The 56,988-nt window shown below is 55.4% G+C and carries 52 protein-coding genes (1 of these 52 only partly in view); 16 read left to right on the top strand and 36 right to left on the bottom strand.

Annotated elements, in window-relative coordinates; all coding sequences use genetic code 11:
• The 6 genes from hscB to trmJ all read right to left on the bottom strand — a co-directional run.
• On the bottom strand, window positions 1-282 hold the 5' portion of the coding sequence (gene hscB / locus ABLV12_RS19000) for a co-chaperone HscB (protein WP_160886140.1). 234 nt of this gene lie to the left of the window's left edge; only the first 282 of its 516 coding nucleotides appear in the window; its start codon is at window positions 280-282; the stop codon falls past the left edge of the window.
• Window positions 283-357: 75 nt separating this feature from the next.
• Window positions 358-681 carry an iron-sulfur cluster assembly protein IscA gene (gene iscA / locus ABLV12_RS18995; protein ID WP_004104506.1) on the bottom strand — a complete coding sequence of 108 codons (324 nt, stop codon included), beginning with the start codon at window positions 679-681 and terminating at the stop codon, window positions 358-360.
• A gap of 19 nt (window positions 682-700) precedes the next feature.
• The gene (gene iscU, locus ABLV12_RS18990) at window positions 701-1,087 is read right to left on the bottom strand and encodes a Fe-S cluster assembly scaffold IscU (protein ID WP_002913991.1); all 387 of its coding nucleotides are present in this window, start codon (window positions 1,085-1,087) and stop codon (window positions 701-703) included.
• 26 nt (window positions 1,088-1,113) lie between these two features.
• Entirely contained in the window at window positions 1,114-2,328 is a 1,215-nt protein-coding gene (gene iscS, locus ABLV12_RS18985; RefSeq protein ID WP_004134936.1) for a cysteine desulfurase, read from the bottom strand.
• Between the two features lie 175 nt (window positions 2,329-2,503).
• On the bottom strand, window positions 2,504-2,995 hold the full coding sequence (gene iscR / locus ABLV12_RS18980) for a Fe-S cluster assembly transcriptional regulator IscR (protein ID WP_004104510.1): 492 nt from the start codon (window positions 2,993-2,995) through the stop codon (window positions 2,504-2,506).
• Window positions 2,996-3,246: 251 nt separating this feature from the next.
• A complete protein-coding gene (gene trmJ / locus ABLV12_RS18975; RefSeq protein WP_348867230.1) occupies window positions 3,247-3,984 on the bottom strand; it encodes a tRNA (cytosine(32)/uridine(32)-2'-O)-methyltransferase TrmJ in 738 nt (245 codons plus the stop codon).
• A 120-nt stretch (window positions 3,985-4,104) separates the two neighbouring features.
• On the opposite strand from trmJ, the gene suhB reads away from it, so the two are divergent.
• Window positions 4,105-4,908, top strand: coding sequence for an inositol-1-monophosphatase (gene suhB, locus ABLV12_RS18970; protein WP_004104514.1), 804 nt, complete (start codon window positions 4,105-4,107; stop codon window positions 4,906-4,908).
• A gap of 54 nt (window positions 4,909-4,962) precedes the next feature.
• Here the strand turns inward: suhB and ABLV12_RS18965 are convergent, their stop codons facing one another.
• Both ABLV12_RS18965 and ABLV12_RS18960 read right to left on the bottom strand, forming a co-directional pair.
• On the bottom strand, window positions 4,963-5,943 hold the full coding sequence (locus tag ABLV12_RS18965) for a nickel/cobalt transporter (protein ID WP_064398121.1): 981 nt from the start codon (window positions 5,941-5,943) through the stop codon (window positions 4,963-4,965).
• Complete coding sequence (locus tag ABLV12_RS18960) at window positions 5,934-6,572, bottom strand: DUF1007 family protein (RefSeq protein WP_032728644.1); 639 nt, start codon at window positions 6,570-6,572, stop codon at window positions 5,934-5,936. Before ABLV12_RS18960 ends, ABLV12_RS18965 begins: the two co-directional genes overlap by 10 nt.
• Before the next feature lie 124 nt (window positions 6,573-6,696).
• On the opposite strand from ABLV12_RS18960, the gene csiE reads away from it, so the two are divergent.
• The gene (csiE, locus tag ABLV12_RS18955; protein WP_325905942.1) at window positions 6,697-7,974 is read left to right on the top strand and encodes a stationary phase inducible protein CsiE; all 1,278 of its coding nucleotides are present in this window, start codon (window positions 6,697-6,699) and stop codon (window positions 7,972-7,974) included.
• Here the strand turns inward: csiE and ABLV12_RS18950 are convergent.
• The 4 genes from ABLV12_RS18950 to ABLV12_RS18935 all read right to left on the bottom strand — a co-directional run bounded on the left by ABLV12_RS18950 (window position 7,971) and on the right by ABLV12_RS18935 (window position 14,800).
• A complete protein-coding gene (locus ABLV12_RS18950; RefSeq protein WP_004104522.1) occupies window positions 7,971-9,104 on the bottom strand; it encodes a 3-phenylpropionate MFS transporter in 1,134 nt (377 codons plus the stop codon). The two genes, csiE and ABLV12_RS18950, sit on opposite strands and share 4 nt — an antisense overlap.
• A gap of 77 nt (window positions 9,105-9,181) precedes the next feature.
• The gene (locus tag ABLV12_RS18945; protein ID WP_108704687.1) at window positions 9,182-10,018 is read right to left on the bottom strand and encodes an aldose 1-epimerase; all 837 of its coding nucleotides are present in this window, start codon (window positions 10,016-10,018) and stop codon (window positions 9,182-9,184) included.
• The gene (locus ABLV12_RS18940; RefSeq protein WP_016809513.1) at window positions 10,018-11,454 is read right to left on the bottom strand and encodes a sugar porter family MFS transporter; all 1,437 of its coding nucleotides are present in this window, start codon (window positions 11,452-11,454) and stop codon (window positions 10,018-10,020) included. The genes ABLV12_RS18945 and ABLV12_RS18940 overlap by 1 nt, the downstream gene beginning before the upstream one ends.
• Window positions 11,455-11,524: 70 nt before the next feature.
• Window positions 11,525-14,800 (bottom strand): DUF5107 domain-containing protein, encoded by a 3,276-nt coding sequence (locus tag ABLV12_RS18935; RefSeq protein ID WP_348867229.1) that lies wholly within the window; start codon window positions 14,798-14,800, stop codon window positions 11,525-11,527.
• A gap of 112 nt (window positions 14,801-14,912) precedes the next feature.
• Here ABLV12_RS18935 and ABLV12_RS18930 point away from each other — a divergent pair, with 112 nt between their 5' ends.
• A complete protein-coding gene (locus tag ABLV12_RS18930) occupies window positions 14,913-16,109 on the top strand; it encodes an ROK family transcriptional regulator (protein WP_160886146.1) in 1,197 nt (398 codons plus the stop codon).
• A gap of 74 nt (window positions 16,110-16,183) precedes the next feature.
• Complete coding sequence (locus ABLV12_RS18925; RefSeq protein WP_264822641.1) at window positions 16,184-16,606, top strand: DoxX family protein; 423 nt, start codon at window positions 16,184-16,186, stop codon at window positions 16,604-16,606.
• A gap of 55 nt (window positions 16,607-16,661) precedes the next feature.
• Here ABLV12_RS18925 and glyA read toward each other — a convergent pair whose 3' ends face one another.
• The gene (gene glyA / locus ABLV12_RS18920) at window positions 16,662-17,915 is read right to left on the bottom strand and encodes a serine hydroxymethyltransferase (RefSeq protein WP_004104543.1); all 1,254 of its coding nucleotides are present in this window, start codon (window positions 17,913-17,915) and stop codon (window positions 16,662-16,664) included.
• 325 nt (window positions 17,916-18,240) lie between these two features.
• Here glyA and hmpA point away from each other — a divergent pair, with 325 nt between their 5' ends.
• Entirely contained in the window at window positions 18,241-19,431 is a 1,191-nt protein-coding gene (gene hmpA, locus ABLV12_RS18915; protein WP_049591681.1) for an NO-inducible flavohemoprotein, read from the top strand.
• Window positions 19,432-19,489: 58 nt separating this feature from the next.
• Here the strand turns inward: hmpA and glnB are convergent, their stop codons facing one another.
• The 5 genes from glnB to purL form a co-directional block, all read right to left on the bottom strand.
• Window positions 19,490-19,828: a nitrogen regulatory protein P-II gene (gene glnB, locus ABLV12_RS18910; RefSeq protein WP_002914032.1), complete on the bottom strand. Its 339-nt coding sequence runs from the start codon at window positions 19,826-19,828 to the stop codon at window positions 19,490-19,492.
• 65 nt (window positions 19,829-19,893) lie between these two features.
• A complete protein-coding gene (gene glrR / locus ABLV12_RS18905; RefSeq protein WP_017145534.1) occupies window positions 19,894-21,231 on the bottom strand; it encodes a two-component system response regulator GlrR in 1,338 nt (445 codons plus the stop codon).
• Window positions 21,218-21,922 carry a two-component system QseEF-associated lipoprotein QseG gene (qseG, locus tag ABLV12_RS18900; RefSeq protein ID WP_004114463.1) on the bottom strand — a complete coding sequence of 235 codons (705 nt, stop codon included), beginning with the start codon at window positions 21,920-21,922 and terminating at the stop codon, window positions 21,218-21,220. The genes glrR and qseG overlap by 14 nt, the downstream gene beginning before the upstream one ends.
• A gap of 13 nt (window positions 21,923-21,935) precedes the next feature.
• Window positions 21,936-23,372, bottom strand: a complete 1,437-nt coding sequence (locus ABLV12_RS18895; RefSeq protein ID WP_348867238.1) for a HAMP domain-containing sensor histidine kinase — start codon at window positions 23,370-23,372, stop codon at window positions 21,936-21,938.
• Between the two features lie 671 nt (window positions 23,373-24,043).
• On the bottom strand, window positions 24,044-27,931 hold the full coding sequence (purL, locus tag ABLV12_RS18890; protein ID WP_032705237.1) for a phosphoribosylformylglycinamidine synthase: 3,888 nt from the start codon (window positions 27,929-27,931) through the stop codon (window positions 24,044-24,046).
• A gap of 174 nt (window positions 27,932-28,105) precedes the next feature.
• Here purL and mltF point away from each other — a divergent pair, with 174 nt between their 5' ends.
• Window positions 28,106-29,722, top strand: a complete 1,617-nt coding sequence (mltF, locus tag ABLV12_RS18885) for a membrane-bound lytic murein transglycosylase MltF (protein ID WP_160886150.1) — start codon at window positions 28,106-28,108, stop codon at window positions 29,720-29,722.
• Here the strand turns inward: mltF and tadA are convergent.
• Together tadA and yfhb are read right to left on the bottom strand one after the other, a co-directional pair.
• A complete protein-coding gene (tadA, locus tag ABLV12_RS18880; protein ID WP_064398105.1) occupies window positions 29,719-30,225 on the bottom strand; it encodes a tRNA adenosine(34) deaminase TadA in 507 nt (168 codons plus the stop codon). The two genes, mltF and tadA, sit on opposite strands and share 4 nt — an antisense overlap.
• A 58-nt stretch (window positions 30,226-30,283) precedes the next feature.
• Complete coding sequence (gene yfhb / locus ABLV12_RS18875) at window positions 30,284-30,919, bottom strand: phosphatidylglycerophosphatase C (RefSeq protein WP_004114470.1); 636 nt, start codon at window positions 30,917-30,919, stop codon at window positions 30,284-30,286.
• Between the two features lie 209 nt (window positions 30,920-31,128).
• Here yfhb and ABLV12_RS18870 point away from each other — a divergent pair, with 209 nt between their 5' ends.
• Together ABLV12_RS18870 and ABLV12_RS18865 are read left to right on the top strand one after the other, a co-directional pair.
• The gene (locus ABLV12_RS18870; protein WP_004104559.1) at window positions 31,129-31,977 is read left to right on the top strand and encodes a MurR/RpiR family transcriptional regulator; all 849 of its coding nucleotides are present in this window, start codon (window positions 31,129-31,131) and stop codon (window positions 31,975-31,977) included.
• Between the two features lie 164 nt (window positions 31,978-32,141).
• Complete coding sequence (locus ABLV12_RS18865; protein WP_064398103.1) at window positions 32,142-32,402, top strand: YfhL family 4Fe-4S dicluster ferredoxin; 261 nt, start codon at window positions 32,142-32,144, stop codon at window positions 32,400-32,402.
• 45 nt (window positions 32,403-32,447) lie between these two features.
• Here the strand turns inward: ABLV12_RS18865 and acpS are convergent, their stop codons facing one another.
• The 11 genes from acpS to rpoE form a co-directional block, all read right to left on the bottom strand.
• On the bottom strand, window positions 32,448-32,828 hold the full coding sequence (acpS, locus tag ABLV12_RS18860) for a holo-ACP synthase (protein ID WP_004104568.1): 381 nt from the start codon (window positions 32,826-32,828) through the stop codon (window positions 32,448-32,450).
• Window positions 32,828-33,559 carry a pyridoxine 5'-phosphate synthase gene (gene pdxJ, locus ABLV12_RS18855; RefSeq protein WP_004114481.1) on the bottom strand — a complete coding sequence of 244 codons (732 nt, stop codon included), beginning with the start codon at window positions 33,557-33,559 and terminating at the stop codon, window positions 32,828-32,830. Before pdxJ ends, acpS begins: the two co-directional genes overlap by 1 nt.
• 11 nt (window positions 33,560-33,570) lie before the next feature.
• Window positions 33,571-34,299 (bottom strand): DNA repair protein RecO, encoded by a 729-nt coding sequence (gene recO / locus ABLV12_RS18850; protein WP_024274566.1) that lies wholly within the window; start codon window positions 34,297-34,299, stop codon window positions 33,571-33,573.
• A 198-nt stretch (window positions 34,300-34,497) separates the two neighbouring features.
• Window positions 34,498-35,403, bottom strand: a complete 906-nt coding sequence (gene era, locus ABLV12_RS18845) for a GTPase Era (RefSeq protein ID WP_004104571.1) — start codon at window positions 35,401-35,403, stop codon at window positions 34,498-34,500.
• Window positions 35,400-36,080, bottom strand: coding sequence for a ribonuclease III (rnc, locus tag ABLV12_RS18840; protein WP_004104573.1), 681 nt, complete (start codon window positions 36,078-36,080; stop codon window positions 35,400-35,402). Before rnc ends, era begins: the two co-directional genes overlap by 4 nt.
• A 224-nt stretch (window positions 36,081-36,304) precedes the next feature.
• On the bottom strand, window positions 36,305-37,279 hold the full coding sequence (gene lepB, locus ABLV12_RS18835) for a signal peptidase I (RefSeq protein ID WP_064344220.1): 975 nt from the start codon (window positions 37,277-37,279) through the stop codon (window positions 36,305-36,307).
• A gap of 15 nt (window positions 37,280-37,294) precedes the next feature.
• Window positions 37,295-39,094, bottom strand: a complete 1,800-nt coding sequence (lepA, locus tag ABLV12_RS18830; RefSeq protein WP_004104577.1) for a translation elongation factor 4 — start codon at window positions 39,092-39,094, stop codon at window positions 37,295-37,297.
• A 185-nt stretch (window positions 39,095-39,279) separates the two neighbouring features.
• A complete protein-coding gene (gene rseC, locus ABLV12_RS18825; protein WP_064398101.1) occupies window positions 39,280-39,759 on the bottom strand; it encodes a SoxR-reducing system protein RseC in 480 nt (159 codons plus the stop codon).
• Complete coding sequence (gene rseB, locus ABLV12_RS18820; protein ID WP_004104581.1) at window positions 39,756-40,712, bottom strand: sigma-E factor regulatory protein RseB; 957 nt, start codon at window positions 40,710-40,712, stop codon at window positions 39,756-39,758. The genes rseC and rseB overlap by 4 nt, the downstream gene beginning before the upstream one ends.
• Window positions 40,712-41,362 carry an anti-sigma-E factor RseA gene (rseA, locus tag ABLV12_RS18815; protein ID WP_004104582.1) on the bottom strand — a complete coding sequence of 217 codons (651 nt, stop codon included), beginning with the start codon at window positions 41,360-41,362 and terminating at the stop codon, window positions 40,712-40,714. The genes rseB and rseA overlap by 1 nt, the downstream gene beginning before the upstream one ends.
• Window positions 41,363-41,394: 32 nt before the next feature.
• Window positions 41,395-41,970: an RNA polymerase sigma factor RpoE gene (rpoE, locus tag ABLV12_RS18810; RefSeq protein WP_004104583.1), complete on the bottom strand. Its 576-nt coding sequence runs from the start codon at window positions 41,968-41,970 to the stop codon at window positions 41,395-41,397.
• 423 nt (window positions 41,971-42,393) lie between these two features.
• Between rpoE and nadB the strand changes: the two genes are divergently transcribed.
• Window positions 42,394-44,013 (top strand): L-aspartate oxidase, encoded by a 1,620-nt coding sequence (nadB, locus tag ABLV12_RS18805; RefSeq protein ID WP_004104584.1) that lies wholly within the window; start codon window positions 42,394-42,396, stop codon window positions 44,011-44,013.
• Here nadB and ABLV12_RS18800 read toward each other — a convergent pair.
• Window positions 43,998-44,738 (bottom strand): tRNA1(Val) (adenine(37)-N6)-methyltransferase, encoded by a 741-nt coding sequence (locus ABLV12_RS18800; protein ID WP_004104592.1) that lies wholly within the window; start codon window positions 44,736-44,738, stop codon window positions 43,998-44,000. The two genes, nadB and ABLV12_RS18800, sit on opposite strands and share 16 nt — an antisense overlap.
• A 131-nt stretch (window positions 44,739-44,869) precedes the next feature.
• On the opposite strand from ABLV12_RS18800, the gene srmB reads away from it, so the two are divergent.
• Window positions 44,870-46,201: an ATP-dependent RNA helicase SrmB gene (gene srmB / locus ABLV12_RS18795; protein WP_004114487.1), complete on the top strand. Its 1,332-nt coding sequence runs from the start codon at window positions 44,870-44,872 to the stop codon at window positions 46,199-46,201.
• Between the two features lie 44 nt (window positions 46,202-46,245).
• Here srmB and grcA read toward each other — a convergent pair whose 3' ends face one another.
• Window positions 46,246-46,629: an autonomous glycyl radical cofactor GrcA gene (gene grcA / locus ABLV12_RS18790; RefSeq protein WP_004104596.1), complete on the bottom strand. Its 384-nt coding sequence runs from the start codon at window positions 46,627-46,629 to the stop codon at window positions 46,246-46,248.
• Between the two features lie 311 nt (window positions 46,630-46,940).
• On the opposite strand from grcA, the gene ung reads away from it, so the two are divergent.
• On the top strand, window positions 46,941-47,630 hold the full coding sequence (ung, locus tag ABLV12_RS18785; protein ID WP_004104597.1) for a uracil-DNA glycosylase: 690 nt from the start codon (window positions 46,941-46,943) through the stop codon (window positions 47,628-47,630).
• Between the two features lie 106 nt (window positions 47,631-47,736).
• On the opposite strand, the gene ABLV12_RS18780 is transcribed toward ung, so the two are convergent.
• The gene (locus ABLV12_RS18780; RefSeq protein WP_004104598.1) at window positions 47,737-48,810 is read right to left on the bottom strand and encodes a tRNA/rRNA methyltransferase; all 1,074 of its coding nucleotides are present in this window, start codon (window positions 48,808-48,810) and stop codon (window positions 47,737-47,739) included.
• A gap of 203 nt (window positions 48,811-49,013) precedes the next feature.
• Here ABLV12_RS18780 and trxC point away from each other — a divergent pair, with 203 nt between their 5' ends.
• The 5 genes from trxC (at window position 49,014) to ABLV12_RS18755 (ending at window position 54,737) form a co-directional block, all read left to right on the top strand.
• Window positions 49,014-49,439 (top strand): thioredoxin TrxC, encoded by a 426-nt coding sequence (gene trxC, locus ABLV12_RS18775; RefSeq protein WP_004104599.1) that lies wholly within the window; start codon window positions 49,014-49,016, stop codon window positions 49,437-49,439.
• Window positions 49,440-49,508: 69 nt separating this feature from the next.
• On the top strand, window positions 49,509-50,207 hold the full coding sequence (locus tag ABLV12_RS18770; protein WP_004114489.1) for a tRNA-uridine aminocarboxypropyltransferase: 699 nt from the start codon (window positions 49,509-49,511) through the stop codon (window positions 50,205-50,207).
• A gap of 35 nt (window positions 50,208-50,242) precedes the next feature.
• A complete protein-coding gene (pat, locus tag ABLV12_RS18765) occupies window positions 50,243-52,921 on the top strand; it encodes a protein lysine acetyltransferase (protein WP_064398092.1) in 2,679 nt (892 codons plus the stop codon).
• 93 nt (window positions 52,922-53,014) lie between these two features.
• Window positions 53,015-54,370 (top strand): CDP-diacylglycerol--serine O-phosphatidyltransferase, encoded by a 1,356-nt coding sequence (gene pssA / locus ABLV12_RS18760; protein ID WP_064398091.1) that lies wholly within the window; start codon window positions 53,015-53,017, stop codon window positions 54,368-54,370.
• A 40-nt stretch (window positions 54,371-54,410) separates the two neighbouring features.
• On the top strand, window positions 54,411-54,737 hold the full coding sequence (locus ABLV12_RS18755) for a YfiM family lipoprotein (protein ID WP_004104604.1): 327 nt from the start codon (window positions 54,411-54,413) through the stop codon (window positions 54,735-54,737).
• 2 nt (window positions 54,738-54,739) lie between these two features.
• Here the strand turns inward: ABLV12_RS18755 and ABLV12_RS18750 are convergent, their stop codons facing one another.
• Both ABLV12_RS18750 and ABLV12_RS18745 read right to left on the bottom strand, forming a co-directional pair.
• Complete coding sequence (locus tag ABLV12_RS18750; protein WP_004104606.1) at window positions 54,740-56,038, bottom strand: MFS transporter; 1,299 nt, start codon at window positions 56,036-56,038, stop codon at window positions 54,740-54,742.
• 273 nt (window positions 56,039-56,311) lie between these two features.
• Entirely contained in the window at window positions 56,312-56,767 is a 456-nt protein-coding gene (locus ABLV12_RS18745) for a DUF4385 domain-containing protein (protein WP_004114495.1), read from the bottom strand.
• Window positions 56,768-56,988: the final 221 nt, after the last annotated feature.

Below are 56,988 nucleotides of genomic sequence, written 5' to 3'. Positions count from 1 at the left end.
TTCCATCAGGAACGCGGTATCGCGCACGGTATGCTGCTCGCTGGCGAGATCGAATCCGTGAAGCGAAAGGAGATATTCGGCGCGGGTCAGCGGGTGGCGAAGGATTTGCCACGCCTGATTGATGGTGGCGGACTGCTGCACCGCGGCAAGCTGTTCGGCCGCGCTGCCGCTGGCGAACTTGTCCGGGTGATACTGGCGCTGTAGCTCCTGGTACCGGGCAGCCAGAGGTTCTAACGAAAGGGTATAGCTGGCCGGTAACCCGAAGAGGGTAAAATAGTCCATAACAACCTCAGGGTTAACGAGATAAAGCAAACCCCACTTACGGACGTCCGCAGTGGGGTTGAGATGACATTGCAATTACACGTTAAAGCTTTCGCCGCAGCCGCACTCGTCTTTCACGTTCGGGTTGGTGAACTTAAACCCTTCGTTAAGACCTTCTTTGACGAAGTCCAGCTGCGTGCCGTCGAGGAACTGCAAGCTTTTGCCGTCGATCACGACCTTCACGCCTTTGTCTTCAAACACGGTGTCTTCTGCCGCCGGCTCGTCAACAAACTCCAGTACATAAGCCATACCCGAGCAGCCGGAAGTTCTGACTCCCAGGCGCAGACCAAACCCTTTACCGCGGTTGGCCAGAAAGGTGTTGACTCGCGCTGCTGCACTGTCGCTTAAAGTAATCGACATAACAAACCTCAACTCTTAATTATTTTGCTTCACGTTTGCTTTTGTAATCCGCAATCGCGGCTTTAATCGCGTCTTCCGCCAGAATAGAGCAGTGAATTTTCACCGGCGGCAGTTCGAGCTCGTCGGCGATATCGGTGTTTTTAATCGCCTGAGCTTCGTCCAGCGACTTCCCTTTCACCCATTCGGTCACCAGGGAGCTGGAGGCAATAGCGGAACCGCAGCCGTAGGTCTTGAAACGCGCGTCTTCAATGATACCTTCATTGTTGACTTTAATCTGCAACTTCATCACGTCGCCGCACGCCGGTGCGCCAACCATACCGCTGCCCACGTTTTCGTCGCTATTGTCGAAAGAGCCGACGTTGCGCGGATTCTCGTAATGATCGATAACTTTTTCGCTGTAAGCCATGATGAATTCTCCTTATTGGTGCCGAATTAGTGATGTGACCATTCAATGCTGTTCAAATCCACGCCCTGCTTGAACATTTCCCACAGTGGAGAGAGTTCGCGCAGACGGCCGATGGAGTTACGGACCAGATTGATGGTGTAGTCAATCTCTTCTTCGGTAGTAAAACGACCTAAAGAGAAACGAATAGAGCTATGCGCCAGCTCGTCGGTCATCCCCAGCGCGCGCAGCACGTAGGACGGCTCGAGGCTTGCGGAAGTACAGGCTGAACCGGAGGAGACCGCCAGGTCTTTCAGCGCCATAATCAGCGACTCGCCTTCAACGTAGTTAAAGCTGACGTTGAGAATGTTCGGCGCGCCCTGCTCGAGATCGCCGTTCAGGTAGACCTCTTCCATATCTTTTACGCCGTCCCACAGACGGTTACGCAGGCCGCGCAGGCGGGCCATTTCGCTTTCCATCTCTTCTTTCGCGATACGGTAAGCTTCACCCATACCGACGATCTGGTGGACTGGCAGCGTCCCGGAACGCATACCGCGCTCGTGACCACCGCCGTGCATCTGCGCTTCGATACGGATACGCGGCTTACGACGCACGTACAGCGCGCCGATGCCTTTCGGGCCGTAGATTTTGTGGCCGGAGAAGGACATCAGGTCCACTTTCAGCTGGCTCAGGTCGATAGGCAGCTTGCCCACGCTCTGGGTCGCGTCAACGTGGTAAATGATACCGCGGGCGCGGCACATCTCGCCGATGGTAGCGATATCCTGCACCACGCCGATTTCGTTATTCACGTGCATAATGGAAACCAGGATGGTGTCATCACGCATCGCGGCTTCCAGCTCTTTTAAATCGATAATGCCGTTACGCTGCGGGGCGAGGTAGGTCACTTCAAACCCTTCGCGCTCCAGCTGACGGCAGGTATCCAGCACGGCTTTGTGTTCGGTTTTGCTGGTGATGATGTGCTTGCCTTTTTTCTGATAAAAGTTGGCTGCACCTTTAATCGCCAGGTTATCGGATTCCGTCGCGCCGGAGGTAAAAACGATTTCGCGCGGGTCAGCGCCGACCAGTTCGGCAATCTGATTACGGGCGATATCTACCGCCTCTTCAGCCTGCCAGCCAAAACGGTGTGAACGAGAGGCCGGGTTACCAAAGGTCCCGTCCAGGGTCAGGAACTGCATCATTTTCTCGGCAACACGCGGGTCCACCGGCGTGGTTGCGGAATAATCGAGATAGATCGGTAATTTCATTGCTCTATAAACTCCGTACATCGCTTCAATGCAAGGAATCAGGCAACCGGCTGGATGTACGACCGAGTACACAGGATGTCGGAGCATCCCGGCCTGATTCGAAAATCTTTTTATCTTTTTTACTCAGTTCGTTTCAGCTTGCAGCACATCGCTGCAAGATGAAACTGAACGAGAACTACGCGCGCAGTTTGACGTCGATAGCGTCCTGAGCACGGGTATTACGCTGGGATTCATGGTTGTGCTGACGACCGGAGACATCGAGGATTTCCTGGTTATTCACCAGTTCGCCCAGCGTGATGTTATTCAGAAAACCGGTCAGTCGCTCGCTCAGATCGCGCCACAGCGCGTGAGTAAGGCACTTATCGCCGCCCTGGCAGCCGCCTTTACCCTGACAACGGGTGGCGTCAACGGATTCGTCTACTGCGCTGATAACTTCGCCAACTGCGATGCTACCCGCTTCTTTACCTAACAGATAACCGCCGCCTGGACCACGTACGCTGGAAACCAGACCATTTTTGCGCAGGCGAGAGAACAGCTGTTCCAGATAGGAAAGCGAAATTCCCTGACGCTCTGAAATATCAGCCAACGGAACCGGACCCGATTCAGAGTTGAGCGCAACGTCAAGCATCGCGGTCACGGCATAACGCCCTTTAGATGTCAGTCTCATGTCTTACTTAACCTCAAACTCGCCCCTGCCCGGGCTTTTTATTAATATGGGTATTGCATAGCAAGGGCAAGTCTGACATTCCCGAGTAAATTGGTCAACTATTTACTTGACTGTTTTAGTCAGGTATTTGGCTTTCCGTGCCGTTTCACTTCAGCGCGGCCTGACGCCCTCACTCCGCCCCTCTTCCACAGGGAGAGGGGAACCCGCAACGACCGTGCCAGCATCGCGCCGCCGGGCAACGGCGGGCACTATTATTCTTTATTTTTCTGCTGCTGCTCAATTGACGCCAGTATGCCGCGCAGGATGTTCAGCTCCTGGCTTTCCGGACGGGCGCGAGTAAACAAACGGCGCAGTTTGTTCATCACCTGACCCGGGTGGCTGGCGCGAATAAATCCGGTTGCCAGCAGCGTCTGCTCCAGATGACCGTAGAAACGCTCTAAATCATCCACCAGCGGATACGGGGTTTCCTCATGCTCAACGACAGGTTCATTTTGTTCCTGCGCCGCCAGCCAGGCCATCCGGACTTCATAGGAGATAACCTGTACCGCCATCGCCAGGTTCAGCGAACTGTATTCCGGATTCGCGGCAATCGCCACGTGGTAGTGACACTTCTGCAGCTCTTCGTTAGTCAGGCCTACGCGTTCGCGGCCAAATACCAGCGCGATCGGCGCATGCTTCGCTTCAGCAACGCTTTTCAGACCGCATTCACGCGGATCGAGCATCGGCCACGGCAGCGTGCGGGAGCGCGCGCTGGTTCCCACGACCAGGCTGCACCCCGCCAGGGCCTCATCGAGGGTATCAACGATGTTGGCATTGCCAATCACGTCGCTGGCTCCGGCCGCCAGAGCGATGGCCTGAGAATCAGGTTTAACCAGAGGATTGACCAGCCAGAGGTTGGTTAACCCCATGGTTTTCATTGCGCGGGCGACGGAGCCCATATTGCCGGTGTGTGAGGTTTCTACCAGTACGATTCGAATATTTTGCAGCATTATGGTTCTTCGGCTAAAGATTATTCGTGCATGCTATCATAAAACGGAGACATAAGCAGATTTCACTGTTACTATATGCGCCGTTTTTTCCCGTTCTTTAACATCCAGTGAGAGATACCGATGCATCCGATGCTGAACATCGCCGTGCGCGCAGCGCGCAAGGCGGGTAATTTAATTGCCAAGCACTACGAAACCCCTGACTCCGTAGAAACCAGCCAGAAAGGCAGCAATGATTTTGTGACCAACGTCGATAAAGCCGCAGAGGCGATGATTATCGAAACCATTCGCAAATCTTACCCACAGCACACCATCATCACCGAAGAAAGCGGTGAGCACGCTGGTGAAGATCAGGATGTTCAATGGGTTATCGATCCACTGGATGGCACCACCAACTTTGTAAAACGTCTACCCCACTTCGCCGTATCCATTGCCGTACGCATTAAAGGCCGTACTGAAGTAGCCGTGGTTTACGATCCAATGCGTAACGAACTGTTTACCGCAACCCGCGGTCAGGGCGCGCAGCTGAACGGCTACCGCCTGCGCGGCAGCAGCGCTCGCGATCTCGATGGCACGATCATCGCCACCGGCTTCCCATTCAAAGCAAAACAGCACGCGACCTCCTACATGAACATCCTCGGCAACATGTTTACCGAATGCGCGGACTTCCGCCGTACCGGTTCCGCCGCCCTGGATCTGGCCTACGTTGCTGCTGGCCGCGTTGACGGCTACTTTGAAATCGCGCTGAAACCGTGGGATTTCGCGGCCGGCGAGCTGATCGCCCGTGAAGCCGGCGCTATCGTCTGCGACTTTACCGGCGGCCATAACTACCTGCTGACCGGCAACATCGTTGCAGGCAACCCGCGCGTTGTGAAAGCGATGCTGGCCAATATGCGCGAGCAGCTGAGCGAAGCGCTGAAGCGTTAATTTCTCACTGAATGAAAAACAAAAAGGAAGCCGCGGCTTCCTTTTTTTATCGCTTCAAAACGGACGCAGGCCGCCGCCCGATGGCATCGCGCTGCTCCACATCACTATCGCCGCCGCCAGTAAGATCACGCCGCCGGCCAGCGCCAGCGTTGCCCAGCCAATCTGCTTCCACAGCGCCGGCGCCCGGCCGGCGCTCAGCCTGACCGCCAGCTGACGGAAGCCATGCACCAGCAGGGCCAGCGCGCTAATCGTTAACGAGGTACCTGCCGCCATCGCCATCGCGGCCGCCATGCCCCAGCTAAATACGCCGATAACCTTGCTGAATAACAGCACCATAATCGCTCCGGAGCAGGGCCGCATCCCCATTGACAGCACGATAGCCAGCCGAGCCCGCCAGTCGTCGCCGCTTTGCAGCTGTTCCGGCGCCGGCAGATGCTGATGCCCGCAGCCGCAGTTGGCGTGATGAACGTGATGCGCCGTGAAGGCGGTGAATGTCGGCCGGCGCAGCAGTACGCGCAGCTTTTTTAGCGCACGCCAGCACAACAAAAGGCCCAGCGCGCCGACCAGCAGATAGCTTCCCTTTTCCAGCCAGAAGCTGCTCAGGTGCAGCTGTCTTGCCGGCAGCCGCAGCAGCGTCAGCACCACGACGACTAAGGCGATAGCCACCAGCCCCTGCAGCAGCGAGGCGGCCAGGGTCAGACCGATGCTCGATTTCAGCTTCGACGGATGGGTTGCCAGCCAGGTGGTTATGACCACCTTGCCGTGCCCGGGCCCCAGGGCATGGAGGACGCCGTAGGCGAAGCTAAATCCCAGCAGCGACAGCCCGGCAGCGGCAGGATTCTCCGCTACCGCCTGCAGAAGCCGACTCAGTTCGACATTCAGCGCGCGCTGCCAGACCGCGCTTTGCAGCAGCACCTGCGGCCAGGCCCGCCATAGCCAGAAGCCAGCTCCGGCTGCCAGCAGCAGAAACAGCGCCAGCGGCCACAGCTGGCGCCAGCGCGGCGAACGGCCGGCATGAGCAAAAATCACTGACATTGCAGCGTCACCTTTTGCGCGAAGTAATTCCCCAGTTCCATATCCTCCGGCGGCGCATCCGCTTTATCCAGCGACTGCGCGTAGGACAACATTTTTTCGTTAGGCTTCGGCGTCATCACTTTTGCCGTGCAGCTTGTCTTCATCGCCGTCGGTAGAGTGAAGTCTGCGTCTTTGTCGTAATACATATCAACATAATAGGTCGGGTCGTAGGTGGAAAAGGTGAAGGTTTGCCCGGCCATCGGCTGCGGCTTCGCCAGCGGCAGAGTAAAAGAGAGTACCGCCTGATGGCCGCTGCGCTCAAGGCCATAGCCATCGGGCCGATTATCAAACTTCACTCTCTCGCCGTTATGCCACAGCTCGCTGAAATAGTGCTGGCCCAGCACGTTCGCCATCACTTCCGCCGCCAGCTTTTTCCAGATTTCGCTACCGGGTTTGGCGTTGCCCGCATCATAGAGCAGATCGGCGGAGGTGATTTCATCCATCGTCCAGCGCATTTTAAAGCCGGTAAGCTGCCCATTTTCCGCTACGGCCTCGGTTTGCAGACTAATGAAACTGTGCGGATGCGCCGCCGCAGATAGCGATAAAAACATGAAAAACGCTACGCTGACGCATTGTTTCACTCTCTTCATCTGTTCCTCGCGTGAAAAATTCTGTGAACCCCGCCAGCAATCCTGATGTAAAGACCCGGAAATGCCCTGTTCACCCGCAATACATTAACTACTCTTAACGAAAACCCTAACTGGAACTAACCGGATGATGACAGTGATTGAACCACCATCTGTGCTTTCCAGTCCACAGCGCCGTAGCCAGGTGCTCCTGATGTTTTATCTGCCCGGGCAGTCCGTGACGCCCGAATGGCTGGGTAACCTCACCCAGGTTGATGAGGATACCGCCCGGCAGGACATCGCGGAGACGGGACGCGAAATTCAGCGTTATCACCGCTTGACCCTGACTTCACAAGCGGACGGCAGCTATCGGATGGAAGGCGCCGCGCTCGATCAACGCTTATGCCTGCTGCACGGCCTGCGCCGCGGGCTGCGCCTGTGCCCGCATTTTGTCAGCCACCATTTTACCCCGGCTCTGAAAACGCAGCTTAAACAGCAAGGTATCGCACGCACGCTCTATGATGACACCAATCTTCAGGCATTGGTCAACCGCTGCTCGCGCGCCCTGAACCGGCAGTTTGACTGCCGCGACGTGCATTTTCTGCGTCTTTATTTACAGTATTGTTTGCTGCAGCACCACCTTGGGCAGAGTCCCTCTTTCACTCACGAGCAGCAGCGCTGGGCGCAGGCCGCCGCCGAATTTGCCCTCGCCGAGGAGATTGTCCGCCACTGGCAGCGGCGGGTTGCGGCAGCGCCCCACGCAGGAGAACAGCTGTTTTTGACCCTGCTGTTTATGCTGTTGAAAACTCCCGATCCTATTCGCGATGGTCATCAGCAGGATCGACGTCTGCATCTGGCTATATCTGGCCTGATTCACCGCTTTCAGAACCTGGCGGGTCGTCCGTTTAGCGATGAACAGGGGCTCAGCGATCAGCTCTATATCCACCTCTCGCAGGCGTTACATCGCAGCGTTTTCGCTATCGGTATCGATAACGCGCTGCCGGAGGAAATTGGCCGTCTTTATCCCCGCCTGATGCGCACCACCCAGGCCGCACTGGAGGAGTTCGAAGCCAGCTGGCAAGTGCGGTTTAGCCAGGAGGAAGTCAGCCTGATCGCGGTGATTTTCGGCGCATGGCTGATGCAAAAAAGCGATCTGCAAGAGAAGCAGGTGGTGCTGCTTACCGATAATAATCCGGATCTTGAGCAGTCGCTGGAGCAGCAGCTGCGCGAGTTAACCCTGCTGCCGCTCAATATCAAGTATTTGAGCGTGAGCACCTTTCAGAAAGAGGGCGCCCCGAAGGAAGTGACGCTGATCGTCACTCCCTATACCACCGCGCTACCGCTGTTTTCACCGCCGCTGTTTCATGCTGAAGAGGCGTTCAGCGATCATCAGCAGCAGCAGATTTGCAAAATGCTGGAGGCCTAGGCTACCGCTTTTGGCCTCACCACCAGCGCCGGTAAGGCCACCAGCGCCATTACCCAGAACACGCCCTGGTGCAGATGCTGGTAGAGGAAACCGGCAAATACCGTCATCACCGCAATGCTGCCGCCCATCGCGACAGCGGAGTAGACCGCCTGCAGGCGGATCACTTCGCTGCCCTGACGCGCTGCGATATAGCGCATCGCCGCCAGATGGCACACCGTAAAGGTGCCGCAGTGGAGGATCTGCGCGACGATAAGCCAGGGTAGCGCCGTCGTCCAGCCCATCAACGTCCAGCGAATCAGCCCGCACACCGCGGACAGCAGCAGTAGATCGCGGGCGCTAAAGCGACGGAAGACTTTTTTGCTCAGCGCGAAAATCACCACTTCCGCCACCACGCCAAGCGACCACAGATAGCCCACCGCGGAGGCCGAATACCCCGCCTCCTGCCAGTAGATAGCGCTAAATCCGTAGTAGGCGGCGTGCGCTCCCTGCAGCAAACAGACGCAGGCGAGGAAGCGCCAGCTTTGCCGCACCAGCGTAAGCCAGGCCGCCAGCCCAGCCGCTTCCTGCTGGCGGGACTCTCCCTGCGGCTGCACCGACGGTTTCAGCAGCATGCCGAGCAGCATTGAAGCAATACCGACGCTGAGCATCACCAGTATCATCCGGTAGTCATACAGGCTGACCAGCTTCCCGGTTAGCGCCGAACCAATGACGAAAGCTATCGATCCCCACAGACGCACGCGCCCGTAGTCCATGGTGATCTGCTTTTGCCAGGTATTCGCCAGCGCGTCGGTGAGCGGCACCAGCGGCGAGAAAAAGAGGTTAAAGCCGACGATAATCACCATTAGCCAGGCGACATGATGGCCGACCCAAAATGCGAGCGCAAAAAGCAGCGTCAGCAAAGCCAGAATGCGTAGAGAAGAGATCAGTCGGGACGGGTCGCTGACCCGCGGCGCAATCAGCAGGCTGCCAAGAAAACGCGACACCAGCCCGGCGCCGAGCAGCATACCGATGGTTTCCGGCGTCAGGCCAAGTCCGGAAAGCCAGACGCTCCAAAAAGGCAGGAAGATACCGTAGCTAAAGAAATAGGTGAAGTAACTAAGCGCCAGCCAGCGCGTGGAGTGTAAGACCATGATTCCCTCCCGAATGGAGGCGACAGTCTGGCGATAAAGCGGGGCGGGTGCAAGATGCCCTCGCCCCAAAAATGGCGCTACTCGCGCCCCTGAACGTCTATTTTTAGCGAAAAATTCAGCGTATCTCCGGTGCCCAAAACCCGCAGCCCCGGCTGGCCGTCCATGTTATGGGCGTTTACCGGGTGAGTTTGCGGCTCGAGGCAAAGGAACGGTTCACCCTGCATTCTAAAGAGCATCAACCACGAAGTTTGCGAAAGAATTGCGATATTCATCACATTACTTACTATCCTCGCTCGTCCACTCCAGCCGGAATAGCCGACGTTTAGCCAGCGATCCTCACCGTACTGCGGGTGACTGAAATCGGCATAGCCGGGAAGAGGGCTTTGCCAGTCCAGCGGAAGATGCTGTTCCCCTTCCGGCCAGTAGCCACTGGCGGCAAACTGTACCGTGCTGCGCTTATCAAAGGAGAAAAAGGGATGAAAACCGCAGCCGTAGGGGATAGGCGTGCTACCGCAGTGGGTAAGCGTCAGCGACGCTATCAGTTGGTTACGCAGCAACTGATAGCGGATCTGCGCCAGGTAATCGAAACCGCAGACATGTTGCCGACGCAGCTGTAACACGCAAAAATCGCCGCCGCGCGCAATGATATCCCAGCACTGCAGCCAACCGTCGCCGTGGAGAAAAAAATGCGCGTCGGCGTGGTGACGTGGCAGGACTATCTCGCGTCCCTGAAAAATAAAGCGATTTCCGGCAACGCGATTGGCCATCGGCAGCATCGGAAACATGCCGCCAGCGGGATTTTCATATAGCACCGGCGCCTGATATTGCCGCGAGAATAAACTTTGCACTTTGCCGCCCAGAGAAGAGACGCACATCCGCAGATGCGCGTTCTCCATAATCCACTCTTCCGCCATTAGCGCGTCTGCTCCTGCTTCGCCGCATTAACGCCCGTATGGCGTTGCGCCAGCTGTTCTTCCAGGGCTTCGAGAGTGATCCCCTTTGTTTCCGGCACGTTGCGCAGAATATAGAGATAGCCGGCAGCGCAAATGATGCCATACAGCAAGAAGCTGCCCGCCGCGCCCAGTCCGGCATTAAGCAGCGGGAAAGTGTAGGTTAACAAGAAACAGGCAATCCACAGCGCCAGGGTACCTAAAGACATGGCGAGTCCGCGAACGCGGTTGGGAAAGATTTCCGCCAGCAGTACCCAGGTGACCGGCGCCAGGGTCAAGGCGTAAATGGCAATAGCCGCCAGCACCAGCAGCAGTACCGGCCAGCCCATAATGCCCATGGCGTAAGCGCCGGCAATCAGCACATAGATCAGCGTCAAGCCTGAAGCGCCAAGCAGCATCAGTTTACGGCGGCCGATTTTATCCACCAGCGGCAGCGCGGCGAGGGTAAATACCAGGTTTACAACCCCCGTCGCGACGATCGATTTAAGCGTGCTGTTAATATCGAAGCCCGCTGAGGCAAAAATCTCCTGTGCGTAGTTAAAGATGACGTTGATTCCGCACCACTGCTGGAAAACGGCGAGAACCATGCCAATGATCACGATCGGTTTCACCTGCGGAGCCAGCAGTGCGCCATAGGATACTTTATGGTTATCTTTTTCCAGCGTGTGCGCGATGTCGCGTAATATTCTGTCGGCATAGTCGGCAGAACCAATGCGTTCCAGCGCGGCTCGGGCACGCTCAGGCTTACCGGCTTTCATAAGCCAGCGCGGCGATTCGGGAACAAAAAACATCAGTACCAGAAACGCCAGCGCCGGAACCAGTTCTGCGCCGAACATCCAGCGCCAGCCCATCTGCCCGTTCCAGGTTTCTACAATCATTTGCTGCGTCGCCCCCGTCTCTACGGGTTCCGCAATCATCAGGTTAATAAGCTGAGCGGCCAGCACGCCAATCACGATAGTGAGCTGGTTGACCGCAACAAAGCGCCCTCTTTTTTCTGCCGGGCTGACTTCGGCGATGTAAAGCGGGCTGAGAGCGGATGCCAGACCAATCCCCACGCCGCCCACAATGCGGTAAACCACAAACATGTCGAAACTGCTGGCGACCGCCGTCCCCCACGCCGACGCGCTGAACAGCACGGCGGAAAGTATTAAGGGCAGCTTGCGCCCGAGTTTATCGGCGCACCATCCCGAGATTAATGCGCCGAAAACGCAGCCCACCAGCGCCGAACTCATAGCCCAGCCGGATTGTGCCGGATCGGTAATGGAAAACCAGGCTTCATAAAATGGCTTAGCGCCGCCGATGACTACCCAGTCATAGCCAAACAGTAAACCACCGCAGGCGGCGACCAGACAGATAGTCCAGACGTAGCCCATTTTGAGATGTGTCTGCGCGTTATTCATAATGATTCCTCTATAAGGGAAACGCAGGGAACAGTAGGGTACAGGCGAGCCAGGCCCGCCCATTTGAGGTTCAGGAAAAAATGCCGCTTTGCAGGGCATGACGAATCAAATGCGCCTTATCATGAGCCGGGTTCAGTTGCAGAAGACGCTGCATCGCCTGCTGGCTGGCGGATACATTCCCCAGCCCCAGATGGCCCAGCGCTTCAATAAACAAGCAGTGCTGCTGATGTTGCTGCTGCGCTGAGACATCAAGCACCACCAAATCCGGAAGAGAGACGGCAAAAAAGTCGGCTTGCGGAACGTCATCCCGATGCTGCCCGGCCCAGGTGATAAAATTCTGGAGGTGCTGCTCGGCCTGCGCCGGGTTACCGCTCTTACGCAGCGCGATGCCCTGCCAGAAAAGGTAATCAGCGGGCTGATCGTTGTAGTAACGCCCGGCGTCCAGCGTTGAGCTTCCTTGTAGGGCAAGCTGATAATATTCCTCTGCCTGCTGCGCATCCCCAGCCTGTTCCGTGCAGTAGCCCAGCAAATACCAGATATCGTTGTCCGTCTGCCCGGGCAGTCGCCCCTCCCCCAGATTATCGGGATAGCGTAATGCGTCTTTCAGACAGTCCGCAGCCTGCGTAAACGCCTCGCGTTCAATAAACTGCAAAGCCCGATGCAGCTGATTGAGCAAATACTGACCGGTGATTTTCCCTTCCCCGCCTTCCCAGGGATGAAACACGCGCGTACCGAGAATAGCGGCGGCATCGGCATAATGGCCGGAAGCATTCCACAGGCTTAGCAGCTCAGCGGTCAGATCGTCCCGCTTCAGCACCACCGATTTGCGCGCCGCCAGCTTCTCCAGTCGTTCGTTTACCGGCGTACCCAGTGATTTTTGCAGAAAATCAAGCTCAAAGAGGAAGCGCGCGTTTTCAGGCTCAAGCTCTACGGCGCGCTGTAGATAAGCCAGCGCCTGCGCCGCATCCTGTTGTTTATTCCAGGCGTAAACCCCGAGCAGGCGATGAGCGGGCGCATAGTCGGGTGATTTTGCCAGCGTCTCGCGCCAGCAGCTGACCGCCTCTTCATAGCGTCGTTTGCTGTACCAGAAGCAACCGAGCAGATAGCGGGCGAAAGCGCTGTCGCTCAGGGTTTGCAGCATCTGAACTTCATCGAGCGTATTGGGGAAACGCACTTTTTGCGGATGGCAGCGCTCGGCTTCGGCAATCAACCGTTGCCGTTTATTGGCGTCATCGCTTAACGAGGCTCGCCACAGCATCGGCAGCGCCTCCTGACAATCCAGCACCTCAAGCACCTCTTTCGCCGCCTGCTTCTGTCCGATAGAAAGCAGCCAGCCCGCCAGCAGGCTGCCGTTGATCCCTCTACGCCCCGTTACCCGCAGTAGGTTCTCTCGCGCTTCGTCGCTGGGCTCAATCATCCAGCGCGCGCAGTGCAGCGGATAGCTCAACGGGTATTGTTTAAGACAGGCGAAAATATACTCCTGCGCCGCTTTCGTCCGCCCGCTGTCCGCTAACGCCAGCGCTTTCAGCCCCATAGCCAGATGGTTGCTGGCGTTGAACTGCAGACTGGTGTTGACCTTTTCCAGCGCGTCGGCCGTATCACCACGCTTCATCGCCAGCCTTGCCAGCGCCCACCATGCAGCATCGCGGCAGTTACCGCTCCAGGATGCTTTGTAATAGTGATCCCTGGCGCCTTGTTCATCTCCCTGCCTTTCCAGCGCGCTGGCAAGCAGCATACTGGCTTCGCCATCGCGCGGATTTTTATTCAGACGATGGGCGCGAAGTAGCGCGGCGCGGGAGCATTGCTCCGCTAAAACCCAGTCGGCCTGGTTAAACGCCAGCGTCCCGAGGGCAACATTATTGCGATAATCCTGCGGATCGAGGGCTATCGCCCGGCGATAGTAATCTGCGGCATAGCGGCTGGCGTGATTGTATTGTTCAAGATGCTGGCCGATAAAATAGAGCTCATCACCGTTGTGAATCTCTTCCGGCATCGCTGGCGCTGAGGCCGGTTCGGGCAGCGGCGTCTGCTGAGTAATATGTTCGTGATAATCCAGCAGCAGTTGCTTGTCTGCACTTTTCACCTTGATGGTCAAGCGACCGGCGTCATGTTCCGGCAGCGTATGCCGCCAACTCTCGCCGGGCTTCAGCGTAAGCTGAGTTTCATACAGCGGCTGCTGTTCAGCACTGAGTTCAACAACGATATTTTCCAGCGGCGCAATGGCGTAAACGCCGAACTGTAGCTGCTCAGACTCGCGAACCAGCTTCAGCGCCAGTTGCGTATTGGCATTTTGCACCATTCCCAGCTCGCTATAGGGAAGGAAATTTTGCACAAAAATCTTCTCTTCATAAGGCGCAAGCCAGGTAAAGTCAGGCTGGTTATCGGTGTAGACGCCAGTCATCAGCTCAATATAAGGGCCATTTTCGTCGGTCAGATTGCGGTCCCATGCCTGGCCAAAGTCGCCATAGCCCCAGCTCCACTGTTTTTTGCCCGGAGAGATGTGATGATCGGCAACATGCAGTAGCCCACCGCGCTCGTCATGGTGATAAGCGCCGACAAAATCGTAATCCGATTTCTCCGCCATATACGAGGTGGGCACAGGAACGTTTTTATAACGGGAGATATCGACGCCCGCAGAATAGTCGACTTTGTAGTAGGTGCCGGTGGCAATAGGGAAAGCGGAAACATCGCGCTTGCCGTGATCGAACACGGCGGTGACGTCGGGCGGGAAAACGCTCTGGTGAGCATCGCCGCCTTTTACCGCCGGGTTGGCCCACCACAGGAAATGGCGCGGCGTGCCGTTACCATTAAAGACCTTACCGGTAATTTCAATCAGCGCGCGGTCAGGATAGAGAGTAAACCCGGTCATGACCTGCAAACCGCGCATGGGCTCCGCTTCCCCCATCCATACGGTCTGCACGCCGTTTTCCCCGCACTGGATCGAAAAGTCGACCGGCATAAAGGTCGTCGGGCGATGATGCTGCGGCCAGTTGAACTCGATACCGCCGGAGATCCATGGCCCCAGCAGCCCCACCAGGGCGGGCTTCACAACTTCATTGTAATACACGAAATCGCGCTGTTTAACCTTGTCATACGCCCGATGTATACGGCCGCCGAGTTCCGGTAACAGCATAATTCGAATGAAATCATTCTCCATCCATACTGCCTGATAATCGCGCATCTCACGTTCGCCGGTCAGGGTGTCAATCACGCCGTAGGGATAGACGTTACCGGAAGAACCTTGATAAACGCGTTTTTCCAGAAACATGGGGTTCGGATCCTCCGCCCCCGTTGTCCACGTAGGTAATGTAATTATTTCCTGCCAGACCTTAACCGAACCGTACATGACGCCTCCACTAAACAAAGTAAGGTAAAATTCGCTATGAGAGGAGTTTATATCGTCACTTAGCTGCTAAAATGCGCAATGCTCACGCAATATAGTTAAGGGAGTTAAGTTTATGCAGCGTACCGGTTTAAATAATGCCCGGGTCAGACAGGCCAATAAATCCATTTTTTTGGCTCATCTCTGGCGGGAGAAGCAGCTGAGTAAATCCCAGCTTTCTCAGCTCACCGGACTCTCTATTCCGGCGGTGAGCAATATTCTTGAAGAGCTGCTCAGCGAGGGACTAATCGATCACTCCACGGAAAAAATGAGCAAACGCGGCGTGAACAGCGGAAGCTACCAGATCCCCGCGCGCGGAGCCTGGACGCTATGCATGAATATTACGCCGACCAGTATTGAGTATCAGCTTGCCGATGCCCGTCTACTGGCGGTTGACGGCCACCAGCATTTGCCCATCGATGCCCCTACGCCGCAGGCCCTTCTGGAGGCCATCGTGGAATGCTGGCGGCGTATCCACCGCCTCTACCCGCAGCACAGCATCAATCTCGCCCTTGGCGTCCATGGTCAGGTTGATCCGATCACCGGCGTTTCACAAACCATGCCCCAGGCGCGCTGGAAAACGCCGATTGAAATAAAGTATCTGCTGGAAGAACAGCTCGGCGTGCAGGTACGGGTAGATAATGACTGCGTGATGCTGGCGCTGGCGGAGAAATGGCAGCATCCGGGCCCACAACCGGATTTTTGCGTGATCAACGTCGATTACGGTATTGGATCATCGTTTGTGATTAACGATCAGATTTATCGAGGAAGCCTCTACGGCAGCGGGCAGATTGGACACACGATTGTGAATCCTGACGGCAAAGCCTGCGACTGCGGGAGATATGGCTGTCTTGAAACCGTAGCCTCCCTCAGCGCGTTGAAAAAACAGGCGCGGATGTGGCTTAAAACCCAGCCTGAGGCGCAGCGATCTCCGGAGCAGTTAACCACGGCATCGCTCATTGAGGCCTGGGAACTGGGAGACGTGCATATTCGCGCATGGGTTGATAACGCCGCCAACGCTATTGGCTTAAGTCTTTATAATTTCTTAAATATTTTGAATATTAACCAGATCTGGCTATACGGTCGCAGCTGTGCTTTTGGCGAACAGTGGCTGGAGAGTATCGTCAAACAAACCGGCTTTAATCCGTTTGACCACGGCGATACGCCGAGAGCGCATGCCACCCAAATCGGTTTTGGCACACTGACCCGCGCTCAGCAGCTGATGGGGATCGGTTATCTGTATGTTGAGGAGCAACTGCAGACGCTGCGTTAATCGTCAGGGGGACGTGGCGGAGCGCAAATTTGTGTATTACGTTTAAATCACACGTCTCTCATAACGAGCTGATCATGAACACTCTACGCTACTTTGACTTTGGTTCCTCCCGCTCTCTGCTGCTGCTGATTGCGCGTATCGCGGTAGTGGTGCTGTTTATTCTTTTCGGTTATCCCAAGCTGCTCGGCTTTAGCGGCACGGTGCAGTATATGGCCTCCTCCGGCGCGCCGATGCCAACGCTTGCGGCCATCATTGCCATTATTATGGAGGTGCCGGCGGCCATTTTAATTGTGCTGGGCTTTTTCACCCGCCCGCTGGCGGTGATGTTTATTTTTTATACTCTTGGCACCGCGGTGATTGGCCATCACTACTGGAATATGTCCGGCGATGCGGTACTACCGAACATGATTAACTTCTGGAAAAACGTCAGTATTGCCGGCGCCTTCCTGCTGCTGGCAATAACCGGGCCCGGAGCGATTTCGCTCGACCGCCGCTAATCAACAGGCACAAAAAAGGCCGCATCAGCGGCCTTTTTTAGCTCAACGCTAACGCTTACGCATAGACCGGGAAGCGTGCGCAGATATCCAGCACTTTACCCTTCACGCGCTCAATGACCGCTTCGTCATTGATGTTGTCCAGCACGTCGCACATCCAGCCGGCCAGCTCTTTGACTTCTGCTTCCTTAAAGCCGCGACGGGTCACCGCCGGAGACCCGATACGGATACCGGAGGTCACAAACGGGCTCTTCGGATCGTTCGGCACGCTGTTTTTGTTGACGGTGATGTTGGCGCGGCCCAGGGCTGCGTCAGCTTCTTTACCGGTCAGGTTTTTATCGACCAGATCCAGCAGGAACAGATGGTTTTCAGTGCCGCCGGAAACCACTTTGTAGCCGCGGTTCAGGAACACTTCGACCATCGCTTTAGCGTTTTTCGCTACCTGCTGCTGGTAAACTTTGAACTCTGGCTCCATCGCTTCTTTCAGCGCGACGGCTTTCGCCGCGATAACGTGCATCAGCGGGCCGCCCTGGGCGCTCGGGAATACGGCGGAGTTCAGTTTTTTGTACAGCTCTTCGCTGCCGCCTTTCGCCAGGATCAGGCCGCCGCGCGGACCAGCCAGGGTTTTGTGGGTGGTGGTGGTCACGACGTGAGCATGCGGAACCGGGTTCGGGTAAACGCCTGCGGCGATCAGACCGGCAACGTGAGCCATATCGACGAACAGGTATGCGCCGATGCTGTCAGCGATTTCACGCATTTTTGCCCAGTCAACCACGCCGGAATAAGCCGAGAAACCACCGATAATCATCTTCGGTTTATGTTCCTGAGCCTGCTTAGCCATATCGTCATAGTCAATTTTACCGGACTCATCGATACCGTAAGGGATGATGTTGTACAGTTTGCCAGAGAAGTTGACCGGAGAGCCGTGAGTCAGGTGGCCACCTTGCGCCAGGTTCATACCCAGAACGGTATCGCCCGGCTGCAGCAGAGCGGTATAGACCGCGAAGTTCGCCTGGGAGCCGGAGTGCGGCTGCACGTTAGCGTAGTCAGCGCCGAACAGTTCTTTAGCGCGGTCAATAGCCAGCTGCTCTACGATATCGACGTATTCACAGCCGCCGTAGTAGCGCTTGCCCGGGTATCCTTCAGCGTATTTGTTGGTCAGCTGAGAGCCCTGCGCCTGCATTACGCGCGGGCTGGTGTAGTTTTCGGAGGCGATCAGTTCGATGTGCTCTTCCTGACGTACTTTTTCTTGCTCCATAGCCTGCCACAGTTCGGCATCATAATCGGCAATGTTCATTTCACGCTTTAACATCCGCATCTCCTGACTCAGCTAACAATAAAATTTCGGCCTAAAAAGGCGGTCCACCTGGACAACGGCCCACAGTATAACTGAATCATTCTGCGATAACAGGTCTTGACAAAGGATTTTACGCAAACGATTGGCTCCGCATTACACAAGGCTTTGAGCAATAAAGCACCTTCGATTATCAACGGATTTCTTTTCAGGTTTGTGATGCAAATAATTCATGTTGTAACTGTCTTAAGGTAAAGCGTTAAAGAACCATTTACAAAGCAGGGTTATTTTTATAAGATGCATTTAATATGCATCATTAAGATAACTTATAAAGGAAGCTGCTATGCTCGACGCCCAGACCATCGCTACGGTGAAAGCCACCATCCCCCTGCTGGTTGAAACCGGTCCAAAACTGACCGCTCATTTTTACGACCGCATGTTTGCTCACAATCCCGAATTAAAAGAAATCTTCAATATGAGCAATCAGCGCAACGGCGACCAGCGCGAGGCGCTGTTCAACGCGATTGCCGCGTATGCCAGCAATCTCGAGAACCTGCCCGCCCTGCTGCCGGCGGTAGAGAAAATCGCCCAGAAGCACACCAGCTTCCAGATTCAACCCGAGCAGTACAATATTGTTGGTACTCACCTGCTGGCGACCCTCGATGAGATGTTCAGTCCGGGCCAGGAAGTACTGGATGCCTGGGGCAAGGCCTACGGGGTGCTGGCCAACGTCTTTATTAATCGTGAAGCGCAAATCTATAACGAAAGCGCCAGCAAAACCGGCGGCTGGGAAGGCACCCGCGCATTCCGCATCGTCAAAAAAACGCCGCGCAGCGCGCTGATTACCAGCTTTGAATTTGAGCCGGTCGACGGCGGCGCGGTAGCGGAATATCATCCAGGCCAGTATCTGGCGGTCTGGCTGAAGCCGGAAGGTTTTCCGCATCAGGAAATTCGCCAGTACTCTTTGACCCGCAAACCCGACGGTAAAGGCTATCGTATCGCGGTTAAACGTGAAAACGGCGGCCAGGTTTCAAACTGGCTGCATGATTCAGCGAAAGAAGGCGACGTGATTTATCTGGCCGCGCCGGCCGGTGATTTCTTCCTCAACGTGGCGCCGGAAACCCCGGTCACGCTGCTCTCCGGCGGCGTCGGTCAGACGCCAATGCTGGCGATGCTGGATGTGCTGGCAAAAGCGCAGCATCCGGCGCAGGTGAACTGGTTCCATGCGGCAGAGAACGGCGACGTACACGCCTTCGCGGACGAAGTTAAAACGCTGGGTGAAACGCTGCCGAAGTTTACTTCTCACGTCTGGTACCGCAGCCCGAGCGAAGCGGACCGTGAATCCGGCGCGTTTGATAGTGAAGGTTTGATGGATTTAACGGCGCTGGCCGACAAGATCGGCGACCCGCAAATGCAGTTCTATCTCTGCGGCCCGGTGGCGTTTATGCAGTTTGCCGCGAAGCAGCTGGTAGATCTGGGCGTGAGCAGCGGCAACATTCATTATGAGTGCTTCGGCCCGCACAAGGTGCTGTAAACGGAGCGATAAATGCAGGCGGCCCGGAAATTGCCGGACCGCCATCCGGTTTGACAGCTTAAATCGCCGCGTCGTCTTCTTCGCCGGTACGGATACGAATCACGCGCGCGACATCGAAAACAAAGATTTTACCGTCGCCGATTTTGCCGGTCTGCGCTGTACGAATAATGGTATCCACGCAGGTGTCGACGATATCATCGGTAACAACGATTTCGATTTTCACTTTCGGCAGAAAATCGACCATATACTCCGCGCCGCGATACAGCTCGGTATGCCCCTTCTGACGGCCAAAGCCTTTCACTTCCGTTACCGTCATACCGGTGATGCCGACTTCGGCCAGCGCTTCACGCACGTCATCCAGTTTGAAGGGTTTAATAATCGCATCAATCTTTTTCATGGTGTTCCTGTTTTAGTCGCGTAACCGGTTGCTAACCGTATCATAACTTGCGCCATCATCCGGAGCTACTCTTTAAAGTCATTAGCGTCGAGCTCGTGGCGCGACAGCAGCTTATAAAATTCGGTGCGATTGCGCCCCGCCATCCGGGCCGCATGCGTGACGTTCCCTTTGGTAATTTGCAGCAGCTTGCGCAGGTAATTGAGCTCAAACTGATTCCGCGCTTCGACAAACGTCGGCAGCGCGGTGTTTTCCCCTTCCAGCGCCTGCTCTACCAGGGCGTCGCTAATGACCGGCGAAGAGGTCAGCGCCACGCACTGCTCAATCACGTTCACCAGCTGGCGCACGTTGCCCGGCCATTTAGCGGCCATCAGCCGCTTCATCGCATCCGTGGAAAATGCGCGGACAAAAGGTTTATGGCGATCGGCAGACTGGCGCAGCAGATGGTTCGCCAGCAGCGGAATATCTTCCGTACGCTCAGCCAGCGGCGGGATTTTCAGACTCACCACGTTGAGACGATAGAACAGATCTTCACGAAATTCGCCTCGCGCCATGGCCTTCGGCAGGTCGCGATGGGTCGCAGAAATAATCCGCACATCAATATCGATATCGCGATTGCTGCCCAGCGGGCGCACTTTACGTTCCTGCAGAACGCGCAGCAGTTTCACCTGTAGCGCAACCGGCATATCGCCAATTTCATCAAGAAACAAGGTCCCGCCTTCTGCGGCCTGGAATAGCCCCTCGCGATTGCTGACTGCGCCGGTAAAAGCGCCGCGCGCGTGGCCGAACAATTCTGACTCCAGCAACTGTTCGGGAAGCGCGCCGCAGTTAATGGCGACAAAAGGTTTATCGCGGCGCGGGCTGGCGTTATGAATTGCCTGGGCGACAATCTCCTTGCCGGTACCGCTCTGGCCGTTAATCAGCACGCTGACGTCCGACTGCGCCACCATCCCGGCCTGCTCCAGCAGTCGCTCCATCAACGGGCTACGGGTCACAATCGCCTGACGCCAGCGCTCGTCGGTGGTTGGCGCGCTCTGCTCCAGCGCGTCATCAATCGCTTTATAAAGAGCGTCTTTATCCACCGGCTTGGTGAGAAAGCTAAACACGCCCTGCTGGGTCGCGGCAACGGCGTCCGGAATGGAACCGTGCGCAGTGAGAATGATCACCGGCATCCCCGGCTGAACCTTCTGGATTTCGCTGAACAGCTGGAGTCCGTCCATCTCATCCATCCGCAGGTCGCTGACCACCAGATCGACCTTGTCGCGACTTAGCGTCCGCAGCGCCTCCGGCCCGCTCTCGGCGGTCACTACGCTATACCCTTCGCTGACCAGACGCATACCCAGCAGCTTCAGCAGCCCCGGATCGTCGTCCACTAATAGCAGACGGGCGGGTTTACGGATCGTCATGAATCACCTCCGGGACTTTATCGCCGCCGTGCCCGGCGTCAGAGCTGAAGTTCCCGCCGGGTTTACGGCTGGAGAGCTGACGCTCGATATCGGTGAGATTCTCCAGCTTGCGGGTCGTCAGTTCGAGCTGACTGCGTAGCTCAATTTCCTGCTGTCGCAGCGTCTCCAGCTCCGCATCGTTTGACTGCTGCAGTTTGGCGTAGCGGGAACGCTCGTCAATCAGCTGAAGCTGCCGGCCCTGAGCATCGCGCCAGAGCTGATAGAGCGGGCGCACCTGAGGGGCGATTTGCGGGCTGAAGCTATCCAGACTGGCGACCAGTTCCCGGCGCTCGTTAGGCGTAATTTTGGCATCAGCCAGTAAAATGCCGCGCTTAAAGGCATCCTGCCAGCTGTCGCCGCTGTGCAGCCGGGCCTCCGCCCGCGCCTGCACCGGAGCAAGACGATCGGCGCAGTCAATTCCACGCAGCCAGTAGAGCGGATTTTTGTCGCTGGCTTCGCTTTGCAGATTCCAGATATCAGCGCACTCCACCGAAAGAAAATCGGCGACCTGATGCTGCGGCAGCGCGGAGAGCGTTTTGCCATCCGCGGCGTGTGGTGATGTAGAGGCGGAACATCCCGCCAGCGCCAGGCAGGAAATGCCTGACAGCAGCCATCCCCTGAGGGGACGGACAAATGCGAAGAAGTGGGACATATTCACCCGATAGTTAGACGTTATTTTTTCCAGACTCGGCGACGGGGAGCGTGATACGAAAACAGATTAGCCCTGACTTCTCATCAACCAGGCTCAGCTCGCCCTGCATTTGCCGTACGCAGTCGCGGGCAATGCTCAGCCCCAGACCGCTGCCTTTTACCGCCCCTTTACGCTGGTGGCTTCCCTGATAAAAAGGCTCAAAAATCATGTTTCTTTCTGCGGACGGGATCGGCTCGCCGTCGTTAATGACGTCAATGCGCACCTGCTCGCCGTGCCGATAGCTATGGATTCGAATGTTACCGGATTCAGCACCATAGTGCACCGCATTGGAGTAGAGATTATCCAGTACACTCACCAGCAGAGCGGGCTCCGCTTCGCAAAAACGCTCGCTGAGCAACAGTTCGGTATGCATCATTTTAGCTCTTGCCGGCAGGCTATGGGCAGAAACCACATTTTCCACCAGTTCGGCCAGGTTGACCGTCTCGCGCGCAATCGGGCCATCGGCCTGTTTGCGGTTATAGTCCAGCAGTTGCTCAATCAGCTTTTGCAGGTTGCGGCTGCTGTTATCCAGAATCTCCACGATCTCCTGCTGCTCGGGCGTCAGCGGCCCGGCCACCCGGTCAGCGAGCAGTTCCGTCCCTTCGCGCATGCTGGCCAGCGGCGTTTTCAGCTCATGGGAAAGATGGCGCAGGAACTGATGGCGCTGGGATTCCAGCCAGGCAAGGCGTTCGCTCAGCCAGATAATGCGTTTACCGACGGAGCGCAGCTCGCGCGGGCCGGTAAACAGCGCGGCATCGTCCAGCGATTTCCCCTCGCCCAGTCGGTTGATCATTCTTTCAATGCCCTTTACCGGGCCGATAATCATGCGGGTGAACAGCAGCACCAGCGACAGGCTGAGCAGGAACAGCACCAGCGCCTGCCAGCCGAAGAACTGGCCGCGCTCGGCGATTTCCTGCTGCAGCTGCTGTCCACGCGAATAGACCACCGTCCGGGTTGCCTGGACCATGTCGCTATTGGCGGAAGCAAACGCTTCCAGGCTGACTGCTGACTTCGCCGCCGGGCCGCTATTTTTACACTGCAGCTCGGCCAGATCGTCGAGATCCTGACGCAGCGCCTGCCAGATTTTTTCATCAGGCAGAACGCCCGCGTGAGCGTCAAGCATTTCGCTGTAGCGTTGGCGTTGATTTTGATAGACCCGCGCCAGCGTCGGATCGTCCAGCACGCAGTACTGCCGGTAGCTACGCTCCATTTCCAGCGACGCGTTAATCATCGCCTCGCTGCGGCGGGCGTCGATAAGGGTGGTGCGATTAATATGCGCCGCCTGGGCGCTGAGGGCGTTAAGGCTTTGCCACGCCTGCCATGCCAGCACCAGCAGCGGAAGCAGGATCAGCACGAAGGATAGCGTGACCAGCTGGCGCAGCGAACGGGGGAAAAGGGAGAGTCGCTTCACGGATAGGGTCTCAATCATTAGCTCACTACGATGCTACCTGAATATACCCAATATACTCTATGGATTTTGAGTTACAGGAAGGCGGCAAAGCTGAGAATCCCCGGGAGCTTACTCAAGTAAGTGACCGGGGTGAACAGATGCGGCCAACGCACCTGCAGCACAAAAGACGACGAGTATAATAAAGCCAGGCTACGGGAGCCTGGCTTTATTATGAAATGAGGCGGTGCCTTACTCGACGTTTCGCCCGATGACTGATAAAGCAGAGCTGTTATCAGGAGTTGGACGGCAGGCACCTGTTTGTGCGTCATTCGAAGTTTATGTAGCGCGTCCCGAAGGGGCTGACATAAGAAGGTGAATGAGCCACTGGTTATAATTATGCACGAACTATGCCACATCTCAAAACATTTTATTAACACAATGAAATATAATGTCTTTTTACTATTTATGGGCACGGATGATGATGGTCACTTTTTGTACAAAGTGTCGCTGATTAGCAACATCGGGTGAATGATTCAGTGATGCCTTTATGAATCAATAAGTTAAATGTCACCTTTTGACGACACCACCACAGCGCGTTTGTCGGCGATCCCCGACACCTGCTTTCGAAGTACCCCATAAATAAAAAAGCCCCCTGCGTGGGCAGGAGGCTTAATTCGATTTGTAAACGATTTTTAGCCCAGCTGTTTACGCGCGTTGCGGAAAATACGCATCCACGGGCTGTCTTCGCCCCAGTTTTCCGGGTGCCAGGAGTTCGACACGGTGCGGAACACGCGTTCCGGGTGCGGCATCATGATGGTCGCGCGCCCGCTTTCGCTGGTTACCGCAGTGATACCGTTCGGCGAACCATTCGGGTTGGCCGGATAGTTTTCCGTCACCTTACCGAAGTTATCGACGAAGCGCAGCGCCACCAGGCCTTTACTTTCCAGCTGCGCCAGATGCGCGCCATCGCGAACTTCCACCTGCCCTTCACCGTGGGATACGGCAATCGGCATCATCGATCCCACCATACCCTGCAGCAGCAGAGACGGGCTCTGCGTCACCTCAACCAGGCTGAAGCGCGCTTCAAAGCGGTCAGACTGGTTACGCACAAAGCGCGGCCACAGGTCGCTGCCCGGGATCAGCTCGCGCAGATTAGACATCATCTGGCAGCCGTTGCACACGCCCAGCGCCAGGGTCTGCGGACGATGGAAGAAGGTGGCAAACTCGTCGCGAACCCGCTCATTGAACAGAATCGATTTCGCCCAGCCTTCACCGGCGCCTAAAACGTCACCGTAGGAGAAGCCGCCGCAGGCCACCAGCGCCTGGAAATCAGCAAGACCGGTACGGCCCGCCAGCAGATCGCTCATGTGCACGTCGATGGCATCAAAGCCAGCGCGATGGAACGCCGCGGCCATTTCTACATGGGAGTTCACGCCCTGCTCACGCAGCACCGCGACCTTCGGACGCGCGCCGGTGGCAATATAAGGCGCAGCGATATCCTCATTGATATCAAAGGAGAGCTTCACGTTGAGCCCTGGATCGGCATCGTTGGCTTTCGCCTCGTGCTCCTGGTCAGCGCATTCCGGGTTATCGCGAAGACGCTGCATTTGCCAGGTGGTTTCTGCCCACCACATGCGCAGCGTGGTGCGGCTTTCGCTGAATACCGGATGACCGTCGGCCTCGATGACGAAGCGATCGCCCGCCGTAGCCTGGCCAATATAGTGAACGCAATCCGCCAGGCCATGAGCGGCCAACGTGGCTTCCACGGCCTGACGATCGGCGGCACGAACCTGAATGACGCCGCCAAGCTCTTCGTTAAACAGTGCGGCCAGGCGATCCTCGCCGAGCGCGGCGATATCAACGTTGACGCCGCAGTGGCCGGTAAAGGCCATCTCGGCCAGGGTGACCAGCAGACCGCCGTCGGAACGGTCGTGCCAGGCCAGCAGCTTATCTTCAGCCACCAGCGCCTGCATTGCGTCCCAGAAGCCTTTCAACTGCGCGACATCGCGAACGTCGGCAGTCACATCGCCAAGCTGACGATAAACCTGCGCCAGCGCGGTCGCGCCCAGCGCATTGTTCCCCTTGCCTAAATCAATCAGCAGCAGGGCGTTGTCTTCGGTGGAGAGCTGTGGGGTGACGGTACGGCGTACGTCTTCCACGCGGGCAAAGGCGGAAATCACCAGAGACAGCGGAGAAGTCATCTCGCGCTGTTCAGCCCCTTCCTGCCAGCGGGTTTTCATCGACATGGAGTCTTTACCCACCGGAATAGTCAGTCCCAGGGCAGGACAGAGCTCTTCGCCCACCGCTTTTACCGCTTCATATAAACCGGCGTCTTCGCCCGGGTGACCGGCAGCGGCCATCCAGTTTGCCGACAGCTTCACGCGATTGAGCGCGCCAATCTGCGTCGCCGCGATGTTGGTCAGCGCCTCGCCAACAGCCAGACGGGCGGAGGCGGCGAAGTCCAGCAGCGCCACCGGCGCACGTTCGCCAATGGACATCGCTTCGCCGTAGTAGCTATCGAGGCTGGCGGTGGTGACCGCACAGTTAGCCACCGGAACCTGCCACGGCCCCACCATCTGATCGCGCGCCACCATACCGGTGACGGTGCGATCGCCAATGGTGACGAGGAAGGTTTTCTCCGCGACCGTCGGCAGGTGCAGCACGCGATTCACCGCGTCGGCAATAGTGATGCCCTGGCGTTGCAGACTCTGGCCCTGCGCTTTCAACGTCTGCACGTCACGGGTCATTTTCGGCGTTTTGCCCAGCAGCACGTCAAGCGGCAGGTCGATCGGACGATCGTCAAAATGGGCATCATCAAGGCTCAGATGCAGCGCTTCGGTTGCTTCGCCAATCACCGCGTACGGCGCGCGTTCGCGGCGGCACAGCTCATCAAACAACGGCAGTTGCTCCGGCGCAACCGCCAGCACATAACGTTCCTGCGATTCGTTACACCAGATCTCCAGCGGGCTCATGCCCGGCTCATCGCTGAGGATATCGCGCAGCTGGAATTTACCGCCGCGTCCGCCGTCGCTGACCAGCTCAGGCATGGCGTTCGACAGACCGCCAGCGCCGACATCGTGGATAAACAAAATCGGGTTGGCGTCGCCCAGCTGCCAGCAGCGGTCGATAACCTCCTGGCAACGACGTTCCATCTCCGGGTTATCGCGCTGTACGGAGGCGAAATCGAGGTCGGCATCGGACTGGCCGGAGGCCATTGAAGAGGCCGCGCCGCCGCCGAGACCGATGTTCATTGCCGGACCGCCGAGAACAATCAGCTTCGCGCCGACGACAATTTCGCCCTTCTGCACGTGTTCGCCGCGAATGTTGCCGATTCCGCCCGCCAGCATAATGGGCTTATGGTAGCCGCGCAGCTCTTCGCCGTTGTGGCTGGTTACCTTCTCTTCATAGGTACGGAAATAGCCGTTGAGCGCCGGACGACCAAATTCGTTGTTAAACGCCGCGCCGCCCAGCGGACCTTCAGTCATGATATCCAGCGCGGTAACGATACGATCCGGTTTGCCGAAATCTTCTTCCCACGGCTGTTCAAACCCCGGAATCCGCAGGTTGGAAACCGAGAAACCCACCAGGCCGGCTTTTGGCTTCGCCCCGCGTCCGGTGGCGCCTTCATCGCGAATTTCGCCGCCGGAACCTGTCGCCGCGCCCGGCCACGGAGAGATCGCCGTCGGGTGGTTATGGGTTTCGACCTTCATCAGAATATGCGCGTCTTCCTGGTGGAAGTCGTAGCGACCGGTTGCGTGGTCGGCAAAGTAGCGCCCCACGGCTGAACCTTCCATTACCGCGGCGTTGTCTTTATAAGCAGACAGCACGTAGTCCGGGGTTTTCTCGAAGGTGTTTTTGATCATTTTGAACAGCGACTTCGGCTGCTTTTCGCCATCGATGACCCAGTCGGCGTTAAAAATCTTGTGTCGGCAGTGCTCGGAGTTAGCCTGCGCGAACATATAGAGTTCGATATCGTTCGGGTTGCGGCCCAGCGTCTGGAAAGCATCCTGCAGATAGTCAATTTCGTCATCCGCCAGCGCAAGCCCCAGACGGAGGTTGGCGTCAATCAGCGCCTGACGCCCCAGGCCCAGCAGGTCAACGCTGGTGACCGGCGTTGGCTGATGATGGGCAAACAGTTTTTCACCCTCTTCCAGCGCGCCGAAAACGCTTTCCATCATGCGGTCATGAAGTTCGGCCGCCACCAGCGACCACTGTTCATCGTTGAGGCTGCTGGCTTCGACGTAATACGCGACGCCGCGCTCAAGGCGCACAATCTGAGACAGGCCGCAGTTATGGGCGATGTCGGTAGCTTTAGAAGACCAGGGAGAGATGGTGCCGGGACGGGGGGTAACGAGCAGTAGCTTGCCGGTTGGGGTATGGCTGCTTAAGTTCGGGCCATACTTGAGCAACCTTGCCAGACTCTCGCGATCGTTGTCGCTGAGCGGGGCGCTAAGGTCGGCAAAATGAACGTACTCGGCATATATCGTGCTGACCGGAAGGTTGGCCGCCTGGAAACGTGCCAGCAGTTTATTGATACGGAATGCCGACAGTGCAGGTGAACCACGCAAAATTTCCATCATAAGTCTCTCGTCTTCGAAGCTTTCATGGTGAGCCAGGGGGGAAACGGGCGCCATTATAGTGAATCCTGCGCCCCGACGAAACCGTTTGCGTAGAAATAAAATGATTGCCAGGGTTTATCAATAAATGTGACCCTCCTCGCGAATAAGTTGCCAACTGGCGCATTCTTAAGCAAAATGCCGCTCATTCCACGACAACCTTTTACTTATTCTGGTCATAGTCTGCTGAGGAACCCGAAGCTGCAGAAGATTAACTATCTGAAAAAATTAAAGATTAATTATCTGCTCATCGGCATTGTGACTCTCCTGCTGGCGGCTGCCCTGTGGCCGTCTCTCCCGTGGATGGGTAAGCCGGAAAACCGCGTGGCCGGGATCATGGCGCGTGGAGAACTGCGTATCAGCACCATTAATTCGCCAATGACCTTCGCGACCATTAACGATCGGACCTACGGTTTTGATTATGAGCTGGCGCAGCAGTTTGCCGACTACCTCGGCGTCGAGCTAAAAGTCACCGTCAGGCAGAATATCAGCCAGCTGTTTGATGACCTCGATGAAGGCAAAGCCGATATGCTGGCTGCCGGCCTGGTCTACAATTCCGAACGGGTGAAGAACTATCAGGCCGGGCCAACCTACTACTCCGTTTCGCAACAGCTGGTTTATCGCAAAGGCAGCCTGCGTCCGCGCAGCCTGGCAAATCTTACCGCCGACCAGTTGGCGATTGCTCCCGGACACGTGGCGATTAACGATCTTCAGGCCCTAAAAAAGCAAAAATACCCCGATCTCGACTGGCGCGTGGACGAGAAACGCGGGACGACGGCGCTGATGCAGGCGGTTATTGATGGCAAACTCGACTATACCGTTGCTGATTCGGTCGCCGTCAGCCTGTTCCAGCGCGTCCATCCGGAGCTGGCCGTCGCGCTTGATATCAGCGACGAGCAGCCGGTCACCTGGTTTAGCGAAAAAGGTGAGGACAACTCCCTGCCGGCGGCAATGCTCGATTTCTTCAATAATATTAACGAGGACGGCACACTGGCGAGGCTGGAGGAGAAATACCTTGGTCACGGCAACGATTTTGATTATGTAGACACCCGTACCTTCCTGCGCGCCGTGGAAAGCGTGCTCCCGGACCTGCAGCCAATGTTTGAAAAATATGCCCGTCAGATAGACTGGCGGCTGCTGGCGGCTATCTCATGGCAGGAATCGCACTGGGATCCGCAGGCCACCTCCCCGACCGGCGTTCGCGGCATCATGATGCTGACCCGCAATACCGCTCAAAGTCTGGGCCTGACCGATCGTACCGACGCCGAGCAAAGCCTCGACGGCGGCATGCGTTATTTACAGGATATGATGAATAAAGTGCCGGAGTCGGTCCCGCAGGATGAACGCATCTGGTTTGCGCTGGCGGCTTACAATATGGGCTACGCGCATATGCTCGATGCAATGGCGCTGACGAAAAAGCAGAAAGGCAACCCGAATAGCTGGGCCGATGTGAAGCAGCGTCTGCCGCTGCTAAGCCAGAAAAACTACTACAGCCGGCTGAAGTACGGCTTTGCACGCGGCCACGAAGCCTACGCCTACGTCGAAAATATCCGTAAATATCATATTAGCCTCGTGGGCTATCTTTCTGAAAAAGAGAGAAAGGACGCCCAGATAGCGGCACTAGGCGAGCACTATCCGGCAGTCATGCCGGAGGAGCTGGGTAAGGAAGAGCAGTACGCCATGTCCTTTTTCAGCTTCCGCGCAGAAACGCTGGTGGACAACGCGAAGCTGAAAATCCCCGGTACAGGGCATTAACCTTCCGCTTGCCGGCTAGCTCGCTTCAGCGCTTTTTTCTCTTCGCGTCGCCAGCGGAAAAAATCGCTCAGCATGCCGGAACAGGCCTCAGCCAAAATACCTTCCGTTATCTCGATCCGATGGTTCATTCCCGGATGGTGCAGCACGTCGATGAGCGACCCGGCTGCGCCGGTTTTCGCATCTCTGGCGCCAAAAACCAGCCGAGAGATGCGACTATGGACCATCGCCCCGGCGCACATCACGCAGGGTTCAAGGGTAACGTACAGCGTTGCGTCAATCAGACGATAGTTTTGCTGCACCAGCCCGCCCTGACGCAGCGCCATAATTTCGGCGTGCGCGGTCGGATCGTGACGTCCGATTGGCCGATTCCAGCCTTCGCCGATGACCTGATGATTATGCACCAGTACCGCGCCGACCGGCACTTCGCCCTCTTCCCAGGCGCGTTTCGCCAGCGTCAGAGCGTGACGCATCCAGTATTCATCATTTAATTCATGGTCAGACAAAGCGGGCACTCCTGCAGAAAAGCGGGGCGCATTATACATGGACGTTATGTATTACACACTATTCTAACTGCTGAAGATCGCCCTGCGGCGTCACCCGCCAGCGGTGCTGGCAAAAATAGAGCAGCGGGTTATCCTGCTCGCTGTCGCTGTAGCCGCTGTACAATCGCAGCGGAGCGCCGATTTTTTGTTCCAGCTGCGCCACTTTTTCATTGCCGAGGCAGCGCAGGGTTAATCCCCAGCCGCCGCAACGACGCTCCATCCGGCTGGCGATCAGGTTCACTCGCGGCAGCCAGGGAGTATCAAAATAAACCTGCTCAACCAGCGACTGCGGCGAGCCGGTAATCAGCCAGACGTCCGCATCGGTGCTGGTCAGATAGTTGTTGAGCCGCGCCTGTACTACCGGGAACGCCGTGACGTGCTGGCGAAACCAGCGGGCGAAACTCGCCTCAAGGCGTTTCAGGTGACGCTCGCTGCGGCCAAAAGTTGACGCCCACAGCAGCAGGCTCATCGGCCAGCGCGCAGCGCGTCCGAACAGCATCAGCCCGACGGCAATAACCGGTAATAAAGGAATCACCAGCAGGACATTTAGCGGCTGGTGGCGCAGGACATAGCGCAAAAAGCTGCCGAACATATCCTGCTGATGTAAGGTTCCATCCAGATCAAAGAAAACCACTCTCCGCGTACTGCTATTCAAAACCCACTCCCCTGAACGATCGCCTGATAACCAATAGCTTAGCAGTCTTAAGCTGCGAATAGCGAAAACATACGCTGTTGTTGAATCCGGATTAAGAAAACGCTTCTGCAGAGAAATCTGAAGCTCAGAATTTTTAATTCGCAGTAATCCTCTTATAATCGAATACAAAATTCTTTCAGTCGAGGGTGAAGCCGTCCTCCGGAGCCGCTATGAACTGTTTGACCCGTATTCGCCAGCGCTACCCAACGCTGGCCGCAAGCGATAAAAAACTGGCCGATTTCATTCTGGCCCAACCGGATAAAACCCGCCACCTTAGCTCGCAACAGCTGGCGGGCGAAGCCGGGGTCAGCCAGTCAAGCGTAGTCAAATTTGCGCAGAAGATGGGTTTCAAAGGTTTTCCGGCATTAAAGCTGGCGTTAAGCGAAGCCCTGGCAAGCGCCCCTACGCCACAGTCCGTGCCGGTACATAATCAGATCCGCGGCGACGATCCTCTCCGACTGGTAGGCGAAAAACTCATTAAAGATAATATCGCGGCCATGCACGCTTCGCTGGACGTCAACGCCGAAGAGAAGCTGTTCGAAGCCGTCACGCTATTGCGCCACGCCCGCCGGGTCATTATTACCGGTATCGGCGCGTCGGGGCTGGTGGCAAGAAACTTCAGCTGGAAGCTAATGAAAATCGGCATTAATGCCGTGTCAGAACAGGATATGCATGCGCTGCTGGCGACGGTACAGGCGATGTCGCCGGACGATCTGCTGTTGGCTATTTCCTACTCCGGTGAACGACGCGAGATCAACATGGCGGCTGGTGAAGCGTTACGAGTAGGAAGCCAGATCCTGGCGATCACCGGATTTAATCCCAACGCTCTTCAGCAACAGGCGACGCTGTGCCTGTATACCATAGCGGAAGAACAGGCTACGCGCAGCGCCGCGATCTCCTCTACCAGCGCGCAGATGATGCTGACCGATCTTCTGTTTATGGGACTGGTGCAGCAGGATCTTGAACGTGCCCCGGAGCGAATTCGCCATAGCGAAGCGCTGGTGAAAAAGCTGGTGTAACCCCGAGTGCCCTGCCCGCTGTCAAAAGCACACTCTCTTATTGGCTCAGAGCGGGCAAAATTTCTCTGCTGCGGAGGGTCGCCCCGCGGTTGAAAAGAGCTGGCCCGAGCGAAAAATGGGCGTATAATGCCCGCCCTGTTTGTGTTGTTTCTGAGAAATTCCTGATGGCGCTGTTAATCACCAAAAAATGTATCAACTGCGATATGTGCGAGCCGGAGTGCCCGAATGAGGCGATATCCATGGGTGATAGCATTTATGAAATTAACAGCGATCGCTGCACCGAATGCGTCGGCCACTATGATACGCCAACCTGCCAGAAGGTGTGCCCGATCCCAAATACCATTCTGAAAGATCCGGTCCATAACGAGAATGAAGAGCAGCTGTGGGATAAGTTTGTCCTGCTGCACCACGCGGACAAACTGTGATATTGCCGGATGGCGGCGTTAACCGACCTCTCCGGCCTGTAACAATTAGCTTTCGATAATCACCGTGGCGCAGGCATAGTGACGCTCGTCGGCCAGCGTCACGTGAATGCTGCTTACGCCCATACGCTCCGCCAGACCCTTTGCCTCGCCCCACAATCGCAGCTTTGGCTTACCCAGCTCGTCGTTGTAAACCTCAAACTGATTGAACGCCAGCCCGTTGCGGATGCCGGTGCCAAGCGCCTTGGCCGCCGCTTCTTTAACGGCGAAACGCTTCGCCAGAAAACGGACCGGCTGCTGATGCTGTTCCCATATCGCCCATTCAAAATCGCTGAGTACGCGACGGGCAAGACGATCGCCGCTGCGGGCTATCACCGCGTCAATACGGGCAATTTCAACAATATCAGTACCCAGTCCGAGAATCGCCATCAGCCGCGAGCTTCCTGCATCAGACGCTTCATTTCCGCAACCGCTTCCTTCAGGCCGCTCATTACCGCCCGGCCAATAATCGCATGGCCGATGTTCAGCTCGTGCATTTCCGGCAGCGCGGCAATAGCCTTAACGTTATGGTACGTCAGGCCGTGACCGGCGTTAACCTTCAGCCCCAGGCTCGCGGCATAGGTTGCCGCTTTGGCGATACGTTCCAGCTCTTTTGCCTGTCCGGCGTCCGTTTGCGCATCAGCATAGCAGCCGGTGTGAATTTCGATAAAAGGCGCGCCGACGTCCGCTGCGGCCTTAATTTGCGCGTGGTCAGCATCAATAAACAGGGAGACCAGAATACCGGCATCGGCCAGACGCTTACAGGCATCGCGCATTTTATCGAGCTGCCCCGCCACATCCAGTCCGCCTTCGGTTGTCACTTCCTGACGTTTTTCCGGCACCAGGCAGCAGAAATGCGGTTGAGTCTCACAGGCAATTTTCAGCATCTCTTCCGTCACCGCCATCTCAAGGTTCATGCGGGTATCCAGAGTCTGGCGCAAAATACGCACGTCGCGATCGGTAATATGGCGGCGATCTTCGCGCAGATGAACAGTAATACCGTCAGCGCCTGCCTGCTCGGCGATAAAGGCCGCCTGTACCGGATCCGGATAAGCGGTACCGCGAGCGTTGCGTAATGTCGCTATGTGGTCAATGTTGACCCCTAACAGTAATTCAGCCATGACAATCCTCGTTAATCGTTATTTGTTTTATCGGCCCGTGCGGGCAAAAACTGACGAAACAGCTCGCGACTTTTTAACGGCTTCCCACCAAGATAGGGCTTCAGGGCGATTCGGGTGAAACGCTTTGCCGCGCGCAGCGCATCGCTGTCCGGAAATTCGCGGCTGGCCAGCGCCTTCAGATGGTGCCCGGTAAAGGTGTTGTTATCAATAACCACGCTGGCAATAAATCCTTTCTCTTCACGGTAGCGGTAGGTCATCGTATCGTCAACCGCCTCTCCGCTGCCGGCGCAGTGCAGGAAATCAACGCCATATCCCAGATGCCCAAGCAGCGCCAGCTCAAACCGCCGAAGCGCCGGTTCCGGCGAACCTGTAGCGCCAGCCAGCGACTGGATACAGTGCAGATAATCGAAAAAGAGTTCCGAGAAGCGCGTTTCGTGCTCAAGCACGCGAGAGAGCAGTTCGTTGACGTAAAGTCCGCTGTAGAGCGTGATACCGCTGAGAGGGAGCGCCAGCGAGACGGCTTCCGCGCTGCGCAGCGTTTTAACTTCGCCGCGCCCGCCAAAGCGGAGCAGTAAGGGGGTAAAAGGCTGAAGAGCGCCTTTGAGGTTCGAGCGTTTGGAACGTGCGCCTTTTGCAACAAGCCGCACGCGACCGGACTCTTCCGTGAAGACGTCCAGCATCAGGCTGGTTTCGCTCCAGGGACGACTATGCAGTACGAAAGCGCGTTGCCAGCCTTCCATCATACTCGTCGTCTTTCAAGCCGCAGGTGCGTTGGCTGCGCCCACTGACCCCAGTCAATTACTGAAGTAAGCTCCCGGGGACTCGCGTTCTTGCCGCGCGACTCAGCCTCTGGCCTCGCTCCTTCGGAGCCAGCGCAAGCGCTGTTCAAAACACTTTGTGTTTTGTCCTGCACCTCGAAAGCCATAGAGTATCCAAACTTAGAGATCGTCGCCGTAACCGAGACTGCGCAGCGCGCGTTCGTCATCAGCCCAGCCGGATTTCACTTTCACCCAAAGTTCAAGGTGAACCGGCGCTTCAAACATATCCTGCATGTCTTTACGCGCTTCGATACCGATGGTTTTGATTTTGGCCCCTTTGTTACCAATCACCATCTTCTTCTGCCCTTCGCGCTCAACCAGAATCAGGCCGTTAATGTCGTAACCGCCGCGCTCATTGGTCACAAAACGCTCAATTTCGACGGTGACGGAATATGGCAGTTCTGCGCCAAGGAAACGCATCAGCTTTTCACGAATGATCTCGGAAGCCATAAAGCGCTGCGAACGGTCAGTGATGTAATCTTCCGGGAAGTGGTGAATCGCCTCCGGCAAATGCTTGCGCACGATACCGGCGATCGTATCAACATTCAGCCCCGTTTCCGCAGAAATCGGTACGATATCGAGGAAGTTCATCTGACTGCCGAGGAACTGCAGATGTGGCAGAAGATCCGCTTTTTCCTGGACGTTGTCGACTTTGTTGACCGCCAGAATCACCGGCGCTTTACCGTCGCGCAGCTTGTTGAGCACCATCTCGTCGTCCGGCGTCCAGCGGGTCCCTTCAACCACGAAGATAACCAGCTCAACGTCGCCAATAGAGCTGCTTGCCGCCTTGTTCATCAGGCGGTTAATCGCGCGTTTTTCTTCCATATGCAGACCGGGGGTATCGACGTAGATCGCCTGATACGGGCCTTCAGTATGGATACCAACGATGCGGTGACGCGTGGTCTGCGCTTTTCGGGAAGTGATCGAGATCTTCTGCCCGAGCAGCTTATTCAGCAATGTGGATTTGCCCACGTTTGGACGACCAACGATGGCAATAAATCCGCAGTAGTTCTTTTCTTCGCTCATTCCAGCTCCAGCTTTTTCAGCGCCTGTTCGGCGGCAGCCTGCTCCGCCTTGCGACGGCTAGAACCCGTGCCAACCACCGGTTCACTCAGGCCGCTAACCTGGCAGTGGATAGTAAATTCCTGATCGTGCGCTTCACCGCGAACCTGTACCACCAGGTAAGACGGCAGCGGCAGATGACGCCCCTGCAGATACTCCTGCAAGCGCGTCTTCGGATCTTTTTGCTTGTCACCAGGGCTGATTTCGTCCAGACGGCTCTGGTACCAGGAGAGGATAAGGCGCTCAACGTTCTGAATATCGCTGTCGAGGAAAATCCCGCCGATTAAAGCTTCAACGGTGTCCGCCAGTATCGATTCACGGCGAAAGCCTCCGCTTTTCAGTTCACCCGGCCCAAGACGCAGGCATTCACCTAATTCGAACTCGCGGGCAATTTCTGCCAGCGTGTTGCCTCGTACCAGCGTCGCGCGCATGCGGCTCATATCGCCTTCGTCTACCCGAGGGAAACGATGATAGAGGGCGTTTGCGATCACAAAGCTCAATATTGAGTCGCCTAAAAACTCCAGGCGCTCATTGTGTTTGCTGCTGGCACTGCGGTGAGTTAATGCCTGTTGCAACAGCTCCTGATGATGAAAAGTGTAGCCCAGCTTCCGTTGAAGCCGATTAATTACGATGGGGTTCATGCGTTACCAATAGATGAATGCGTCAAAAATGCAGCACACGAAACCGACCTGAGTAAAAACCAACGCGGTTTCGTGTGCTGTGTCAATCTTACGAGAGACAACCTAAAACTTCGGGGGGATATTCTATACGCAACGACAAGGGATGTCGTTAGTTTGAATAGATTTAAATATTAAATAATTCACGCTGCCGTTATTGCGGCGGCAGCGTGAATAAGGCAGGAAAATTAATGAATGCCGCCAATGCGCGATAAACGTACGCCGGTAGGCCATTCACCTTCCTGTTTTTCGAAACTCATCCAGATTGCGGTGGCTTTACCCACCAGATTCGCTTCCGGCACAAAGCCCCAATAACGGCTGTCGGCGCTGTTATCGCGGTTGTCACCCATCATAAAATACTGCCCCGGGGGGACAATCCAGGTTGCCAGCGGTAGCCCGGACTGGTGGTAATACATCCCAACCTGATCCTGCGCAATCGGCACGGTCAAAATGCGGTGCGTCACGTCACCCAGCGTCTCTTTACGTTCGGTCAGACGAATGCCATTCGCTTTGGTCTCGCCTTTCGGCAGTTGCCAGAAACCGCTGGTCGCTTCACCGCCGTTGCTGCGGGAGAAGGTCTGTACGAAATCGCTCGGCTCAACGTTGGAGTAAGTGACCGGCAGAGCGTTGCCGCAGGCCTGACCAGAACTGCAGCCCGGCTGGATAGTGACCTGTTTAGCAATCGGATCGTAAGTGACTTTATCACCCGGTAAGCCGACGGCCCGCTTGATATAATCCAGGCGCGGATCCTGCGGATATTTAAAGACAACGATATCGCCGCGCTTCGGATGCCCGGTTTCGATCAGCGTTTTCTGGTAAATCGGATCCTTAATGCCGTAAGCAAACTTCTCTACCAGAATAAAATCGCCGATTAGCAGCGTCGGCATCATTGAGCCGGATGGGATCTGGAAGGGCTCATAAATAAATGAGCGAACCACCAGAACAATCGCCAGTACCGGGAAGATGGAAGCGCCGGTTTCCAGCCAGCCCGGTTTCGGGCCCACCTTTTTCAGCGTTTTCTTGTCCAGCTGGTCGCCGGTCGCCGCCTGGGCAGCGGCCTGACTTTCGCGACGTTTTGGCGCAAAGATAAACTTATCCAGGCACCACAACAGACCCGTCACCACAGTAGCGATGACCAGGATCAGGGCAAACATGTTCGCCATGCCAACTCCTTAGGGTTATTTGCCGTCTTTACCAACGTGCAGAATGGCGAGGAACGCTTCCTGCGGCAGCTCAACGTTACCGACCTGCTTCATTCGTTTCTTACCTTCTTTCTGCTTCTGCAGCAGCTTTTTCTTACGGCTGACGTCGCCGCCATAGCATTTCGCCAGGACGTTTTTACGCAGCTGTTTTACGGTAGAACGGGCAATGATGTGGTTGCCGATAGCAGCCTGGATAGCGATATCGAACTGCTGACGCGGGATCAGCTCTTTCATCTTCTCAACCAGTTCGCGGCCGCGATACGGCGCATTATCGTTATGCGTGATCAGCGCCAGCGCATCCACGCGCTCGCCGTTAATCAACACATCCACGCGCACCATATTGGAGGCCTGGAAGCGTTTGAAGTTGTAGTCCAGCGAGGCATAGCCGCGGGAAGTAGACTTCAGACGGTCAAAGAAGTCGAGCACCACTTCCGCCATCGGAATTTCATAGGTCAACGCAACCTGATTGCCGTGATAGACCATATTGGTCTGTACGCCGCGTTTTTCGATACACAGGGTAATGACGTTGCCTAAAAACTCCTGCGGCAGCAGCATATGACACTCGGCGATCGGCTCGCGCAGCTCCTGAATATTGTTCAGCGGCGGCAGCTTGGACGGGCTATCGACGTAAATAACTTCTTTCGAGGTGGTTTCTACTTCATAAACGACCGTCGGCGCCGTGGTGATCAGATCCAGGTCATATTCACGCTCAAGACGCTCCTGGATGATCTCCATATGCAGAAGACCCAGGAAGCCGCAGCGGAAACCGAAGCCCAGCGCGGTGGAGCTTTCCGGTTCGTAGAACAGAGAGGCATCGTTAAGGCTCAGTTTGCCCAGCGCATCGCGGAAGTTCTCGTAATCATCAGAACTGACCGGGAACAGGCCGGCGTAAACCTGCGGTTTAACCTTTTTAAAGCCTGGCAGCGCTTTTTCCGCCGGGTTGCGGGAGAGAGTCAGCGTATCGCCGACCGGCGCGCCGAGAATATCTTTGATGGCGCAAACCAGCCAGCCTACCTCGCCGCATTTCAGCTCGGTACGGTCAACCTGTTTCGGCGTGAAGATGCCCAGGCGGTCGGCGTTATACACCTGCCCGGTACTCATCACCTTAATTTTATCGCCTTTACGCATGGTGCCGTTTTTGATACGCACCAGAGAGACGACGCCGAGGTAGTTATCGAACCAGGAGTCGATGATCAGAGCCTGCAGCGGCGCTTCCGGGTCGCCTTCCGGCGGCGGAATGTCGCGCACCAGGCGTTCCAGCACGTCCGGCACGCCAACGCCGGTCTTTGCAGAACAGCGCACCGCATCGGTAGCATCGATACCGACGATGTCTTCAATTTCTTCCGCCACGCGCTCCGGATCGGCCGCCGGCAGGTCAATTTTGTTCAGGACCGGAACCACTTCCAGGTCCATTTCCATCGCCGTATAGCAGTTAGCCAGCGTCTGGGCTTCTACGCCCTGCCCCGCATCAACCACCAGCAAAGCGCCTTCACAGGCAGCAAGCGAACGAGAAACTTCATAAGAGAAGTCGACGTGGCCGGGCGTGTCGATAAAGTTCAGCTGATAGGTTTCACCATCAGACGCTTTGTAATCGAGGGTGACGCTCTGCGCCTTGATGGTAATACCGCGCTCACGTTCAAGATCCATGGAGTCCAGAACCTGGGCTGCCATTTCACGATCGGAAAGGCCACCGCAAATCTGGATAATTCGGTCAGACAATGTCGACTTACCGTGGTCGATGTGAGCGATGATTGAAAAGTTACGTATATTCTTCATATTTAGAGTTAATTATGCCTTACGCGAATCATGAGGCCGCTGTACTGTGCCTGACGTTTTTTAATCCGAAAACGCCGCATTCTACACTACATCCACGAAACCAGGAAATGCTCTTACCGCTAGCATAGCTGGAGTAAATGACGAGTTCTTGCGTGAGTTGTAAATAAAGATAAGGGCCAGTGAAATCACTGACCCAATGGTGAGGAAGTCGTCTCGATGCGGACTAAATCTGGCGGTAAACCGACGCGAAGAATCACCGGCTGCCACGACTGCCGGGAAGCCAGGCCCGGCGAGAGGCCGCGCGCTACCAGAAACCCGCCGACGCCGCCCAGTATCGCCCCGCAGAGGGAGGCGAAATCATTGGCAAACAGCACCTGGAATATTGATGCCATTACGAACAAACCCACTAACGGCGCCATATAGACCAATACTGCCGACCCTAGCAGGCTGCTCTCGGCAATACCCAGCTCGACCTTTTGCCCGGCCGACAGCGGCTGTTCGCAGGGAACGCTAATTGTATGGCTGGTTTGCGGCCCTAGCTTATTCAGCACCCGGCTTCCGCAACCGGCGCGAGAAGCGCAGCTGCTGCAGGAGGCTTTGACATCGCAATGCACCAGCGCAACGCCATTGTCCCAGGAAACAACCGTCGCCCACTCTTTAATCATTGTACTGCCCTGAATTTGATACTGTCGGAAATCCGCTTGGCGGTTTGCGGAGGCAGCTCGCCAACAATGGTGATTTCTGCGTTATCACGCACGGTAGTCGCTACGGTACGACGGCCGGTACGCAGTAGCTGATCGGTGCTATTTGCCGTGGCGCGATTGATATTAATGGAGAAACTAAACAGCCCGTCGGAATACAATCGGGACTCTACCGGCCCATCGAAAGTGGGCAGGCGACGCTGGCTGCTGGACACTTCGGCAACACCCTGCGGCAGCCAGGTTGGCGCCCAGTTAAAGTTGGCCTTATTGCCCCCCTCCGGAACGGACAGCTGCGGAGGTAGATTAGCTTTAGACAGGGTTTCCATGCTGGCGCTGACATTATCGCCAACGTTGAAGGAGACCACCCGGAACTGCTCAAGCGTTTCGCCATCCCGATCAAGCAGATCCACCCGCAGCGGAAGCTTAGTTTCCGCATCCAGCCAGGCGATATAGCTATAGCGGGTACCATCGCGAGCCACGACGCGAACCACATCGCATAGACGATCGGCAATACGCGTACGCCCAACGGAAATGAAGTCGTAATAGGATGAAAGACGTTTAAAGTCGGAGTAAACCAGCGAGGGCAGCGAATCAACAATATAGTCGCCGTTCAGCGTAAAAGGATCGAGCCCGGGTTCAAAGTAGCTAATCTCCGTTCCGCGCAGCACCACTTCCCGACGGGGGCCGTCGAGCTGGAGAAGCTGAGCCAGAGTGCGATTATCCAGTTTAGCGTGTCGATAGCGCAGCGACTCAACACCCTGCTTGTTGATGCTGACGAAAGAGAGCTCGTAATTAAGGGACTGGCTGGCCAGATTCATCTGCTGCAACAACGCCCCGGACGATGTATCAGCCGAGGCGTTTACGGAGAAGAACAGGCTGCCTGCCATGAGCGACATGGCACACCAAAGTTGCTTCATTACTGCGATTGCGTTCCTAAAGTTTGATAGCCCGGCACCTGAACAGCGGCTTGTTGAGTCTGGGCCTGGCCAAACTGCAGCTGTTCCGCATGCAGGCGACGCTGCAATTCATAATCCTGCAGCATAGCATTAATTCTGCGGCGCTGTTCCTGCACTTGAGCCTGCTGGCCGGTACCTGCTGAGGCATCCGCCGGTACGCCCAGGCTAACCGGGCTGGCCTTACCCATCATCGGCATGGTGTTAAACACCGGCGCTTCCGGCTGCTGAGAGGTATCAGACTGGCCATTATACTGTTGAACGCCAACAATCACAGCCAGAGATACGCACGCGGCAACGCCCATCTGGGTGAGCGAACTGGCCCACGGGCGAACTTTTTGCCAGAAAGGCATCTGACGCCACTGGTGCGGTGCGGGCTGAGATTCCGGAATAAGAGGAACCGTCTGACGAACGGGCTCGTTTTCAATGGCGGCCATGACGCGAGCTGAGATATCAAAATGGAGCATCTCACTCGTATCGCCTCGCAGCGTATCGCGGATGAGATGGTAGCTCTCCCAGGTTTTTTGCATTTCAGATGAACGCTCCAGCTCATTGAGCAGTTCGTTATCCAGCGTTTCACCATCCATTAAGGCCGAAAGTTTTTCTTTCTGCATGCCTGATACCCTTTTCCAGTATTCCGCTATCGTCAACGCCTGATGAGCGGTTGAACTTTATTATCAATAGCTTCTCGCGCCCGGAAGATGCGTGAACGCACTGTGCCCACCGGACAATCCATGATGGCGGCTATTTCTTCATAGCTCATGCCATCCAGCTCCCGCAGGGTAATTGCCATGCGTAAATCCTCCGGAAGCGACTCAATGGTACGAAAGACTATCTGTCTCAGCTCTTCTGACAACATTAAGTTCTCAGGGTTCGAAATTTCTTTCAACGCCCCACCGCTTTCGAAGTTTTCAGCATCATTTGCATCAACATCGCTGGATGGCGGACGGCGCCCCTGAGCAACCAGATAATTCTTCGCCGTGTTTACGGCAATGCGATATAACCAGGTGTAAAAAGCACTATCCCCCCGGAAAGAATCCAGCGCACGCCATGCTTTAACGAACGATTCCTGAACAACGTCAGCGATATCGCCCGGCGGCACGTAGCGGGAGACCAGGCTTGCAACCTTATGCTGATAGCGTACCACCAGCAGGTTAAATGCTTTCTGATCTCCTTTCTGGACCCGTTCAACAAGGACCTGATCCGTTAACTGCTCGCTCATCCGAGGTAATGTCTCCCCAAACCCAATTCCCATGCGTATTCAAAAACACCACCCAATTACTGCATAAATGAGCAAGCAGAGGGTTGGAGTGTCTGAAAACAATAAAGTTCCGTTACGCCTTTGTTTTTCGTTCGGCATCGGCTGACGGATTGTTATCTCTCATTATATGTCCCGGTAGCTAAACGATATGTAAGATAATAAGAAAAAGCGCAAGACCCGCCAGAAGGGTAACGTAACCCGACTTTTATTTCACTATAAAATCTGAAGCTAACGAGCGGCTTCGCAAAACCTTTCGTAGACGTATCTCCCGCCACATTGTGACTCCATGTTTAGCCTGCACAACCAGCAGTAAAAAAAGTGTACGAATTATCGCTGGCTGGTGCTATTGTTCGGTAATCGTGTTTAGTAAATTAAACAAAGACTATGAATACAACTCCTGATTCCTCCTGTGATGTGCTAATTGTTGGCAGCGGCGCTGCTGGTTTATCTCTCGCCCTGCGCCTGGCGGAACGCTGTACGGTCACCGTTCTCAGCAAAGGCCCAATTAGTGAAGGGTCTACTTTCTATGCGCAAGGCGGCATCGCCGCCGTGTTTGATGAAACCGACAGCGTTGAATCCCACATCGAAGATACGCTGATTGCGGGAGCGGGTCTTTGCGATCGCCATGCGGTCTCCTTTGTTGCGAGCAACGCTAAACCCTGCGTTCAATGGCTTATCGATCAGGGCGTTTTGTTCGATACTGAGGTACAGGCAAACGGCGAAGCGAGCTATCACCTGACGCGCGAAGGGGGGCACAGCCATCGCCGTATCCTCCACGCCGCCGATGCGACCGGGAAAGCCGTAGAGACCACCCTGGTGAGCAAGGCGCTGGCCCACCCTAATATCCGGGTGCTGGAGCGCAGCAACGCCGTTGATCTGATTCTCTCCGATAAAATCGGCCTGCCGGGAACGCGGCGCGTTGTGGGGGCCTGGATCTGGAACCGTAATAAAGAAGCGGTTGAGACCTGCAGCGCAAAAGCTGTGGTGCTGGCGACCGGCGGCGCAGCGAAGGTTTATCAGTATACGACCAACCCTGACGTCTCTTCCGGGGATGGTATTGCAATGGCCTGGCGAGCCGGCTGTCGGGTCGCCAATCTGGAATTTAATCAGTTTCACCCAACGGCGCTGTACCATCCGCAAGCGCGCAATTTCCTGTTAACGGAAGCGCTGCGCGGCGAGGGCGCACTGTTGAAACGTCCGGACGGCACACGGTTTATGCCGGACTTTGACGAGCGCGGCGAACTGGCTCCGCGCGACATTGTCGCCAGAGCGATCGATCATGAGATGAAGCGCCTGGGCGTTGACTGTATGTATCTCGATATCAGCCATAAACCGGCAGAATTTATCCGCCACCACTTCCCGATGATCTATGAGAAGCTGCTGGGGCTGGGCATTGACCTGACAAAAGAGCCAGTTCCCATTGTGCCGGCGGCACATTATACCTGCGGCGGCGTGATGGTTGACGATCATGGGCGCACTGATGTTGACGGACTGTACGCCATTGGCGAAGTGAGCTACACGGGATTACACGGCGCTAACCGTATGGCTTCAAATTCATTGCTGGAGTGCCTTGTTTACGGCTGGTCCGCTGCCGAAGATATCGTTAAGCGTATGCCGTTCGCTCAGGCGGTCAATAAACTGCCTTCCTGGGACGAAAGCCAGGTCGAAATACCTGATGAACTGGTCGTAATACAGCACAACTGGCATGAGCTGCGCTTGCTGATGTGGGATTATGTCGGCATCGTGCGTACCACTCGTCGTCTTGAACGCGCCCTGCGCCGTATTACTATGCTGCAACAGGAGCTGGACGAATACTACGCCCGCTTCCGTGTCTCTAATAATTTGCTGGAGCTGCGTAACCTGGTACAGGTTGCTGAGCTGATTGTACGCTGTGCCATGCAGCGTAAAGAGAGCCGCGGGCTTCACTATACGCTGGACTATCCTGAGCAATTGCCCGACAGCGGACCGTCGGTGCTCTCGCCGCTGGCTCACATAAAAAGATAAAAATCCTGGGTCAAAGCGGTAAATCCTTCGGAATATTGCTGCTCTGGCCCGCGGATAACTAATCTGTCGCTAAAGCACTCTTCCCCCGCCGACGGCGAAAAAGCCAGCAGAACCCGATGCGGCGGGCGCATTTCCGTTTCCGCGACATCCGTTCGTAGACGCAGATGCCAGCCCATATTCTGCGCCCGCTGCACAAACGCGTTACCGATGTCGACCGGAAGCACAACGCAGAAAAACCCCTCTTCCGTAATAAGTTCGGCGGCGCAGGTTAATAATGTTGCGTGATCGAGAGAGGAAGTGTATCGAGCCTGCTCGCGCTGCGAGGTGGCGCAAGGTACACCTTCTGCGAAAAAAGGCGGGTTGCTGACAATCAGCTCATAGCGTCGGGTTTGCCGCGGCTGCCATTGCTGAATATCGGCCTGATGAATCTGCAGACGCCCGGCCCATGGAGAATCCGCGGCGTTTTCTCGCGCCTGTTGTGCCGCCTCTTCGTCAAGCTCCACGGCATCCACGATGACCGTCTCCCCGGTACGCTGCGCGAGCATCAGGGCTAACAGGCCGCTGCCCGCGCCGATATCCAGCACGCGCTTAACCTGCGCGATCGGGGCCCATGCGCCAAGTAAAATGCCGTCGGTACCCACTTTCATCGCACAGCGATCGTGGGCGACAAAAAACTGCTTAAACGTAAAACCATTGCGCGGCAGCGCGAACTTCGACTGGGACATCCTCGATAACCTTGCGGACAAAAACTCCTGAGCGTAAGGCTATGCACAATACCGGAGAACAGATAGCCTTACAAACAGATGAACATTGCGTCCGTAACGTCTATAATCGGCGGTCCACTCAGAGGTAGATCATGACTGTAACGACTTTTTCCGAACTTGAACTCGACGAAAACCTGCTGGACGCTCTCCAGGACAAAGGTTTCACACGCCCGACAGCCATTCAGGCCGCCGCTATTCCGCCTGCGCTTGATGGCCGTGATATTCTCGGTTCAGCCCCGACAGGCACCGGTAAAACGGCGGCGTATCTTCTGCCCGCGTTGCAGCATCTGCTCGATTTTCCGCGCAAGAAATCTGGTCCGCCGCGCATTCTTATCCTGACCCCAACTCGCGAACTGGCAATGCAGGTTGCCGACCACGCGCGTGAGCTGGCAAAACATACTCATCTGGATATCGCCACCATTACCGGCGGTGTCGCCTATATGAACCATGCTGAAGTGTTCAGCGAGAACCAGGATATTGTGGTCGCCACGACCGGCCGCCTGCTGCAGTATATTAAAGAAGAAAACTTTGATTGCCGCGCCGTTGAAACCCTGATCCTTGATGAAGCGGACCGCATGCTGGATATGGGCTTCGCGCAGGATATCGAACACATTGCCGGTGAAACCCGCTGGCGTAAGCAGACGATGCTGTTCTCCGCCACCCTCGAAGGTGACGCCATTAAAGATTTTGCTGAACGCCTGCTGGAAGAACCGGTAGAAGTCTCGGCAACGCCCTCCACCCGCGAGCGTAAAAAAATTCACCAGTGGTATTACCGTGCCGATGACGTCAAGCACAAGACCGCTCTGCTGGTCCATCTGCTGAAGCAGCCGGAAGCGACGCGCTCTATCGTCTTCGTACGTAAGCGCGAGCGCGTTCATGAACTGGCGGGCTGGCTGCGTGAAGCGGGTATCAATACCTGCTGGCTGGAAGGCGAGATGGTGCAGGCGAAACGTAATGAAGCAATTAGCCGCCTGACCGATGGTCGAATTAACGTGTTAATCGCTACCGATGTTGCCGCACGCGGAATCGACATCGCGGACGTAAGCCACGTATTTAACTTCGACCTGCCGCGCACGGCAGATATTTACCTGCACCGTATTGGTCGTACCGGCCGGGCGGGTAAAAAAGGTACGGCTATTTCACTGGTTGAAGCCCACGATCATCTGCTGCTGGGTAAAATTGGCCGCTATACTGAAGAGCCGCTAAAAGCCCGCGTTATTGATGGGCTGCGCCCAACTACCCGCGCGCCAAGCGAGAAGCAAACCGGTAAACCGTCCAGGAAAGTATTAGCGAAGCGTGCAGAGAAGAAAGAGAAAGAAAAAGAGAAGCCGCGCGTGAAAAAACGCCACCGCGATACCAAAAACATTGGTAAGCGTCGTAAACCAAGCGGAGTGGATACCGCGCAGAAGCCAAACGAAGAGTAAAAAAACGCCGGGATATCCCGGCGTTTTTACATCAAAGTTGAGTCTTACAGGCTTTCGGTAAAAGTACGGGCGATAACGTCGCGCTGCTGTTCCGGCGTCAGGGAGTTAAAGCGCACCGCATAGCCAGAAACGCGAATGGTCAGCTGCGGATATTTTTCCGGATGTTCAACCGCATCCAGCAGAGTTTCGCGACGCAGAACGTTCACGTTCAGGTGCTGACCGCCTTCCACGCGGACTTCAGGCTTCACGTCTACCGGGATTTCACGGTATTCGATCTCGCCCAGATTGCTCACCGCAACCACGTCATCTTCAGCAAAACCGGCTTTCGCGCACAGGCAGCGGGCTTCGCCTTTTTCGCTGTCCAGCAGCCAGAAAGAGTTCAGCAGGTCGTCATTTGCAGCTTTAGTAATTTGGATACCAGTAATCATTTTATGCCTCCCAGGCAGTGTTTGTTCGATTATTGGCCTTCGCGGCCAATTGGTAAAACCATTGTTGTATGAGTGTATATATATCAGCCGGGCATCCGGCATTCTTTGATTTAAATCAACAAAAACCCCATCACAAAAGTGGGTATAGGCAGATATTATTGTTTTACATCAAGTTACGCTACATCCTTCAGCAAAAAAATTTGTAAGTTTTCAATTTTTTTTGCACAAAGAACGCCAGTGGGATGGCGCAAATTTTGTGTTGTAGAAAGATGCAGTTAAGCTATGGCAATGACACTTTGCAGGAGAGCAAAATGACCACCCCATTAACCTGGCACGATGTGCTGGCAGAAGAGAAGCAGCAACCCTGGTTTGTTAATACCTTAAAAACGGTTGCTGAAGAGCGGCAATCGGGCATCACTATCTATCCTCCACAAAAAGACGTTTTCAACGCGTTTCGCTATACCGAGCTAAGCGACGTCAAAGTGGTGATCCTCGGTCAGGATCCCTACCACGGACCAGGACAGGCTCACGGCCTTGCCTTCTCTGTTTTACCGGGCGTTGCGACCCCTCCTTCTCTGCTGAACATGTATAAAGAGCTGGAAGGCACGATCCCGGGCTTTCAGCGCCCAAATCATGGTTATCTCGAAAGCTGGGCGCGTCAGGGGGTTTTGCTGCTTAATACCGTATTAACGGTACGCGCCGGGCAAGCGCACTCTCACGCTAGTCTCGGATGGGAAACCTTTACCGATAAAGTGATTTCACTGATTAACCAGCATCGGGAAGGGGTTGTATTTTTGCTGTGGGGTTCACATGCGCAAAAGAAAGGCGCGATTATCGATCGCCAGCGCCATTGCGTGCTCAAAGCGCCGCATCCGTCACCGCTCTCCGCGCACCGCGGCTTCTTCGGCTGTAATCATTTCGTCCTGGCGAATGAATGGCTGGCTGAACGCGGCGAAGCGCCAATTGACTGGCTACCCCGGCTGCCGGCTGAGAGCGAATAAAGCAGACCAGTGTTAAAAATCAATCACCACCTCCCCAGGAGGTGGTTTAGGGATGACAATGAAAATGCCAGCATTACGCTGGCATTTATCGTTCTGCGACAAGCTATCAAGCTTTGTTCTGTCGCCACCATTCTGCCAGCAGCACGCCGGTTGCCACGGAAACGTTCAGGCTTTCAACGTTGCCGGTGCCTTCGATAGCAATATTCAGATCGGCGCTGGAGATAGCGGCATCAGACAGACCGTCGCTCTCCTGTCCTAACACCAGCACCATCTTCTTCGGCAGCTCGGCTTTAAACAGCGGAGTCCCGTTATGACTGGAAGTTGAAACAATCGCGTAGCCCGCTTTACGGAAGCGCTCAAGCGTATCGATAAAGCTGTCGCCCGTAATCGGTTCAACGTGTTCTGCCCCGCCTTCGGCGGTACGAATCGCGGCACCGGACTCCATAACGCCAGCATCCTGCACAATTACGCCCTTAACGCCGAAGTGCGCGCAGCTGCGCATGATGGCGCCAAGGTTGTGCGGGTTGCCGACATCTTCCAGCGCCAGCACGCAATCTTCAGCGTCGGCTTTCGCCACCCACTGCTCAACAGAGGTGCCATGACGTTTTTTAATCAGGAAGCAAACTCCGCCGTGGTGTTCAGTGCCGGACGCTTTCGCCAGCTCTGCTTCATCAACGACGTGATAAGCTTTACGGTTAGCCGCCATCCAGCGCAGGGCTTCTTTGAAGCGCGGAGTCACGCTCTGGATAAACCAGGCGCGCACAATAGCGTCCGGACGGCTCTGGAAAAGCGCCTGGCAGGCATTTTCGCCGTAAACACGGGTCTCTTCCGCGCGTTGGCGACGCAGCACTTCAGGATCGATAAAGCTTTTTCCGCTGATCCCGCCGTGATCCGCTTTTACCGGCGCCTCATCACCCGGCGCGCGGGATACGGTACGCCACGGAGAGGAACCCTCACCGCCGAAGCCTTCACGCTTGCGATCGTCACGTTTACGATCGCCACCGCGGCTGTCTCTTTCATCGCGCGCAGGGCGGTTACGACCGTCAACACGAGACTTTCCTGGGCGTCCCCCACCTTTCCCGGTACGCGGGTTATGGGTACGTCGGTCAGAATCATCATCACTGCGGACATACATCACTTTGACCTTGCCGCTTTTATTTTTCAGTTCGTCGTCGCTCATTCATTTTCTCCACCTGCGCTGCGCGAAGCGCGCAGATTACCCGATGTGCCATCACTTAGCCATTATTTCATTTAAAAGCCTGAGTCTATCGTAATCATTGAATAAAACTCATTGTCCTTTATTAGTACTGCATCGATAATATGTAACATTACAGAAACAAATCGGCCACGTGCCGCGCTGCAACCCATAACCAGAGGTTAGTTATGAATACCGTTTGTGCCAGTTGTCAGGCTCTGAACCGCATCCCCGACGATCGTAGCGCTGATGGCGCGAAATGCGGGCGCTGCGGCCACGATCTTTTTGACGGCGATGTGATCAACGCGACCGGGGCAACGCTGGATAAACTGCTGAAGGACGATCTGCCCGTTGTCGTTGATTTCTGGGCGCCGTGGTGCGGCCCCTGCCGTAACTTTGCGCCCATTTTCGAAGATGTGGCTGAAGAGCGCAGCGGCGAAATGCGGTTCGTGAAAGTGAATACCGAAATGGAACGCGAACTGAGCGCCCGCTTCCGCATCCGCAGTATCCCGACCATTATGATGTTCAAAAATGGCGAAGTCATCGACATGCTGAACGGCGCCGTACCAAAAGCGCCTTTCGATAGCTGGTTGAACGAAGCCGGCCAGCAATAAACCCGACGGGGCACCGCTTGTGCCCCGTTTTTACCTCTGCGACAATGGCGTTTTTTCTTAGCGATCCCCATGACTGATAACGCCGTCCTTCGCCTTCGCGCCGAACGTCTCGCGCGCGCCACCCGGCCTTTTCTTGCTCGCGGCAACCGTATTCACCGCTGCCAGCGCTGTTTGCTGCCGTTGAAACAGTGCCTCTGCGCGACCCTTAATCCCGTTGCCGCCACCAGCCGTTTTTGCCTGGTGATGTTCGATACCGAGCCAATGAAGCCCAGCAATACCGGACGCCTGATTGCCGATATCCTGCCGGATACGGAAGCCTTTCAATGGTCGCGAACCGAACCGCCGCAGGCGCTTCTCGATCTCGTTGCCGACGCGAGATATCAGCCAATGGTGGTTTTTCCGGCCTCCTATGCCAGCGCCGGGCGCCGGGTACTTGACGCACCGCTTCCCGGCAAACCTCCGCTGTTTATTATGCTCGACGGCACCTGGCCCGAGGCGCGAAAAATGTTCCGCAAAAGTCCCTGGCTTGATGCGCTGCCGATGATTTCCGTTGATCTGTCCCGCGTCTCCGCTTATCGCCTGCGAGAAGCCCATGCAGAAGGCCAATACTGTACCGCTGAAGTCGCCATAGCGCTGCTGGATCTTGCGGGGGATGTCACCGCAGCCAGCGCCCTTGGCGATCATTTCAGCTTATTCAGAACGCGCTATCTGGCAGGAAAAACACAGCATAAGGGCGGTATCACAGCACAACTGACAGAAAACGTTTAAAATCATTCGGTCACTGGGGATCAAAGGAGACCGGAATGAGCCAACGAGGCCTCGAAGCATTGCTGCGGCCGAAATCGATCGCCGTTATCGGCGCATCAATGAAACCACAGCGCGCCGGTTATCTGATGATGCGCAACCTGCTGGCTGGCGGGTTTAACGGCCCTGTCCTTCCCGTTACGCCGGCGTGGAAAGCGGTTCAGGGCGTACTGGCCTGGCCTGACGTCAACAGCCTGCCCTTTACCCCCGATCTCGCGGTGCTTTGCACCAATGCCCGAAGAAACCTTGAGCTTCTGGAAGCATTGGGGCAAAAAGGGTGTAAGACCTGCATTATTCTCTCTTCCCTACCCGAACAGTATCCCGCGCTGCTTGAATGCGCCGCCCGCTATCAAATGCGCCTGCTCGGGCCGAATAGTCTCGGCCTGCTTGCGCCCTGGCAGGGCCTTAACGCCAGCTTTTCGCCGGTTCCTATCCATCGCGGTAAACTGGCGTTTATTTCGCAATCGGCGGCCGTATCCAACACCATCCTCGACTGGGCCCAGCAGCGCGAAATGGGGTTTTCTTACTTTATTGCGCTCGGCGATAGCCTGGATATCGACGTTGATGACCTGCTCGATTTCCTTGCTCGCGACAGTAAAACCAGCGCTATTCTGCTCTATCTTGAACACCTTAGCGACGCCCGTCGCTTTGTCTCCGCGGCCCGTAGCGCATCGCGCAATAAGCCTATCCTGGTGATCAAAAGCGGGCGTAGTCCGGCGGCGCAAAAGCTGCTGCACGTCAATTCCGGTATGGATCCGGCCTGGGACGCCGCTATTCAGCGCGCGGGTTTGTTGCGGGTTCAGGATACTCACGAACTGTTCTCTGCGGTGGAAACCCTCAGCCATATGCGCCCACTGCGCGGCGAGAAACTCATGATTATCAGTAACGGCGCAGCGCCGGCTGCGCTGGCGCTGGATGAGCTTTGGCTGCGCAACGGCAAACTTGCCGCTCTCAGCGAAGAGACCAGCGATCTTCTCCGCCAGGCGTTGCCTGAAACCATGGATATCGCTAACCCACTGGATCTCCGCGATGACGCCAGTAGCGAGCACTACCTCAAAGCGCTGAACGTGCTGCTGGATAGCCATGATTACGACGCGCTGCTGGTGATCCATTCACCCAGCGCGGTTGCTCCGGGGACGGAAAGCGCGCTGGCGCTGATTGACGCCCTGAAGCGCCACCCGCGCGGTAAATACGTTACGGTTCTGACTAACTGGTGCGGTGAGTTTTCATCGCAAGAGGCGCGTCGTCTGTTTAGCGATGCGGGACTACCGACCTATCGTACCCCCGAAGGGACGATAACCGCGTTTATGCATATGGTGGAATACCGGCGTAACCAGAAGCAGCTCAGAGAGACCCCGGTACTGCCAGTCTCATTAGCCACTAACACAGCCGAAGCGCATAGTCTGTTACAACGCGCAATCAATGAAGGCGCCACCACGCTGGATACCCATGAAGTGAGTCCCGTTCTGCGCGCTTACGGTATTCATACTCTACCGACGTGGATTGCCGCGGATAGCGCCGAGGCCGTGCATATCGCCGAACAGATAGGTTACCCCGTCGCGCTCAAGCTCCGCTCGCCAGACATCCCCCATAAGTCGGAAGTCCAGGGGGTCATGCTTTACCTACGTACGGCTACCGAGGTACAGCAGGCCGCGGACGCGATTATCGATCGCGTCAAAATGACCTGGCCGCAGGCGCGTATTCACGGACTGCTGGTGCAAAGCATGGCCAATCGAGCCGGGGCGCAGGAGCTGCGGGTCGTCGTCGAGCACGATCCGGTTTTTGGACCGCTGATCATGCTGGGCGAAGGCGGCGTCGAATGGCGAGCAGAAGATCAGGCCGCCGTCGCACTCCCGCCGCTCAATATGAACCTTGCGCGCTACCTGGTCATCCAGGCCATCAAAAGCAAAAAAGTGCGCGGGCGCAGCGCGCTGCGTCCGCTCGATATTCCCGGCCTGAGTCAGCTACTGGTACAGGTATCGAATTTGATCGTCGACTGCCCGGAAATCCAGCGCCTCGATATCCACCCTCTGCTGGCTTCCGGTCACGAGTTTACCGCCCTTGACGTCACGTTAACTCTTGCGCCGTTCACTGGCGATAGTGAAAGCCGCCTGGCCATCCGCCCTTATCCGCAGCAGCAGGAGGAGTGGGTGGAGATGAAGAATGGCGAACGCTGCCTTTTCCGTCCCATACTCCCGGAAGATGAGCCGCAGCTGCTGGCCTTTATCGCGCAAGTCACGAAGGAAGATCTTTATTATCGTTACTTCAGCGAAATCAACGAATTTACTCACGATGATTTAGCTAACATGACGCAGATCGACTACGATCGAGAAATGGCCTTTGTTGCCGTGCGCACGACGGCTGAAGGGAATGAGATCCTCGGCGTGACGCGAGCGATCTCCGACCCGGATAACATCGATGCCGAGTTTGCCGTACTGGTGCGCTCTGATTTAAAGGGTATGGGTTTAGGCCGTAAGCTACTGGAAAAGCTCATTGCCTATACGCAAAGTCACGGTCTGCAGCGGCTGAATGGCATTACTATGCCTAATAATAAAGGCATGATTGGACTCGCCAGAAAGCTAGGATTCTCAGTTGATATTCAGCTTGAAGATGGAATTGTCAGTTTGTCTCTACAGCTTGTACCTGAGCAATTACAATCGGCTGGCCGCAATTGTTGACTACTTTAACGGGTAGTAATGGTATTATTGCCCGCTTACGTCGTCTGCATGGTACAGAAGACCCTTCAATAAACAGAGAAGAAACGCACTGTGATGTTGTCAAAATTTAAACGCAATAAACATCAACAACACCTTGCCCAACTCCCTAAGCTTTCTCAGTCAGTTGATGATATCGAGTTCTTTTACGCTCCGGCAGATTTTCGGCAAGCGTTACTGGCCAGGATAGCTCAAGCCACCCAGCGTATTTGTATCATTGCGCTCTATCTGGAACAGGATGATGGCGGTAAAGGAATTTTGCAGGCGCTGTACGACGCTAAGCGTCAGCGTCCAGAGTTAGATGTCCAGGTGCTGGTTGACTGGCATCGTGCCCAGCGCGGGCGTATTGGCGTCGCCGCGTCAAACACCAACGCCGACTGGTATTGCCGCATGGCGCAGGAGAACCCTGGCGTCGATATCCCGGTTTATGGCGTTCCAGTCAATACCCGGGAAGCTCTCGGCGTCCTCCATTTCAAAGGCTTTATCATTGATGATTGCGTTCTCTACAGCGGCGCCAGTCTGAACGACGTTTACCTGCATCAGCACGATAAGTATCGCTATGATCGCTACCAGTGCATTCGCAACGCGAAAATGGCCGATGTGATGTTTGACTGGGTTGCGAATAACCTGGTGCAAGGTCGCGGCGTTAACCGCCTTGATAAGGCCGATCGCCCAAAAAGCCCGGAAATCAAGAATGAAATCCGCCAGTACCGCCAGGAGTTGCGCGATAGCCGCTACCATTTCCCAGGCGATGCCGACGAAGAACAGCTGTCGGTAACCCCGCTAGTTGGCCTGGGCAAGACGAGCCTGCTGAATAAAACCATTTTCCATCTGATGCCCTGCGCTGAACATAAGCTGACTATCTGCACCCCCTATTTCAACCTGCCGGCTCTGCTGGTACGTAATATCATTCAGCTGTTGCGGAGTGGCAAAAAAGTCGAAATTATTGTCGGCGATAAAACCGCCAATGATTTCTATATTCCGGAAGATCAGCCATTTAAAATTATCGGCGCGCTGCCCTATCTTTATGAAATTAATCTGCGGCGCTTCCTGAGCCGTCTGCAGTATTACGTGAATACTGACCAGCTCATTGTCCGTTTATGGAAGGATGATGATAACAGCTACCACCTGAAAGGCATGTGGGTTGATGATGAGTGGATGCTGCTGACCGGCAATAATCTGAACCCGCGCGCCTGGCGGCTGGATTTGGAAAACGCGATTCTTATCCACGATCCAAAGCATCAGCTTGGTGCCATGCGCGAAAAAGAACTCAGCCTCATCCGCAAACATACCACGATCGTTAAGCACTATCGCGATCTCCAAAGTATTGCCGACTACCCGATAAAAGTACGCAAACTGATCAGGCGCCTGCGACGTATTCGAATCGACCGCCTTATCAGCCGTATTCTTTGAATTTCCGCCCCGCTCAGCGGGGCTTTTTCCTGGAATTTGTATGCGCAATATCATGCTTATTGCCCCGCTGTTACTACTGACCGGCTGCAGCCATATGGCCAATGATTCATGGAGCGGTCAGGACAAAGCCCAGCACTTCCTCGCCTCAGCGATGCTTTCTGCCGCAGGTAACGAATATGCCCAGCATCAAGGCTATAGTCGCGACCGGAGCGGCGCTATTGGCTTTATGTTTTCCGTGAGCTTAGGGGCATCGAAGGAGCTATGGGACAGCCGCCCGTCGGGGAGCGGCTGGAGCTGGAAAGATTTCGCCTGGGATGTGGCAGGCGCCACAACCGGCTATGCGGTATGGCAGCTGGCACATCAATAAATCTACAAGCGCAGCCCTTTACCTTTACGATGCAGCGTCAGAGAGACCAGAAAAGCAATCGCCCCCATGACGGTCACGTACCAGTAAAAAGCGTGCTCAATTCCCACAGATTTTAGCGACAGTGCGACATACTCGGCCGAGCCGCCGAATAGCGCATTGGCTACAGCGTAAGAAAGCCCAACGCCCAGAGCACGTACCTGGGCCGGAAACATTTCAGCCTTCAGAATGCCGCTGATTGAGGTGTAGAAACTGACGATCAGCAGGGCGCATATCACCAGAGCAAACGCCGCATACGGCGAACTCACGTTTTGTAGCGCATTAAGAATCGGCACGGTAAAGAGGGTGACCAACGCGCCAAAACAGAGCATTGAGGTACGACGGCCAATCTTGTCCGAGAGGGCGCCAAAAAGCGGCTGAACCAGCATATAAACAAATAAAGCAGCGGTCATAATCATGCTGGCGGTGCCCGCTGTCATACCCGCGGTATTGACCAGATATTTTTGCATATAAGTGGTGAAGGTATAAAAGCTTAACGACCCGGCGGCAGTAAAGCCCAGTACCATAATAAATGCCTTGCGGTTACGCCAGAGCCCTTTGAACGAACCAGCCTCTTTTAACGCGCGCGTTTCCTGCTTAGAAGTTTCGTCCAACTGGCGTCGCAGCCACAAGGCCACGATGGCCAGGACTGCGCCAAGGGCAAACGGAATACGCCATCCCCAGGCATGAAGATCTTCATCACTGAGGATCTGTTGTAATGCAACAACAACCAGCACCGCCAGAAGTTGACCACCAATCAGCGTGACGTACTGAAATGAGGCATAGAACCCTTTCTTACCTTCTACGGCAACTTCGCTCATATAGGTGGCGCTGGTACCGTATTCCCCCCCGACGGATAATCCCTGGAATAAACGTGCAAGCAGAAGCAGAGCCGGAGCCCAGGTTCCTATCGTTGCATAACCCGGCAGGCAGGCTATCACCAGTGAACCAAAACACATCATGCATACGGAAATCAGCATAGAAGTTTTGCGTCCACGACGATCAGCAATGCGCCCGAATATCCATCCCCCGATTGGACGCATCAGAAAACCGGCAGCAAACACTCCTGCCGTTTGTAACAATTGGGTTGTGGTATTCCCGGAAGGAAAGAAGATGTGCGCGAAATAGAGTGAGCAAAATGAATAGACATAAAAATCAAACCATTCCACCAGATTCCCTGACGATGCCCCAACAATGGCCCATATACGGCGCCGGGTATCGGCATGTTCCAGCGATTCACGTTCGCTAATACTGCTTTCTGTCATTGTAATTCTGCTCCAGCAAAGACTGCAATCTGCCTCATCGGGTGTCCCCGCGCCATCAGGCAAATCAGTTAGTAAATTAAATGTTATATAATTGTTATTTTTTGGTTTGTGATCCTATTCACATTTTTTTTCGTAATGTAGCTTTTCGCGATTAAAAATAGATTCTTAAGGATTAACAAAGTGAAATATGGTGAAGATCGGGCAATACAGTTTTTTATATAGGCTAAATCGCGGTAAATATTTATGCGGGGCGAGGAACATCGAGGTTGAAAATTACCCCCATTGAGCCTGATGTTTCTTTTTTCTCTGGAGATAATCTTCATCCTGCCGAAGTTTATCCCACCATTGTTTAAAGACTGCCGCAGCTGCTGCCTTAACAGGATCATTACCACGTGGATTCAGGCAGCCATCCTTCGCATATTTTTTACCACCTTTGTAATTGGCATATCGTCTTGCCCGGGTGTAGCCCATCTGAATAAATTTGCGCGCCATATCCATACCAACGAAATCATTCTGCTGTCGATAAAACTCGAAGAGCTGATAAATTTCCCTGGCAGATTCAGTCGCGGATGCTTCATCTTTATAGCGCCAGTAGGGAAGGATTTCGCTTTTATAGGGCTCAACCAACAACACGCCCTGTTCGCCTCTTCCTACCTGATAGAGCTCCGGGTGCTGGCGAAAATCGATGCTGGAAAAGTCTTGCTGGTAATTAAAAGGCTTAATGGCCATTATTTTCTCTCATGCCCACAGGTACATATTATAAGCCTGGTACATAAGTCTGGAATGTGGAGAAGGAATTACTCTGGATCTTATACAGGGAGACAGCATAAATCCGGCAGGATTCATGAGGGATATTGGATACAGGGAGAACGATATCCGACAGTTACAGACGACTAAAACGCAAAAAGCCCATCCGTCAGGATGGGCTCTTCACTTGTTTGATGCCTGGC

Source organism: Klebsiella sp. CN_Kp100, assembly GCF_040065315.1.
Taxonomy (GTDB): Bacteria; Pseudomonadota; Gammaproteobacteria; order Enterobacterales; family Enterobacteriaceae; genus Klebsiella; species Klebsiella oxytoca.
This window is presented reverse-complemented; position numbering and strand designations above follow the sequence as displayed.

Bases quoted from the DNA above. Each gene is read 5' to 3' on its own strand.
- grcA (WP_004104596.1), bottom strand. From the start codon at position 46,629: ATGATTACTGGTATCCAAATTACTAAAGCTGCAAATGACGACCTGCTG.
- mltF (WP_160886150.1), top strand. From the start codon at position 28,106: ATGCCGCTCATTCCACGACAACCTTTTACTTATTCTGGTCATAGTCTG.
- iscS (WP_004134936.1), bottom strand. From the start codon at position 2,328: ATGAAATTACCGATCTATCTCGATTATTCCGCAACCACGCCGGTGGAC.
- ABLV12_RS18950 (WP_004104522.1), bottom strand. From the start codon at position 9,104: ATGGTCTTACACTCCACGCGCTGGCTGGCGCTTAGTTACTTCACCTAT.
- srmB (WP_004114487.1), top strand. From the start codon at position 44,870: ATGACTGTAACGACTTTTTCCGAACTTGAACTCGACGAAAACCTGCTG.
- rseB (WP_004104581.1), bottom strand. From the start codon at position 40,712: ATGAAGCAACTTTGGTGTGCCATGTCGCTCATGGCAGGCAGCCTGTTC.
- era (WP_004104571.1), bottom strand. From the start codon at position 35,403: ATGAGCGAAGAAAAGAACTACTGCGGATTTATTGCCATCGTTGGTCGT.
- ABLV12_RS18960 (WP_032728644.1), bottom strand. From the start codon at position 6,572: ATGAAGAGAGTGAAACAATGCGTCAGCGTAGCGTTTTTCATGTTTTTA.
- acpS (WP_004104568.1), bottom strand. From the start codon at position 32,828: ATGGCGATTCTCGGACTGGGTACTGATATTGTTGAAATTGCCCGTATT.
- ABLV12_RS18935 (WP_348867229.1), bottom strand. From the start codon at position 14,800: ATGTACGGTTCGGTTAAGGTCTGGCAGGAAATAATTACATTACCTACG.
- ABLV12_RS18945 (WP_108704687.1), bottom strand. From the start codon at position 10,018: ATGGCGGAAGAGTGGATTATGGAGAACGCGCATCTGCGGATGTGCGTC.
- ABLV12_RS18745 (WP_004114495.1), bottom strand. From the start codon at position 56,767: ATGGCCATTAAGCCTTTTAATTACCAGCAAGACTTTTCCAGCATCGAT.
- trxC (WP_004104599.1), top strand. From the start codon at position 49,014: ATGAATACCGTTTGTGCCAGTTGTCAGGCTCTGAACCGCATCCCCGAC.
- rseA (WP_004104582.1), bottom strand. From the start codon at position 41,362: ATGCAGAAAGAAAAACTTTCGGCCTTAATGGATGGTGAAACGCTGGAT.
- ABLV12_RS18780 (WP_004104598.1), bottom strand. From the start codon at position 48,810: ATGAGCGACGACGAACTGAAAAATAAAAGCGGCAAGGTCAAAGTGATG.
- ABLV12_RS18800 (WP_004104592.1), bottom strand. From the start codon at position 44,738: ATGTCCCAGTCGAAGTTCGCGCTGCCGCGCAATGGTTTTACGTTTAAG.
- ABLV12_RS18770 (WP_004114489.1), top strand. From the start codon at position 49,509: ATGACTGATAACGCCGTCCTTCGCCTTCGCGCCGAACGTCTCGCGCGC.
- ung (WP_004104597.1), top strand. From the start codon at position 46,941: ATGACCACCCCATTAACCTGGCACGATGTGCTGGCAGAAGAGAAGCAG.
- ABLV12_RS18755 (WP_004104604.1), top strand. From the start codon at position 54,411: ATGCGCAATATCATGCTTATTGCCCCGCTGTTACTACTGACCGGCTGC.
- pssA (WP_064398091.1), top strand. From the start codon at position 53,015: ATGTTGTCAAAATTTAAACGCAATAAACATCAACAACACCTTGCCCAA.
- rpoE (WP_004104583.1), bottom strand. From the start codon at position 41,970: ATGAGCGAGCAGTTAACGGATCAGGTCCTTGTTGAACGGGTCCAGAAA.
- qseG (WP_004114463.1), bottom strand. From the start codon at position 21,922: ATGTCCCACTTCTTCGCATTTGTCCGTCCCCTCAGGGGATGGCTGCTG.
- rnc (WP_004104573.1), bottom strand. From the start codon at position 36,080: ATGAACCCCATCGTAATTAATCGGCTTCAACGGAAGCTGGGCTACACT.
- iscU (WP_002913991.1), bottom strand. From the start codon at position 1,087: ATGGCTTACAGCGAAAAAGTTATCGATCATTACGAGAATCCGCGCAAC.
- glnB (WP_002914032.1), bottom strand. From the start codon at position 19,828: ATGAAAAAGATTGATGCGATTATTAAACCCTTCAAACTGGATGACGTG.
- csiE (WP_325905942.1), top strand. From the start codon at position 6,697: ATGATGACAGTGATTGAACCACCATCTGTGCTTTCCAGTCCACAGCGC.
- glyA (WP_004104543.1), bottom strand. From the start codon at position 17,915: ATGTTAAAGCGTGAAATGAACATTGCCGATTATGATGCCGAACTGTGG.
- lepB (WP_064344220.1), bottom strand. From the start codon at position 37,279: ATGGCGAACATGTTTGCCCTGATCCTGGTCATCGCTACTGTGGTGACG.
- suhB (WP_004104514.1), top strand. From the start codon at position 4,105: ATGCATCCGATGCTGAACATCGCCGTGCGCGCAGCGCGCAAGGCGGGT.
- ABLV12_RS18965 (WP_064398121.1), bottom strand. From the start codon at position 5,943: ATGTCAGTGATTTTTGCTCATGCCGGCCGTTCGCCGCGCTGGCGCCAG.
- recO (WP_024274566.1), bottom strand. From the start codon at position 34,299: ATGGAAGGCTGGCAACGCGCTTTCGTACTGCATAGTCGTCCCTGGAGC.
- ABLV12_RS18930 (WP_160886146.1), top strand. From the start codon at position 14,913: ATGCAGCGTACCGGTTTAAATAATGCCCGGGTCAGACAGGCCAATAAA.
- ABLV12_RS18925 (WP_264822641.1), top strand. From the start codon at position 16,184: ATGAACACTCTACGCTACTTTGACTTTGGTTCCTCCCGCTCTCTGCTG.
- iscR (WP_004104510.1), bottom strand. From the start codon at position 2,995: ATGAGACTGACATCTAAAGGGCGTTATGCCGTGACCGCGATGCTTGAC.
- ABLV12_RS18750 (WP_004104606.1), bottom strand. From the start codon at position 56,038: ATGACAGAAAGCAGTATTAGCGAACGTGAATCGCTGGAACATGCCGAT.
- ABLV12_RS18870 (WP_004104559.1), top strand. From the start codon at position 31,129: ATGAACTGTTTGACCCGTATTCGCCAGCGCTACCCAACGCTGGCCGCA.
- purL (WP_032705237.1), bottom strand. From the start codon at position 27,931: ATGATGGAAATTTTGCGTGGTTCACCTGCACTGTCGGCATTCCGTATC.
- trmJ (WP_348867230.1), bottom strand. From the start codon at position 3,984: ATGCTGCAAAATATTCGAATCGTACTGGTAGAAACCTCACACACCGGC.
- lepA (WP_004104577.1), bottom strand. From the start codon at position 39,094: ATGAAGAATATACGTAACTTTTCAATCATCGCTCACATCGACCACGGT.
- iscA (WP_004104506.1), bottom strand. From the start codon at position 681: ATGTCGATTACTTTAAGCGACAGTGCAGCAGCGCGAGTCAACACCTTT.
- glrR (WP_017145534.1), bottom strand. From the start codon at position 21,231: ATGACGATCCGTAAACCCGCCCGTCTGCTATTAGTGGACGACGATCCG.
- rseC (WP_064398101.1), bottom strand. From the start codon at position 39,759: ATGATTAAAGAGTGGGCGACGGTTGTTTCCTGGGACAATGGCGTTGCG.
- pdxJ (WP_004114481.1), bottom strand. From the start codon at position 33,559: ATGGCTGAATTACTGTTAGGGGTCAACATTGACCACATAGCGACATTA.
- ABLV12_RS18940 (WP_016809513.1), bottom strand. From the start codon at position 11,454: ATGAATAACGCGCAGACACATCTCAAAATGGGCTACGTCTGGACTATC.
- ABLV12_RS18865 (WP_064398103.1), top strand. From the start codon at position 32,142: ATGGCGCTGTTAATCACCAAAAAATGTATCAACTGCGATATGTGCGAG.
- hmpA (WP_049591681.1), top strand. From the start codon at position 18,241: ATGCTCGACGCCCAGACCATCGCTACGGTGAAAGCCACCATCCCCCTG.
- nadB (WP_004104584.1), top strand. From the start codon at position 42,394: ATGAATACAACTCCTGATTCCTCCTGTGATGTGCTAATTGTTGGCAGC.
- pat (WP_064398092.1), top strand. From the start codon at position 50,243: ATGAGCCAACGAGGCCTCGAAGCATTGCTGCGGCCGAAATCGATCGCC.